The sequence below is a fragment of the Burkholderia sp. Tr-20355 genome, from assembly GCF_017104685.1.
In the GTDB taxonomy this organism is placed as follows: domain Bacteria; phylum Pseudomonadota; class Gammaproteobacteria; order Burkholderiales; family Burkholderiaceae; genus Burkholderia; species Burkholderia seminalis.
In genome coordinates this window covers 1-56876 of the sequence record NZ_JAAGPK010000038.1, presented here as the reverse complement: position 1 = coordinate 56876, position 56876 = coordinate 1, and the positions used below count along the sequence as shown (strand labels likewise).

Below are 56876 nucleotides of genomic sequence, written 5' to 3'. Positions count from 1 at the left end.
CTACATCACGCGCAAGCTCGGCGGCGTCAAGAAGAAGCCTGCCTGACGCCCGTGGCACGCGCGGGCGGCCAGCCGCCCGCGACGCACGCAAAAAAAGCCGCATGGTTCATGACCATGCGGCTTTTTTGTTTCCCGGCGGCGGCGCGCGGCGCTATCGATCAGGCTTTCTTCGCTTCGAGTTTCAGGTCGCCGTAGAACTGCTCGACCAGTTCCTGCACGAGGTAGCGCTGATGCGGCGACAGCGCCTCGATCTTCGACGCGAGTTCGATCGTCTCGGGCGTCGGCGGGTAGCGCTCGTCGCGGGGCAGCGGTTGCGGCGTCGGGTGTTCGATCACGCTCGGCGACGGCCCGTAATGCAGCCAGTGCACTTCGACGCGCAACCATTCGGCGAGCGTTTCGAGTTTGTCCGATGTCGGAATCGTGCGCCCCGTTAGCCACTTGTGCGCGGTTTGCGGCGAAACGGGATGCGTTCCGCGGTGGCGCAGATTGAATCGGTTCGCCAGCTCGGTCGCGCCGGTGACCTTCTCCGGGCTGCGCCGCAGGGCGAATTTCAGGCGTTCCGAGAACGCGGCTTTTTCTTCGGATGTCGGCATGGGGGAGATTGTGCAATTCCATCGACGCGTTTCAGACAACCATATGAGCTAAACGTATCTCTTTCGGACGAATCGCGACCTTGGCCGGATGGAGTGCGGAAATTTGGGGGCAAATCGTTGGGGCGCTCCAGCGGGCATACTCGTCCGAAACGATGGCAAAGTCATCGCGCTGGACTGATACTCGGCTTATCCCCGGCGGGATAAATTCGGGCGAGTTCGAATCCGGCACGGTGGCCGGTCGCGTGTGAGCCGGCACGCTACAATGCCGGCGTTCCGATGCCCGAACTGTTGTGCGGGCGCACCGTTTTCATCCTCATCCCCGATTCCCATGCTCGCTACCGACTCCGATCCGATCGTCGCCATCGCCACTGCTGCCGGCCGAGGGGGCATCGGGGTCGTCCGCGTATCGTTCGGGCGCGGCGGCGAGGCGGCCGCGCTGCCGCTGATCGACGCGTTGTGCGGGCAGAAGCTCGCGCCGCGCCATGCGAGCTACGTGCCGTTCCTCGACGAGCATGGCGCGCCGCTCGACCGCGGGATTGCGCTGTATTTCCCGGCGCCGCATTCGTACACCGGCGAGCACGTGCTCGAACTGCAGGGGCATGGCGGGCCGATCGTGATGCAACTGCTGCTGCAGCGTTGCCTGGATGTCGGGCGCGGTTTCGGGCTGCGGCTCGCGGAGCCGGGCGAGTTCACGCGCCGCGCGTTCCTGAACGACAAGCTCGACCTCGCGCAGGCCGAGGCCGTCGCCGACCTGATCGAGGCGAGCACGGAGGCCGCGGCGCGCTCGGCGGGGCGTTCGCTCGATGGGGCGTTCTCGCGGCAGATCCATGCGCTCGTCGACGACGTGATCACGTTGCGGATGCTGGTCGAGGCGACGCTCGATTTTCCGGAGGAGGAGATCGACTTCCTCGAGGCGGCCGACGCGCGCGGCAAGCTCGCGAGGATCCGCGCGCAGCTGGCGCATGTGCTCGGCGATGCGCGGCAGGGGGCGCTGCTGCGCGAAGGGCTGTCGGTCGTGCTCGCGGGGCAGCCGAACGTCGGCAAGTCGTCGCTGCTGAATGCGCTGGCCGGCGCGGAGCTGGCGATCGTCACGCCGATCGCCGGGACGACGCGCGACAAGGTCGCGCAGACCATCCAGGTCGAGGGGATTCCGCTGCATATCATCGATACGGCCGGGCTGCGCGAGACCGAGGATGAAGTCGAGCGGATCGGCATCGCGCGCACGTGGAGCGAGATCGAGCGCGCGGATGTCGTGCTGCATCTGCTCGATTCGCGCACGGGAATGACGCCCGATGACGAAGTGATCGCGGCGCGCTTTCCCGGCGGCGTGCCGGTGGTGCGCGTGCTGAACAAGACGGACCTGACCGGCGTGCCGGCGTGCGTCGAGCATCCGGCGGCGGAAGGCGACCTGACCGAGGTGCATCTGTCGGCGAAGCGCGGCGACGGCATCGACATGCTGCGCGCGGAATTGTTGCGGATCGCCGGGTGGCAGGCGGGCGCCGAAGGCGTGTACCTCGCGCGCGAGCGGCATCTGATCGCGCTGCGGGCCGCGCAGGAACACCTGGCGCAGGCGGCGGATCACGCGGAGCAACGCGCTCAGTCGCTCGACCTGTTTGCCGAGGAGCTGCGGCTCGCGCAGGAGCAACTGAATTCGATTACCGGGGAGTTCACGTCGGATGATCTGCTGGGGGTGATTTTCAGCAGGTTCTGCATCGGGAAGTGAGCGGCTGCCTGGGACGAGACGGGCGGCTCTCTTGTCAGGCGATCTCGGTCGCCCTGTTGCTTACGACACTACACTGCACGACCACCGTGCTTGCGCTCGTCGCGCCGATCGCTGGGCGAAAATCAAACCGTCGGTGCATCGATCACGACGGCGCGTCGGCCGTTACGCGAGCGACGCGCCGGAATCCTCGCCAGCATCAATCCCAATGACGATGATGGTGGTAATACCCGTCGCCGTAGTACCCACCGTCAGGCACCACGATACAGCCGCTCAGCAACACGGCGACGCCGGCAATCAGCAAAAGGGTCTTCTTCATGGCGTTCACCTGCTCGGGTTCGATATGAAGCCCAGCATAGCGAGCGCCATCAACACCGGCTGTAAGCGATCGTATCGCCGCTCCGCAATCCGTAACGGCGGATTATTCCGGTCACAATGACCGTAACAAATAGCCAAACAGCAGACGTTTTCACGCGACGACGACCCGGTTTCGCCCTGTATCCTTCGCACGATACAGCGCGGCATCGGCGGCTTCGATCAACGCGTCGGTCGTCGACAGATCGTCGGCCGACACGGTCGCGCAACCGATGCTGACGCTCACGCGTCCGGCCGGCGAATCGGGCATCTCGAGGTTGAGCCGAAGCACGGCTTCGCGCGCTTCGTCGGCCACCACGCGCGCACCGCGCGCACCGGTGTTCGGCAGCACGATCGCGAACTCCTCGCCACCGTAACGCGCGACGATATCGGCGGGCCGCCGCACCGCACCGGCCAGCGCATTCGCGACCGCGATCAGGCACGCATCGCCCTTCACGTGACCGAACGTGTCGTTGTAGGCCTTGAAGTGATCGACGTCGACCATCAGCAGCGACAGCGGTTCGCCCTGGCGCCGCGCCTGCAGGAACAGCGTGTGGAAATGGTCGTTGAAGTGGCTGCGGTTGAATGCGCCGGTGAGCCCGTCGCGCGCGGATGAGCGAACCAGCGTCGCATGCGCCTCGAACAGCTGTTGGTACAGCATCGTCACTTCCCACGCGAGCACGCAGACGAGCACGCCCGGCGTGAACATGCTGAACACGCGCGCGACGTACCAGCCGACCGTGAAGCGATTCGTCGTCAGCAGGTTCAGCGTCGTGTCGGTCAGGCACGCGAGCACCGCGATCGCGAGCCACAGGTCGAGCGTCGTGCGCAGCCGGCCGGTGGCGAGCACCGCGACGAGCGCGAGCGCGTTGAGGAGCCACACGACGAGCGCGATGCCGTTGACGGGCAGCACGGCCGCGTCGCCGGGCGGATGGAACGCCGGCGGCAGCGACACGTTCAGCGCGAGCGCGCACAGCAGCGCCGCGGCGACGGCCGGCCCGCCGACGAGCGCGACCGTCCAGCGGCGCGTCTCGTGCTCGCCGACCGGTGCGCGCGTCAATCGCTCGCGCGCGAACAGCGCGGCCATCACGAAGCACGGGAAGCCGGCATGCCAGAAGATCCACATCCACGCGGCGCTTTGCGGGCGCGCGCCGAGCAGGCCGTGCGGCGCGAATACGCCGGGAAAGGTGAGCAGTTGCAGTGCGACGGCGAGCGCGGTGAACGCATAGGCGCCGCCGAGTGCGCCGAGCACGGGCTGGCGCGTGACGGTGAACTGCGCGCCGAGGAAGAACGCGGCGATGCTCGCGGTCGTGAACACGGTGAGTGCGCACATCGGCATGAACGGCTCGACGGCCGGCAGCGCGACGTTCGCGTGCGGCGCGGCGATCCCGAGCGCGAGCAGGATGACGAGCGCCGTCAGCGCGCCGAACCAGAGCTGACGTCGCGTCGTGTGCTGGATCAGGATGCCTTCCATGGAGTCCCCCGGACACGCGTGCCCGCACCCGATCTTGCGCCGGGCAGCACGCCTCCCGGTCGCGGCGCGACCGGTGCGGCCCGATCCTATCGCGTTATCGGCATCCGCTCAAATACCGAGCCCCGGGCCGAAGTTGCCGGCGACCCAGTGCGTGACGGCATCGACGTCCGCGTAGTCCTGTTCGGGCAGGCCGTCGAGCATCGACAGCACTTCGTTGCTGGCGCCGGCGTCGCGCGCGGCATCGACGATCGCATCCTTGTTCGCCGGGTAGCGGACGGCCGCCAGCACGTCGGCGATCTGCAGGTCGATCGTTTCGTGAGGGATATCGTGAGCAGGGGCAGCGGGCTTGTCGTTCACGTCGGCGTCTCGCGGGTTGGGCGGGAATCGGGTCGAAGGGGCGGTGCAGCGCGCGTTACTTGGCCCGGGGCGTCCGGGCCGGCGCGTGCTGCGGATCGAGGGTGAACCGGCTCAATGGCCGCGTCGCACGCGGCGCCACGGATGCTTCCAGTCGATATGCGGTGCGTTTTCGTCGCGTGGATGCTGGCGCCGGTGTTCTTGCCACAGTTCGTCGGAAAACAGCGCCGCGACGATGACGAGCGGCAGCACGAGGAATATTCCGAGTATGACTTGCTCGATCACGATAGCCTCCTTGCGGTGGCAGGAACCCTTGCTCCCATTCTAGGCTCTGAACCTCGCCCGCGTTCAATTTCTTACAGTGCGGAACGGGCCCGGACGCGGCCGTGCCGCGCGGGCGTTCCGCCCGTGCGCCGGCATCCAACAGGACACCAACATGCAACTCCAGAACGATACCCACACGCTCGCGCTGCGGCCGCTGGAGCGCCAGGACCTGCGCTTCGTCCACGAGCTGAACAACGACGCGAAGATCATGCGCTACTGGTTCGAGGAGCCGTACGAAACCTTCTCGGAACTGTCGCAACTGTACGACCGCCACGTGCACGACCAGCGCGAACGCCGGTTCGTCGCGGTCGATGCGCAACGCGAGCTGGTCGGCCTCGTCGAGCTGATCGAGCTCGACTACATCCACCGCCGCGGCGAGTTCCAGATCATCATCGCGCCGCAATGCCAGGGGCGCGGTTATGCAGGGCAGGCGACGCGCCTCGCGATCGAGTACGCCTTCAAGGTGCTGAACATGCGCAAGCTGTACCTGATCGTCGACACGTCGAATGCGGCGGCGATTCACGTGTACGAGAAATGCGGATTCCAGCACGAAGCCGAATTGAAGGAAGAATTTTTCGGAAACGGCGCGTATCACAACGCCTATCGCATGTGCATTTTCCAGCGCGATTATTTCGAACGCCCGCAATCCAGTCCGAATAAGGCAGGGTAAACACGCTGGCGAAAAACGCTTGCGACGGGACTTTCTCGGGTGCCGAATCCATGCGGGGAACTACGGATAAATACGGATTCGCTTATACCTGGCATTTTTCTTGTGTCGGGTAATGGCGATTCCGCGCTGCGGTAAAGTCGAATCGTTTCGGATGACTTTATGTGCGGCGCATCAAAATGATCGGGATCACGAAATGGATTATCCAAACCGTTCAATTGCCGCCATGTAACTTGGATGAAAGCCTTGTCGGATAACGCTTTCCGCCCGGCGTGACGGGGCTGTCCGCCACGCGACAGGTGTTTTCCGCCGCATGCGCGCGCGAAAAACGGGCTGGGCACGGGGGTGCGACAATCCGCCGCTATTGCGGTCGCACAACAAATGTGCTTGCTATCGTTTGCCGGTCTTCTAAAGTGAAAAACGCGGGTTCACGATCATCTTTAAACGCATAGCTAACCCAAGCCTGGTGCCCGCAGCCTGGAGACAGAACATGATGAAGCGTACCGGTATCCTTTTTGCCCTCGTCGGCGCATTTTGCGCGGTGTCGATTGCCCAGGCCGGCGGCGATTCCGCCGTGAAGCCGAAGCAGGAAATCCAGTTGACGAAGAATGCCTGGGGCTGCCTGTCGAAAGACAATCTGGATTCCGTACTGAATCACGAGCGTGACGGCAAGTCGCAGGCGAAGCAGCAGTACTTCGACGACTTCCGTTGCCTGTCGGTGCCGGAAGGCCAGCGCTTCCGCGTGGTGTCGGTCGACCAGGGCGACGTGCAGTTCGTCAGCGCCGACAACAGCGACCAGCAAGGCCTCTGGACCGATTCGCGCTTCGTGAAGCAGTAACCGATCCATCCCCGCGCAGTCGCACGACGCGCGAGCGCGCCGGCCCGAGGTGCCGGCGGCGCGAACCGAACACGGCCCGGCTGATGCCGGGCCGTTGCGCTGTGGGGCACGCATGACACGCGCCGGGCGGCGCGCATTCGGTATCATCACGGCCCGACCGAACCGAATGCCCGCCCGGGCCGACTCCGCATGGCGCTGAAATCCACGATCTACAAAGCCGAACTGCAAATCGCCGACATGGATCGGCACTACTACGCCGATCACGCGCTGACGGTGGCGCGCCATCCGTCGGAAACCGACGACCGGATGATGGTGCGCATCGTCGCGTTCGCGCTGTTCGCGCACGAGCGGCTCGAATTCTGCAAGGGGCTGTCGGACGTCGACGAACCCGATCTGTGGCAGAAGGACCTGACGGGTGCGATCGACGTGTGGATCGAGGCCGGCCAGCCCGACGAACGGCGCATCTCGAAGGCGGCCGGCCGCGCCGGGCAGGTCACGGTGATCGCGTACGGCGGCAAGACCTCGGATATCTGGTGGCAGGGCGTGCGCAGCAAGGTCGAACGGCTGCGCAACGTGCAGGTGCTGTCGCTCGCCGACGGCGTCGCGAGCGCGCTCGGGCAGCTCGCGGAGCGCACGATGCGCCTGCAGTGCACGGTGCAGGACGGCGCGGCGTGGATCTCGAGCGCGGACCACGATCCCGTTGCGGTCGAATGGACGGTGCTGAAGGCGCGCGCGGACGCGTGACGGCCCGCATGCCGGCCGCGTTCAGCCGATCGCGGGCGGCGGCCCCTTGAACTCGACCATGTTGCCTTCGGGATCGAACAGGTAGATCGACGGCCCGTAGCCGCCGGCGCCGTAGCGTTCGGCCGGGGCGCCCGGGCGCGCGCCGTGCGCGGCGAAATGGGCGATCAATGCGTCGGGGTCGAACGGCTCGACGCGCAGGCACAGGTGATCCAGGTTGCGCCCGGTGCCGGGCGGCCCGCTGTCGGGGCGGTCGATCGGGCCGCCGACGGCCAGCAGGTCGATCAGCGCATCGCCGGCGCGCAACTGCACGAGGCCCAGATCGGGCTGCTCCTTTTCCACATGGCAGCCGACGGCGTCGCAGTAAAAGCGCGTCATCGCCGCCATGTCGGTCACGCGCAGCACGATGTGATCGATCCCGCGGATGGTGGGCTTCATGAACCGATACTCCTTCGCAGTCGACGAGCATCGAGTGTAGGCGCATCGCGCCGGCGCCGCCGGCCGGAACACGGCACAATCGACAGACGAAAAAAAGCCCGTTCACGCAGTGCGGAACGGGCTTAATCCATATCAGGAGGAGACATGGAGGAGACAGTTCCAACTATACACACGGCGATGGTGCGACGCAATATTCCGTTTGCAAAAAAACGTCAGGACGGCGATTTGTCGCATCCGCACTGCAGCAAAATGGTGACGGGACGATGACGAAAACCGCGCCGGAGCAGCCGTTTCGGGTGTTTTGTCGGATGGATGGCCGACCGATGTGTCCCCGGTTCGCGGCGCGAATCACAGAGCAAGATTCAGGGCGCGACGGCAGGTGCCGATGTCTAGAGTAGGCACCATCTACACTAGAGCGTGCGAGGTTCAGATGAAAACTGCCTATCCGACCGACGATGCCCGCTGGGGCGCCGTGACCAAGCGCGATCCGCATGCGGACGGCGCGTTCTTCTATGCCGTGAGCACGACCGGCGTGTTCTGCCGTCCGACCTGCGCATCGCGGCTGCCGCGCCGCGAGAACGTGTCGTTCTTCGCCGATCCGGCGGCCGCGCGCGCGGCCGGCTTCCGGCCCTGCAAGCGCTGTCAGCCGGAAGGGCTGCCGCGCGAGCTCGAGATCGTCAACCGCGCGTGCGCGGTGCTCGACGCGCATGCCGAGCGGCTCACGCTGCAGCAACTGAGCGATGCCGTGCACGTGAGCCCGTTCCACCTGCAGCGGCTCTTCAAGCGCGTGGTCGGCGTGTCGCCGCGGCAGTACCAGGCCGCGCAGCGCGGCGCCGCGTTGCGGCAGGCGCTGCAAAGCGGGCAGCCGGTCACGCAGGCGGCCGTCGATGCGGGTTTCAACTCGCCGTCGCGGCTCTATGCGTCGGTGCCGCGCGAGCTCGGGATGGCGCCGTCCGCGTTCCGCCGCCAGGGCGCCGGCCTGACGATCGACTATGCGACCGCGTCGACGTCGCTCGGCACGGTGCTCGTCGCCGCGACCGGGCAGGGCATCTGCCGGATCGCGTTCGGCGACGAACCGGCGGCGCTCGTCGGCGAGCTGAAGGACGCCTTTGCCCGCGCCGAGCTGGTCGAGGCGTCCGCCCGGCTCGCGCCATTCGTCGCGCAGATCCGCGCATACCTGGACGGCACGCGGCACGCATTCGACCTGCCGCTCGACATCGCGCCGACCGCATTTCAGCAGCGCGTGTGGGAAGCGCTCACGCATATTCCGTACGGCGAGACGCGCAGCTACTCCGAGATTGCCGAGGCGCTCGGCTCGCCGCGCGCGGTGCGGGCGGTCGCCTCCGCGTGCGCGTCGAATCCGGTCGCGCTCGCGATCCCGTGCCATCGCGTCGTGCAAAAGGGCGGCGCGCTGGCAGGATATCGCTGGGGCGTGCGCCGCAAGGCGACGCTGCTCGCATCCGAGGCGCGTCATATCCACCCCGATGAAGCCGAAGCCGTGACGGAGGGCAGTGCGGTTTGAGCATCGAAACGACAACGATCACGTCCATCGCGAACGGCGGCCACGTGCCGCCGTCCGCGCAAATGACGCTGCGCTACCAGGCGCCGTACGACTGGGCGCGCGTGCTGCGCTTCTTCAGCGGGCGCGCGATTCCGGGCGTCGAACAGGTTGCGGACGGCGCGTATCGCCGCATCGTCGACCTGCACGGCGATGCGGGCCGGCTCACCGTCACGAAACATCCGCGCAAGCATTGCCTGATCGCGACCGTCGAAGGGGCCGTCGCGCGTCATGTCGACGAGGCGTTCGCCGCGCGCGTCGCGACGATGTTCGACCTCGGCGCCGATCCGGCCGCGATCGGCGGCGGGCTCGGGCGCGATCCGTGGTTCGCGCCGCTCGTCGAGGCCGCGCCGGGGTTGCGCGTGCCGGGTGCGTGGTCCGGGTTCGAACTGGCCGTGCGCGCCATCGTCGGCCAGCAGGTGAGCGTGAAGGCCGCGACGACGATCGTCGGCCGGCTCGTCGAACGGGCGGGCGAGCGCGTGGTGCATGACGACGACGGCGCACCCGCGTGGCGTTTCCCGACGCCCGACGCGCTGGCCGCGTGCGATCTCGACAAGATCGGGATGCCCGGCAAGCGGGTGGCGGCGCTGACGGGCGTGGCGCGCGCGGTGGCGGCCGGCGACGTGCCGGTCGATCGCGCGCATGCCGATCTCGCGACGCTGCGCAGCGCGTGGCTCGATCTGCCGGGCATCGGTCCGTGGACCGTCGAATACATCGCGATGCGCGCGTGGCGCGACCCGGATGCGTGGCCGGCCTCCGATCTCGTGCTGATGCAGTCGATCGCCGCGCGCGATCCGGCGCTCGACCGGCTCGCCAGCCAGAAACGCCGCACCGAAGGCTGGCGGCCGTGGCGCGCGTATGCGGCGCTGCATCTGTGGAATGAGGTGGCCGACCGGGCGGGCGGCGCGCGCGGCGGGTGATCGCGGCGCACCGCGGTCGGGTGCGACCGCAAGAAGGCGGCGCCGCAACCCGCTGCGCACGCGGTGCCGGCATGCGGCGAGTGCCGGCGTGACGCGGTCCGTGATGGCGATTCCACGCATCCGGCATCGGCCGGATGTCGCGCGTGCGGATGCCTGCGCACGCGTCGTTTCCCGATCCATTCAGCGGCACGGTTGCACCTGCCGCCACCCGTTCGTCGTTCTCGTTCCGTCCGACGAATGGCGGTGACCGGCGTGCGGATCGGCTTCGTCGCGAACGGGTGACACGGGCCCGGACTGCCGCGCCGGCCCCTCCGATGGCCCGCTCAGGCCCGTGTGCCGTGCCCGGCACCACCTCAAGCGCGTGTTCCGGCGAGATGTTAAAGTGCCCGCTACCAACGAAGCGACCAACAATCCAGCCGGCCGCGCGCGGCGTTCTGCGCGCGGCCGTCACGCACTTGCGTCTCCATGTCGAACACCATGACTCACCGCCAGTCCGAACTGCTGCTGAAACGCCTCGACGCGCTGAGCTCGGGCCCGACGCGGCAGCATCTGCCCGACGGCCTGCGCGGCATCGAGAAGGAAAGCCTGCGCGTGACGCGCGACGGCATGATCGCGTTCACGCCGCATCCGCGCGCGCTCGGTTCGGCGCTCACGCATCCGGCGCTGACGACCGACTATTCCGAAGCGTTGATCGAGCTGATCACGCCCGCCGAGCGCGATGCCGCCATCACGCTCGAACGCCTCGACGACCTGCATCGCTACGTCTATGCGTCGCTCGGCGACGAGCTGCTGTGGAACGACTCGATGCCGGGCCTGCTGCCGGCCGACGACCAGATTCCGATCGCCAACTACGGCACGTCGAACATCGGCCGCCTGAAGACGGTGTACCGGCGCGGCCTCGCGTATCGCTACGGCCGCACGATGCAGTGCATCGCCGGCATCCACTACAACTACTCGCTGCACGAGGAGGTGTGGCGGCGCCTGCATGCGGAAGAAGGCTCGACGGCCACGCTCGTCGATTACCAGTCGGAGCGCTATCTCGCGCAGATCCGCAACTTCCGCCGCCGCAGCTGGTTGCTGATGTACCTGTTCGGCGCATCGCCGGTGCTCGACACGAAGTTCCTGCGCGGCAAGCCGCACAAGCTCGACACGTTCGACGCCGACACGCTGTATCTGCCGTATGCGACGAGCCTGCGGATGAGCGATCTCGGCTACTCGAACACGACGGCCCAGGCCGCGCTGCACGTCGACTACAACACGCTGCCCGGTTATCTCGACGCGCTGTCGAAGGCCGTGAGCGAGCCGTATCCGGCATACGAGGCGATCGGCACGCATCGCGACGGCGAGTGGATCCAGATCAACACGAACGTGCTGCAGATCGAGAACGAGTTCTACTCGACGATCCGCCCGAAGCGCGTCACGTACTCGGGCGAGCGGCCGCTGCATGCGCTCGCGTCGCGCGGCGTGCAGTACATCGAAGTGCGTTGCCTCGACATCGATCCGTTCGAGCCGACCGGCATCGCGCTGGAAACCACGCGCTTCATCGACGCATTCCTGCTCGCGTGCGCGCTGGACGACAGTGCGCCGCTCGACTGCGATGCGTACAAGGAAGCGAACGCGAACTTCGGCAGCGTGACGATGGAAGGCCGCAAGCCGGGGCTCGCGCTCACGCGCGACGGCCAGTCGATCTCGCTGCGGCAGTGGGCCGACGCGCTGATGGCCGATATCGAAACCGTCGGCCGCCGCCTCGACGAGATCCGCGGCGGGGACGAGCACGCACGCGCGATTGCCGCGCAGCGCGAGAAGCTCGCCGACCCGGAACGCACGCCGTCCGCGCGCGTGCTGCGCACGATGAGCGACAACGGCCAGTCGTTCCTCGCGTTTGCGCTCGCGCAGAGCGAAGCGCATGCCGCGCATTTCCGCGCCCGTCCGCCGTCGGCGGATACGCTGCACACCGAGCAGGCGCTCGCCGCGAAGTCGCTGGCCGAGCAGGCCGAACTCGAAGCGAAGGAGGCCGGATCGTTCGATGCGTTCGTCGCGGCCTATCGCGCCTATACGCTGAACCGCTTCAGCGTCTGACGGTCGCGCAGGCGGCCGGCGCAGCGCGCGCCGCGCCGCCGCGGCGCGATCGTCCGGTTCCTTCCGTCATCGGATCAGTGATGCGCGTACGTGCCGCGATCGATCGCGTGCGGCAGCGCCGGCTTGCCTGATTCCCCGTTCGCCCGGCCGTCGCTGCCGTGACCGGTGTCGCCGCCGCGCGTCCGCGCGGCACGCTGCATGATCGCCTGCATGTGCTCCGGAAAGTCGGGACTGCTTGCAAGACGCGTCCGGTAGCCGGCGGCCTGCAATTCAACGAGTTCCTGGCGGACCTGCGCGCGCGTCACCGTCGATGCCGCCTGCGCATGGGCGGCGACGGCCGCGCCGATCAGCAGGAAGGCGCATGCCGCGTGTTGGATCGTCTTCATCGTGTCTGCTCCGAGAGGTTCCGGTGCCGCGCCGTTTCTGGCCCGGCCGGAATCGATGCAGCCAGTCTAGGCGTCGGATGCCGGACGAAACATCCTCGTTGCCGTCAGTCACCTTTGCCGCGCGCGCAACATTGCGCGGTCGACCGCATGACCGGGCTTCCTGTCGAACGCGACAGCCGCCCGCCATCCGCCGGTCATCTGGCGGCGCAACGGCCGTATCGGGTCGTCGCGCATCGGGCTTGTCCCCCTTGTACAAGCGCCGCGCGCCTCCTAACCTCTTTTAAGCGACCGATCGGTTGGCCATGCAACGTCGTTGCGTGCGCAAGCGCCCGATCGTGGTCGTGACCACAGGACATCGCCTTGTACCGAACCCGGGGCATCGACACGCCAACCCGGGTCGTCAGCGCAAGGCATGGGACCCGAGTAAGCGCTAAAGCGCCAACTCGGGTCGACATCTGGAGACACGATGAACCCGACCGACGCCCTACCGCCCGGCATCGTCTTCGCGCAGCCGCTGACGCCCGTCGCCCACTCGCTGCTGCTGTCGTTTCTCGTCGCCGCGATCCCGATCGCCGTCGCGCTGATCGCGCTCGGCGTGCTGCGCCGCCCGGCGTGGCAGGCGTCGCTCGCCGGGCTCGTCGCGGGCCTCGCGGTCGCGATCGGCGCGTGGGGCATGCCGGCCGGGCTGGCGTTCAACGCGGTCGGCGCCGGCATGGCGCTCGCGGTCGTGCCGGTGATGTGGATCGTCTTCAACGCGCTGCTGCTGTACAACATCGCGGTGAAGTCGGGCCGCTTCGACCAGTTCCGGCAGTGGATGCTCGACAACCTGCCCGACGACCGCCGCCTCGTGCTGCTCGTCGTCGCGTTCTCGTTCGGGTGCCTGCTCGAAGGGATCTCCGGATTCGGCACGCCGGTCGCGATCACGAGCGCGCTGCTGATCGCATTGGGTTTCCCCGCGCTCGAAGCGCTCACCTATACGCTGCTGTTCAACACGGCGCCGGTCGCGTTCGGCGCGCTCGGCGTGCCGATCACCGTGCTCGGCGCGGTCACGTCGCTGCCGCCCGCGACGCTCGCGCAGATGGTCGGCCGCCAGCTGCCGTTCTTCGCGCTGCTGCTGCCGTTCTACGTGGTCGGCGCGTACGGCGGGCTGCGCTCGATTTCGAAGCTGTGGCCGGCGCTGCTCGTGTCGGGCGGCAGTTTCGCGCTCGCGCAGTTCGTCACGTCGAATTTCCTCGGCTACCAGCTCACCGACGTGCTGTCGTCGCTCACGTCGCTGATCGTGACGATCGGCTTCCTGCAGGTGTGGAAGCCGCAGCCCGATCCGCAATACGCGCTCGCGCGCAGCGTGCCGGCGGCGGCCGGCGCCGCGCGCGCGGGCTTCGGCGGCTGGCTGCCGTGGCTCGTCGTGTCGGTGGTCGTGATCGTGTGGGTGCACGCGAACATCGCGGCGATCGGCGACGTGAAGATCAAGTGGCCGGGTCTGCACAACGCGGTGTTCGTGTCGCTGTACCACAAGCCGTATGCGGCGATCTGGGACTTCCAGCCGCTCGGCACGGGTACCGCGATCCTGGTGTCGGCGCTCATCACGGCCGCGCTGACGCGCACCGGCCCCGGCGCGTTCGTCGAATGCGTGGTGAAGACGTGGCGGCAGACCTGGATCGCGATCGTCACGGTGATGATGATCGTCGGCCTCGCGTACCTGCTGAACTACTCGGGCATCAGCTACACGCTCGGCACCGGCGTCGCGTCGACTGGCGCGTTGTTCCCGCTGGTGTCCGCGTCGCTCGGCTGGATCGCCGTGTTCCTGTCGGGCAGCGACACGTCGGGCAACGCGCTGTTCGGCAACCTGCAGGTCGTGGCCGCCCGGCAGCTGGGCCTCGATCCGGTGCTGATGGCCGCGACCAACTCGTCGGGCGGCGTGATGGGCAAGATGATCTCGCCGCAGAACATCGCGACGGGCGTATCGACGACGGACCTGAAAGGGCAGGAAGGTGTCGTGTTTGCGCGCACCTTCTGGCACAGCGTGATTCTCACGCTGCTGCTCGGCGTGCTGGTGTTCCTGCAGCAGCACGTGCTGACGTGGATGATTCCGGCACTGCCGAAATGAGGTGAGCGCAACGACGGAAGGAAGGCACGAGGCAACACGAGGGAAGGCGCGGGAACAGCGCCGGTCAAGTGCGGAACCGGCGAGCGCGCGGCAGCTCAGCGCGCGTTCGCCCGCCGCGCCGTGCGTCCGGTTTCGTCCGCCGCGGCCGGCTTGCCGCCGTCCGGCAGGATGCACGCGAGGAACGCGTCGATCGCCGGGCTCTGGCGGCGCGCCTTCAGGTAGTACACGTATTCGTCGATCGTCGTTTCGGCGCCGCGCAGCGCGATCACGCGCAGGTCAGGATGGCGTTCGGCCTCGCCGAGCGGAAACAGGCTGCCGCCCACGCCGTGCAGGATCGCCTCGCGGATCGCTTCGCGGCTGCCGATCTCGGCAACCGACACGGCCGCGACACCGGCCGCCGCCAGGATCGTCTCCGTGCAGCGGCGCGTGACCGAACCTTCCTCGCGGATCAGCAGCCGCACGTCGGCGAGTCGAGCCGGATCGATCGCATCGAACCGCGCGAGCGGATGGTTGCGGTGCACGACGAGCACGAGCGGATCGGTCGAGATCACCTTGCGTTCGAGGCCGTCGGCATCGTTGCGCCGCGACGAGACGGCGAGGTCGATGCGGAATTCCTGCAGCGCCTGCAGGATTTCATCGGAGTTGCCGATCCGGCACGTGAGCGCGATCGACGGATGCGCGTGCGAGAAGCGGCCGACCGCATCCATGATGTAGTACGGGCCCGTTGCGCCGATCCGCAGGTGGCCTTCGAACAGGCCGCCGACGTTGCGCAGCATGATGTCGGCCTGCGCCTCGAGCGCGATCATCTGCTCGACGAGCGGCAGCAGCTCGATGCCGGTCTCGGTCACCTCGAGCTTGCGGCCGCTGCGGTAGAACAGCTCGACGCCGTACACCTGTTCGACCTGCCGGATCTGCGCGGCGATCGTCGGCTGGCTCACGCCCAGATGGCGCGCGGCGCGCGTGATGCTGCCCTGCCGGACGGTCGCGTGGAACGCCTTCAGCTGATCGAACACGACTCGGCTTCCCCCCCCTCTTCATCGCGCGTCAGCGTAGCGCACGCGTGTGTCGGCCGCATGAAAGGCGCGTCGTGCGCCGCTTCGAAAAAAACCTGTGGGTCACCCAAAGAAACCTGCGGTAACCGGTCATGGCCGGGACACGCCGGTGCGGGGTAATGGCGGGTAACACACCGACCGCCGGCCCCGCTCGACCGGCCCTCACTCCTACCGACAACAGGGTTCCCTTCATGTCCTCGAACAATCGACGCGATTTCCTGCGCCTTGCCGCGCAGTCGGCCGGCGCGATGGCCGCCTATGCGGGCTTTCCGCCTGCGATCCGCAACGCGCTGGCGATGCCGGCCGCCTATCGCACGGGCACGATCCGCGACGTCGAACACGTCGTGATCTTCATGCAGGAAAACCGTTCGTTCGACCATTACTTCGGCGGGCTGCGCGGCGTGCGCGGCTTCAACGATCCGCGCCCGCACCTGCTGCCGAGCGGTGCGCCGGTATGGCAGCAGCCGCCGGCGTCGGTGTTCACGAAGAACTACCATTCGCGCGGCCTCGATCCGTCGGCGCCGTACGTGCTGCCGTTCTACCTCGATCCGAAGCAGACGACCGAATTCCAGCCGGGCACCAACCACGGCTGGAGCAGCGGCCACCTGTCCTGGAACAACGGCCAGTGGGACCAATGGGTGAACCAGAAGCAGGACGTGCTGACGATGGGCTATCTGAAGCGCCAGGATCTCACGTACCACTACGCGCTGGCCGATGCATTCACGATCTGCGATTCGTACTTCTGCTCCGCGCACGCGGACACCGCACCGAACCGCATCTACCTGTGGACCGGCACGGTCGACCCGCGCAACGTCTACGGCAACCCGCCGAACGGCCCGGGCATCGGCGAGCGCGACGACGTGAACGGCTACACGTGGACGACCTACGCCGAGCGCCTCGAGAACGCGAAGATCAGCTGGAAGGTGTACCAGGGCGGCACGGGCATCCCGGGCGACCCGACCGACAACTACACCGACAACTCGCTGATGTTCTTCAAGAAGTTCCAGGTGAAGGAAGGCGCGAGCGGCCCGCTGGTCGACAAGGGCGCATCGGACCACACGCTCGCCGAGCTGAAGGCCGACGTGCAGGCGAACCGGCTGCCGCAGGTGTCGTGGATCGTGTCGCCGTACAAGTACAGCGAGCACCCGCAGGCGTCGCCGACCGACGGCGCGTTCTACATCAACATGGTGCTCGAGGCGCTGACGTCGAACCCGGAGGTGTGGGCGAAGACGGTGTTCATCCTGAACTACGACGAGAACGACGGGCTGTTCGACCACGTCGTGCCGCCGGTGCCGCCGGTCACGAGCGGCGTGGGCGGCCAGGGCATCGTGTCGTCGAACCTGCTGTCGAACCTCGGCGACGAGCTGCTCGACCTGAACCAGTATCCGGGCGAAATGAGCCCGCTCGTGCCGGGCGCCGACCCGGGCGGCATCCAGCCGATCGGCCTCGGGCCGCGCGTGCCCCTGATCATCATCTCGCCGTGGACGAAGGGCGGCTGGGTCTGCTCGGAAACGTTCGACCACACGTCGGTGCTGCGTTTCCTCGAAGCGCGTTTCGGTGTGAAGGAGCCGAACATCAGCGCATGGCGCCGGTCGATCTGCGGCGATCTCACGTCGGCGTTCGACTTCTCCGCGCGACCCGACACGCGCACGGTGAGCTTCACGGTGCCGCAGCACATCGCGACGGCCGGCCAGGCGTACCAGGTGCCCGCCCGGCAGTCGATGCCGGCGCAGGAGCCCGGCACGCGTCCGGCGCGAGCGCTGCCGTACGAGCTGTTCGTGCATGCCCACGTGCATGGTCGCGACGACAGCGTGTCGCTCGACTTCGCGAACGCCGGTGACGCGGGCGCCGCGTTCTACGTGTACGACCGCCGCAACCCGGCGACGCCGCCGCGCCGCTACGCGGTGTCCGCGCACGACCGCTTCGCCGATACGTGGAGCACGTCGGCCGCGCGCGGCGAGTACCATCTCGCCGCCTACGGCCCGAACGGCTATCTGTGCGAGTTCCAGGGCAACACGCGGCTCGCCGCGGACGGCCGCCACGCGAACCCCGAGGCGAAGATCGGCTACGACGTGCGCAACCGCCACGTGTACCTGCAGCTGCGCAACAGCGGCCGCGCGACGTGCCGCGTGACGGTCGACAACGCATACGGGCATGCGCCTGCGCGGACCTACACGCTGGAGCCGGGCGAGCGCATCGAGGATCACTTCGCGCTGTCGTCGAGCCACGGCTGGTACGATCTGACGATCACCGCGACGACGCTGCGCGGCGGCGACGACAAGGTCGTGCGCCGCTTCGCGGGCCACGTCGAAACGGGCCGGCCGAGCCAGAGCGATCCGGGGCCGGTGAAGCGCACGGCCTGACGGCCGGATGTCGCGCGGCCGGGCAGGTTCGGCCGCCGCGTGCGCGCCGCCTGCCGGGCGTGTTCCGGCAGGCGGCATGGATTTTTGGAAACTGAAAACTGTTGACAATATGTCGGACCGAGGGTATACAAGGATCATTCGCCGATAGGGCGCCCTCGTTTTCACCCGCAGCTCCGCTGCCTGTCCGACCATGACTTCCCCGAACGCGCTCAGCGCCATCGAACTCCTGCAAAGCCAGTCGCTCGCGATGATCGTCCAGGACATGCTCGAGCGCGCGATCGTTTCCGGCGAATACGCGCCCGGCGAAAAGCTCAACGAAGTCGACATCGCGACCAGGCTGAACGTGTCGCGCGGCCCCGTGCGCGAAGCGTTTCGTGCGCTGGAGCAGGCCGGCCTGCTGCGCAACGAGAAGAACCGCGGCGTGACCGTGCGCGTCGTGCCGCTGCGCGAGGCCGAGGAGATCTATGAAGTGCGCGCGATGCTCGACGAGTCGGTCGCGCGCGCGCTCGCGACGCGCATCTCGCCCGACACGCTGAAGGTGCTGAAGGGCATCATCCAGTCGATGAAGGACGCCGCGAAGACGCACGACGTCACGCGCTATACCGAGCTGAACGTGCAGTTCCACGATGCGATGGTGGTCGGCGTCGGCAATACGCACCTCACCGACACCTACCGCCGGCTGGTGCGCCAGCTCGGCCTGCTGCGCCAGGCCGCGATCGAGGCCGAGGAGGATGCGATCGCCGTGTCCGCGGCCGAGCACGACAAGATCGTGCAGGCGCTCGCGGCCGGCGACGGCGAGCAGGCCGTCGCGCTCGTGCGCGAGCACGTCGCGCACGGCCTCGCGCGGATGCGCCGGACGCACGAGCAGGGGCTGCCGGCCGCGGGCAAGGCGGCGCGGGATAAAACCGCGCGCGCATGAGCGTCGGCGGCGCCCGCGCGGGCTGCCGCACACACACAAAGGGACGCTGCGCAGCGTCCCTTTTTCGTTGCGTCGTCAGGTCGACGCGTCGTCACGCCTTGTCGGCCTTGCCGGCTGCGCTCGCAAACTTCGCGAGCCACGTATCGACAGCCGATGGCTGCCGGCTTTCGTCCTCCGCGCGCTCTTTGCGACGGATCGCATTGCGCACGACGTGCGCGCCGACGTAGCGGATCGGCTCCGGCGGGAAATGGCCGAGCGGGCCGCGCGCGATCGGACTGCGCGTCCATGCGTTGTCGAGGCCGAGCACGAGCGACGACAGGATCTGCCCGCCCATGTAGGTCGGCCCGACGCCGTTGCCCGAATAGCCGAAGCCGTAGAACACGTTCGGCGCGTCGTCGAGGCGGCCGAAGAACGGGAAGCCCGTGACCGAACGATCCGACGGGCCGTTCCAGCTCGCGGTGACCGGCACGCCGGCGAGCGACGGGAAGAACTCGCGCAGGCTGTGTGTGAGTTGCGCCTCGTACGGCGAGCGCCGGTCGAACACCGGCGCGATGCGGCTGCGCCACGAGAACGTGTTGCCGCCCTTGCCGAGCATCAGCCGCCCGTCGGCCGTCGTGCGGTAGTAGTAGACGAAGATCCGCGAATCGAGCACCGACACGCCGTCCACGAGGCCGGTCTCCTCGAGCAGTTCCGGGCATTTCTCGGTGATCACCATGTCGCTCGACACGACCGCGATCGTGCGCTCGAACTGCGGAAAGCGGCTCGCCATCCACGCGTTGATCGCGAACACGAGCGTGCCCGCCGTGACGCTGCCGGACGGCGTGCGCACGACGGCCGGCTGCCCGGGCGTGAAGTCGAGCATCGGCGTGCGCTCGTAGATCCGGATGCCCATCGCGCGCGCGACGCGGCGCAGCCCGCGCACGAGCTTGCCGGGATGCACGGTCGCGGCGATCGGCGAGTAGACGCCGTCGATGTTGCGCGCGGAGCCCGAGCGGCGCGCGACCTCCGCGGGCGGCAGCGGTTCGTAGCTGTGGATGCCGGCTGCGGCGAGCGCGTCGAGCACCGGCGCGAGCGTGCCGACCTGCGCGCGCGACGTCGCGGTGTACAGCGTGCCGTCGAGGCGCAGTTCCGCGTCGATGGCGTGCGCGCGGCAGAAATCGGCGATGTGCTGCACGGCCGCTTCGGATGCCCTCACGAGCCGGATTGCCTCGGCTTCGCCGAACAGGCGCCGTAGCGTCAGGAATTTCGCGGACCACGTGAGCAGGCAGCCGCCGTTGCGTCCGCTCGCGCCGGCGCCGCACAGGTCGGCCTCGAGGATCGCGATGTCGAGCGCGGGGTTCTGCTGCTTCGCCTGGATCGCGGTCCAGAGTCCCGTGAAGCCGCCGCCGACGATGCACACGTCGGCCTGCGTCGCGCCTTGCAGCGCGGGGGCGAGATCGCCGTCGTTGAACAGCGCTTGTTCGATCCAGAAGGGTCGCATCGGATGGTTCGTCAATAAGGGTCGAGGCACGTGCCGCGCACGGCCGGGAAACGGGCGGCCGCAGGCGCGTACGCACGCGGCCGGCTGCGTCGCGCTACGTCGTTAAGCCGCCGCCGCGGCCGCGACGCGGCGCACGCCCATCGCGCGCAGCGTGTCGGCGATCGCGGCGACGGCGCCTGGAATTCCGGCTTCGCCGAAGTGGCCGATACAGCCGACGCGGAACGTCTCGACTTCGGTCAGCTTGCCCGGATACAGAATGTAGCCGCGCTTTTTGACCTCCTGATAAAACCGCTTGAAGTCGTAGTTCGGGTCGTCCGGCGCATGGAACGTGACGATGATCGGCGCCTGGATCGCCGGATCCAGGAACGGCCGGAAGCCGAGCGCGAGCATCCCGTCGAGCAGCGCGCGCGTGTTGCGCTGGTAGCGGCCGCCGCGCGCGGCGAGCCCGCCTTCGTCGACGTATTGCGCGACGGCCGCGTCGAGTGCCGCGACCACGTGCGTCGGCGGCGTGAAGCGCCATTGCGTCGTGCGCCGCATGTAGACCCACTGGTCGTGCAGGTCCATCGCGAGCGAATGGCTGTTGCCTTCGCAGCGTTCGAGCGTGCTGCGCTTCGCGATCACGAAGCCGAGCCCCGGCACGCCTTCGAGGCATTTGCCGGACGCCGCGATCACCGCATCGAACGGCGTCGTGCGCGCATCGATGTCGATCGCGCCGAACGAGCTCATCGCATCGACGATCAGCGCGCGCCCGTGCTGCGCGACGACCTGCGCGATCTCGTGCAGCGGGTTCAGCACGCCGGCGCCGGTCTCGCAGTGGACGAGCGCGACGTGCGTGATGGTCGGATCGGCGGCGAGCGCGCGCTCGACGTCGGCCGGATCGACGCGGCGATCCTCGCGGTAGTCGATCGTCGTCAGCCGGCGGCCGAGCACGCGGCAGATCTTGGCGATGCGCTGGCAATACGCGCCGTTGTTCGGCACGAGCACGTGGCCGTCGCGCGGCACGAGCGTACCGATGGCCGCTTCGACCGAGAACGTGCCGCTGCCTTGCAGCGGCACGCATTCGTGCGTGCCTGCGCCGTGCACGATCCGCAGCAGGCGTTCGCGCAGCCGCGCGGTGATCGCGTTGAAGTCGCTGTCCCACGAACCCCAGTCGCGCAGCATCGCGTCGCGCGTGGTGTCGGAGGTCGTCAGGGGGCCGGGGGTGAGCAGGATCGGCTGGGCGGCGAGCGTCATGGTGTCTCCTTGATGAAGTCGGGACGTCACGTGAATGCGGCGGGAAATCAACGGCGATGCGGGTTGCGCCACGCCTGCGTGCGGCGCAGCAGGCGGTGCGAGATGCAGGCGAACAGCACGCACGCGAACGAGGAGGTCGCGAGCACGAGCGTGGCCATCGCCGCGGCCGGGCCCATCTGGCCCGCGTCGTCGAGGTTCAGGATCGCGACCGACGCGGGCTGCGTGTCCGGCGAGTACAGGAACGCGACGGCCGAGACCGTCGTCATCCCGTTGACGAACAGGTAGCGCGCGATCAGCAGGATCGCGGGCAGGCACACGGGCACCGTCACGCGCAGGAAGGTCTTGTAGAACGGCACCTTCAGCGATGCGGACACGGCCTCGAACTCGCTGTCGATCTGCCGGAGTGCGGTGACGGCGGTGAGGTGGCTCGACGCGTAGTAGTGGACGACCGTGACGATCGCGAGCAGCCACAGCGACCCGTACAGCCCGTTCAGCGGATTGCCGGGCGCGTTGAACAGGAAGATGTAGCTGATGCCGAGCACGAGCCCCGGCACGCCCATCGGCAGGATCGCGCACAGGCTGATGAAGCCGCGCAGCCAGCGCGCGCCGCGCGTCTTCTCGATCAGGTAGGCGCCGCCGAACACGACGATCGTGCCGCCGATCGCCACGGTCGCGGCCATCCGCAGGCTGTTCTGGTACGCATCGAAGATGCCGGCCGCGATCAGCCCCATCCGGTAGTGCTGCAGCCCGAGGCTCATCTGGTACGGCCAGAACTTCACGAACGACGCGAACACCGAGATGCCGACCACCGCGATGAAGAAAGCGCACACGAGCGCGCAATACGCGAGCATCGCGGCGTCGAAGCCGCGCGACGGTTTCGGCTGGTACGGCGTCGAGCGTGCGCCGAGCTGCGACTGCTGGCGGCGGCGGATGAAGAAATCGACGCCGAACGCGACGAGTGCCGGGCACAGCAGCATCAGGCTCACGACCGCGCTGCGGTTGAAGTCCTGCAGCCCGATGATCAGCTTGTAGATGTCGGTCGACAGTACGTTGTACGAGCCGCCGATCACGACCGGCACGCCGAAGTCGTTGATGCACATCGTGAACGCGACCATCGTCGCGCTGATCAGCCCGTACTTCGCGCCGGGCAGCGTGATCGTGAAGAACTTGCGGATGCGGCGCGTGCCCATGGCGTCGGCGGCCTCGTAGAGCCGGCCGTCCGCGAGCGACAGCGCGGTGACGAGGATCATCAGCACGTGCGGGAACGACGCGTACACCATGCTCAGCACGATGCCCGGCAGCCCGTAGATCGAATGGCCGTGCAGCAGCGGCTTCAGCAGCCCCGCGTTGCCGAACCAGTAGATGAACGACACGGCCGACAGCAGCGTCGGCGCGAGCAGCGGCAGCAGCGCGATCGTGCGCGCGGCGTTCTTCAGCGGCATGCACGAGCGCGTCAGCGCATACGCGAACGTGAACGCCATCGGCACGACGATCAGCGTGACGAGCGCGCCGACCGTCAGCGAGTGCAGCATCGAGCGCAGCACGCCGCTGTCCTCGAGGTATTCGACGAAGTTGTGCGCGCCGACGAAACGCCCGTCCGCGTCGACGAAGCATTTCTGCACGACGAGCGCGAGCGGCAGCAGCAGGAACAGCGACATCAGCGCGGCCATCGCGACGAGCGCGAGCTGCGCGAGGCGGTCGTGCCAGTGCGTGATCTGCCGCACGTCGGCGGGGGCGGCGGCGCCGCGGCGGCGCTCGGTCAGGACGGTGCTCATTGCAGTCGCTCCTTCGCGCACGGGAACACGCGGACATGCTCGCGATCGAGCGCGAGGTCGATGCGCGCGCCGGCCTGCACGCCGGTGCGGTCGACGTCGTGATACGACAGGTCGGCGACGATCTCCTGGCCGTCGAGCCCGTCGATCCGGAAGCTCACGCGGCAGAACGCGCCGAGGAATTCGAGCTTCTCGACGCGGCCGGCCAGCACGTTGTCGGCCGTCTCGCCCGGTACGCGGATCCGCAGGTCTTCCGGCCGCACGTAGACCGACACCGCCGCGCCTGGCGCGGGGCGGGCCGTGCCATGACGGCAGTCGAGGCCGACCGCGCCCGCGCGCAGCGTGCCGTCCCGCGCGACTTCGGCGGGAATCGTGTTGACCCGGCCGATGAAATCCGCGACGAACGGCGAGGCGGGCTGCCGGTAGATTTCGAGCGGCGTGCCGATCTGCTCGATCACGCCGTGGTTCATCACGACGATGCGGTCGGCCATCGACAGCGCTTCTTCCTGGTCGTGCGTGACCATGATCGTCGTCACGCCGAGCCGTTGCTGCAGCGCGCGGATTTCCTGGCGCAGCCGCACCCGCACGCGCGCGTCGAGCGCGGACAGCGGCTCGTCGAGCAGCAGCAGGCCCGGGGACGTCGCGAGCGCGCGCGCCAGCGCGATCCGCTGCTGCTGGCCACCGGACAGCTGGCCGGGATGCTTGCGATGGCTGTCGGGCAGGCCGACCAGCGCGAGCAGCGTGTGCACGCGCGCGTGGATCGCGTCGCGCTTCATCTTCCGGTTCACGAGCCCGTACGCGACGTTGTCGTACACGGTGAGGTTCGGGAACAGCGCGTACGACTGGAACACGATGCCGTAGTCGCGCAGTTGCGGCGGCAGCCGCGAGATGTCGCGGCCGTCCTGCATGATCTGGCCGGCGTTCTGCGTCTCGAGCCCCGCGATGATCCGCAGCAGCGTGGTCTTTCCGCAGCCCGACGGCCCCAGGAAGCAGATCATTTCGCCCTTCATCACGCTCAGGTTGATGTCGGTGAGGACCTGCGTGTCGTTGTACCGCTTCTCGATGCGTTCTACGCTCAGATAAGGTGCCATGCGCGCCTCCATGCTGGGGCGGCCCGGGGGCCGGATTCGACGAGGGGAAGGGGCACGGGGCGGCGCGCTGCGCGGCCCCGCTGCCGGTCGCGGCGTGTTGGCCGCGTTATTGCTGGGCCTTCGCCCCGTAGCGCTTCTGCCACGTATCGAGGATCGACTGGCGGTTCTTCGCCGACCACACGAAATCGTTCTTCACGAGCAGGTCCGCGTAGTTGTCGGGGATGCCGGCCAGCTTGCGCGCGACGCCCGGATACGCGACGATCGCCCACCAGCGCGCGGTGATCTGGTTCGCATCCTTGCTCGCCATGAAGTCGGCGAGCTTCTTCGCCGCCTCGGGCTGCTTCGTCGTCTTCATGATCGCCGTGCCTTCCATGTCCCAGCCGAGCCCTTCCTTCGGGAACACGAGGTCGATCGGCGCGCCCTGCGACTGCAGTTCGTGGCCGCGGAACTCGAACGAGATGCCGATGGGGAATTCGCCGGTGCCGGCGAGCGTGCACGGCTTCGAGCCCGAGTGGACGTACTGCGCGACGTTCTTGTCGAGCGCGTCCATGAATTTCCAGCCTTTGTCGTCGCCGAAGGTCTGCAGCCATGCGGTCACGTCGAGGTAGCCGGTGCCCGACGACACGGGGCTCGGCATCACGATCGCGCCTTTGTAGACCGGCTTCGTCAGGTCTTCCCACGACGTCGGTTTCGGGATGTTCTTCGCCTGCGCGGCGACGCGGTTGTAGCAGATCGTCGCGCCCCACACGTCCATGCCGACCCAGTGCGGCGGGTTGTTCGCGTCGCTGTACTTGCGCGTGAGCTGGTCGAAGCCCTTCGGCGCGTACGGCATCAGCATGCCCTGCAGGTCGAGCAGCGTGAGGCTCGACGCGGCGAGGCCGAGCACGACGTCCGCGCGCGGGTTGTTCTTTTCCGCGAGCAGCTTCGCGGTGACCGAGCCGGTCGAGTCGCGCACCCAGCGGATCTCGATGTCGGGGTTCGCTTTCTCGAACGCGTCCTTGTAGGGCTTCATCGCCTCGTCTTCCAGTGCGGTGTAGACGAGCAGCGACGTCCTCGCGTGCGCCGCCTGCGCGACGCCGAGCGCGACCGCCGCGGCCAGCGCGAGGCGGGCCGCGCCCGTCGCCCATGCATTCAAACGCTTGTTTACCGGCACTTCGTTCATCTTCAGACCCCTTGACTGTGGCGCCGCGGCACACGGCGGATGAGTGGAGACCAGCCCTCTTGCTGCTGCGTTGTTTTGCTTTCTGTTCTCTGCATGTTGTTGACAATCTACAAATCATCCATTTTAATGTCAAGCATGGAAAACACCTCCCTTCGGCGCGGCGCGGGCGCCGACGGCTCAACCCCTTCGAACCGAAAGGAATGAACGTCATGAGTGAAACGCCTGTATCCGTGGAAGTGAACGGCCGCCGCTACAACTGGATGAGCCGGCCCGTGGTGGTGGTCTGCGTCGATGGCTGCGCATACGAATATCTGGAGGAAGCCGCCGAGGCCGGTGTCGCGCCGTTCCTGCGCACGCTGCTGAAGCCGGGCACGGCGCTCAAGGGCGAATGCGTGGTGCCGAGCTTCACGAACCCGAACAACCTGTCGATCGTGACCGGCGTGCCGCCGGCGATTCACGGGATCAGCGGCAACTATTTCTACGATCGCGACACCGGCGCCGAGGTGCTGATGAACGATCCGAAGTACCTGGTCGCGCCCACCGTGCTCGCGACCTTCGCCGAACAGGGCGCGCGCGTCGCGGTCGTCACCGCGAAGGACAAGCTGCGCCGCCTGCTCGGCAAGGGGCTGAAAGGCATCTGCTTCTCGTCGGAAAAGGCCGACGAAGCGAGCCTCGAGGAAAACGGCATCGACAACGTGCTCGAGCTGGTCGGCAAGCCGGTGCCGAGCGTGTACAGCGCGGCGCTGTCGGAATTCGTGTTCGCGGCCGGCGTGCGCCTGCTCGAGACGCGCCCGATCGACCTGATGTACCTGTCGACCACCGACTACGTGCAGCACAAGTGCGCGCCCGGCTCGCCCGGCGCGAACGCGTTCTACGAGATGATGGACCAGTACCTGCAGCGTCTCGACGCGCTCGGCGCGATCGTCGCGATCACGGCCGACCACGGGATGAACGCGAAGCACGACGACGAGACCGGCGAGCCGAACGTGATCTACCTGCAGGAACTGTTCGACGAGTGGCTCGGCCACGACGCGGCGCGCGTGATCCTGCCGATCACCGATCCGTACGTCGTTCATCACGGCGCGCTCGGCTCGTTCGCGACCGTCTACGTGCCGGCGACGGCCGATGCCGACGCGCTGCGCGCGCGGCTCGCCGCGGTCGACGGCATCGAGGTCGTGCTGACGGGCGCCGAAGGCTGCGCGCGCTTCGAGCTGCCGCCCGCGCGGATGGGCGACCTGATCGTGATCTCGAAGCAGGACGTCGTGCTCGGCACGCGCCGCATCAAGCACGACCTGTCGGGCCTCGACGTTCCGCTGCGCTCGCACGGCGGCATCTCCGAGCAGATCGTGCCGCTGATCTTCAGCAAGCCGGTCGCGACCGACGTCACGGCGCGCGCGCGGCTGCGCAACTTCGACATCATCGACATCGCGCTCAACCATCTGCAGTGATGCACCTGCATCCGCAAGGGGACATACTCATGAACGCCATTGCAGCATCGACGGCCGTCCGCGGGATTCGTCGCGAAGCACTGCGAATCGACGGCGAGCGGATTCATCGGGACGCGGTGATCGACGTGCGCAACCCGTACGACGGCTCGCTGGTCGGCACCGTGCCGAAGGCGACGCTGGACGACGTGCGCCGCGCGTTCGCGGTCGCGCGTGCATACCGGCCGGCGCTCACGCGCCACGATCGCGCGGCGATCCTGCGCCGCGCGGCCGACATCGTGCGTGCGCGCACGGCGGAGATCGCGGCGCTGATCACGGCCGAGGCCGGGTTGTGCCTCAAGGATTCGACGTACGAGGCGGGCCGCGTGGCCGACGTGCTGACGTTCGGCGCGGGCGAAGTGCTGAAGGATGACGGGCAGATCTTCTCGTGCGATCTGACGCCGCACGGCAAGAAACGCCGCGTGTACACGCAGCGCGACCCGCTGCTCGGCGTGATCTCCGCGATCACGCCGTTCAACCATCCGATGAACCAGGTCGCGCACAAGATCGTACCGTCGATCGCGACCAACAACCGGATCGTCGTGAAGCCGTCGGAAAAGGTGCCGCTGTCGTGTTATCTCTTTGCGGACATCCTGTACGAAGCCGGCTTGCCGCCGCAGATGCTGCAGGTGATCACCGGCGACCCGAAGGAGATCGCCGACGAGCTGATCACGAACCCGGCGATCGACCTCATCACGTTCACGGGCGGCGTGTCGATCGGCAAGTCGATCGCGGCGCGGATGGGCTACCGGCGCGCCGTGCTCGAACTCGGCGGCAACGATCCGATCATCGTGATGGAAGACGCCGATCTCGACGAAGCGAGCACGCTCGCGGTGTCGGGCTCGTACAAGAACTCGGGGCAGCGCTGCACGGCGATCAAGCGGATGCTGGTGCACGAATCGGTGGCCGATCGCTTCACCGAACTCGTCGTCGAGAAGACGCGGGCCTGGTCATACGGCAATCCGTCCGATCCGGCGGTGGACATGGGCACCGTGATCGACGAGGCGGCCGCGAAGTTCTGCGAGCAGCAGGTGAACGACGCGATCGCGCGCGGGGCGCGGCTGCTGGTCGGCAACGTGCGCGACGGCGCGCTGTATTCGCCGACGGTGATCGACCGCGTGACGCCCGACATGCCGATCGTGAAGTACGAGACGTTCGGCCCGGTGTCGCCGATCCTGCGCTTTCGCGACATCGACGACGCGATCCGGATGTCGAACAGCACCGACTATGCGCTGTCGTCGTCGGTGTGCACGAACCGCTTCGACCACATCACGCGCTTCATCACCGAGCTGGAAGTCGGCAGCGTGAACGTGCGCGAAGTGCCGGGTTACCGGCTCGAACTGACGCCGTTCGGCGGCGTGAAGGATTCGGGGCTCGGATACAAGGAAGGCGTGCAGGAAGCGATGAAGAGCTTCACGAACACGAAGACCTATTCGCTGCCGTGGTAAGCGGCGTGTAAGGCGCCCGCGCCAGTTGCGCGGCCGGTGCGGGCGTTATTCGATCGGCTCATATCGTTAGCGGATTTGCGTGTTTGTCGCGCTCCGGCGCATCGGTAGAATTCGCGGACCTCTCGAACGGCGCATGCGTGCCGGCGGGATGATTTCCTCTAATCATTCGGGGTCCGCACCATGAAATTTCTCCGCTCCATCCTGATCGTCGCGCTGCTGCAGGCCACCGCGGCCACCAGCGCGCTGGCCGCCGATGACCTGTCGCAGATCAAGTCGTCCGGCGTGTTCCGGGTCGGCACCGAAGGCACCTATGCGCCGTTCACGTACCACGACGAAACGGGCAAGCTGACCGGTTTCGACGTCGACATCGCAACGGCGATCGCGCAGCGCCTCGGCGTGAAGCCGCAGTTCGTCGAAGGCAAGTGGGACGGCCTGATCGCGGGCCTCGACGTGAACCGCTACGATGCGGTCGTCAATGAAGTGTCGATCACCGACGCGCGCAAGGCGAAATACGATTTCTCGACCCCGTACATCACGTCGCACGCGGTGCTGATCGTGCGCTCGGACAACACGACGATCCGCTCGTTCGACGACCTGAAAGGCAAGAAGTCCGCGAACACGCTGACGAGCAATTTCGGCAAGCTCGCGGCCGCCCATGGCGCCGACGTGGTGCCGGTACAGGGCTTCAACGAATCGATCGATCTGCTGACGTCGGGGCGCGTCGATGCGACGATCAACGATTCGCTGTCGTACCTCGATTTCCGCAAGCACAAGCCCGACGCGAAACTGAAGATCGCGGCGACCGACAAGACCGGCGCCGGCGACGCATCCGGCGTGCTGCTGCGCAAGGGCAGCCCCGCGCTGGTGGCCGCGATCGACAAGGCACTGGCCGACATCAAGGCGGACGGCACCTACGCGAAGATCTCGCAGAAGTACTTCGGCCGCGACGTGTCGCAGCCGTGACGCGAGGCTGAACGATGCCGGCCTGGCTGCACCTGATGGCGGAATCGCTGCGGCCCCTGCTATACGCGGGGCTCGTGTTCACGGTTCCGCTCACGCTCGCGTCGTTCGCGATCGGACTACTGCTCGCGTTCGGCGCGGCGCTCGCGCGGCTGTTCGGGCCGCGCTGGGCGCAGGCCGTCGTGCGTTTCTATATCTGGCTATTCCGTGGTTCGCCGTTGCTCGTGCAGCTGTTCGTGATCTTCTACGGATTGCCGAACGTCGGCATCGTGCTCGATCCGTTGACGGCGGCCGTGATCGGATTCTCGCTGAACGTCGGCGCGTACAACGCCGAGGTGATCCGCGGCGTGATCGAATCGATGCCGAAGGGGCAGTGGGAAGCCGCCTACTCGATGGCGATGACGCGCGCGCAGGCGTTGCGCCGCGCGATCCTGCCGCAGGCCGCGCGCGTGGCGCTGCCCGCGCTGTCGAACTCGTTCATCTCGCTCGTGAAGGACACGTCGCTCGCGGCCGTGCTGACCGTGCCCGAGATTTTCCAGGCCGCGCAGCGGATTGCGGCAGTGACCTACGAGCCGCTGATTCTCTATACCGAAGCCGCGCTGATCTACCTGCTGTTCAGCTCGGTGCTGTCCACGTTGCAACGTCGCCTCGAAGCCCGCTTCGGCCGCCACGCGCTGTTCCAGGCGGAGTTGCGATGATCCGTCTCGAACGCATCGACAAGTCGTTCGGCGCGCAGCGCGTGCTGAGCGGAATCGACCTGGCATTGCAGCCGGGCAGCGTGACTGCGCTGATCGGGCCGTCCGGCAGCGGCAAGAGCACACTGCTGCGCTGCGTGAACCTGCTCGAAGTGCCGGAAGCGGGCACGCTCGCGGTCGGCGACGCGCGCATCGAGTTCGCGCTGGGGCGGCGGCCGTCGCGCGACGCGGTGTTCGCGGTGCGCAGGCAGACCGGCATGGTGTTCCAGAACTTCCAGCTGTTTCCGCACCTGAGCGTCGTGCAGAACGTGATGGAGGGGCTCGTCACCGTGCAGCGCTGGCCGCGCGAGCGTGCGCGCGAGCGGGCACTCGCGTTGCTCGACAAGGTCGGCATCGCGGACAAGGCCGACGCATGGCCGGCCACGTTGTCGGGCGGGCAGCAGCAGCGCGTCGCGATCGCACGTGCGCTCGCGCCGTCTCCGCAGGTATTGTTGTGCGACGAGCCGACGTCGGCGCTCGATCCGGAGCTGTCCGTCGAAGTGGTCGAGGTGCTGCGCCAGCTCGCACGCGAAGGCACGACGATGCTGATGGCCACGCACGACCTGCGCCTGGCCGCGTCGATCGCACACGACGCGGTGTTCCTCGCCGACGGCCGCATCGTCGAGGCCGGTGCGTCGCGCGACCTGTTCGGCCGGCCGCGCGACCCGCGCACCGCGAAGTTCGTCGCGACGCTCGCGCAGGGCGTGCCGGTGTTCTGACGCGCGGCGCGATGCCGGCGGTGGTCAGCCGGTCACGTGCCCGTCCAGTACCGCGGCGACGATGGCCTCCGGCGCATCTTCCTGGACCAGGTGCCCGGCCCGCGGCACCCTGATCAGCCTGCCGTTCGCGATGCGATCGGCAAGCGCCTGCCCCTGTTCGAGCGGAATCCACGCGTCGTCCTCGCCCCACACGATGCGCACCGGGAAATCCGGCGGCGCGTAGCGCGCCTCGGCTTCCTCGATGTAGCACTGGCGCATCTGCGCGATCTGCCGATAGAACGCGGCCTGGCCGGCCGGCGTGAGCCACGGCGCACGGTAGATCGACAGCGCGTCGTCGCTCAGCGGCCGCGCCACCGCATGGCCGAGATAGGCCGTGAGGAGCGCGTGATGGGCATACGCGGGCAAGCCGGTGAACGCGGCTTCGTGCTGCGCGACGTGCCGCACGAACGGCGACCCTTGCGGCGCGATCGCGACCGGATTCACGAGCGTGAGATCCGCGTACGCGACGCCGTCGAGAAAGTGCGCGCGCAGCACGGTGGCGCCGCCGTAGTCGTGCGCGAGGACACGTGGCCGCGAAAGGCCCCACGCATTCAGCATCGCGCCGAACAGCGCGTTCTGGCGGCCGAGCGACACATCCGCGTCCGGCATGTCGGACTGGCCGTAGCCGAGCAGGTCGTAGCAATACACGCGATGACGCCGCGCGAGCCACGGCGCGATCCGGCGCCACACCTGCGATGAAAACGGCGTGCCGTGCACGAGCACCAGCGGCGGCCCTTCGCCGAACGCGCCCCAGGCAATCCGGTGGCCGTCGACATTGAAGCGATTCGGGAGTTCGAGCATCGGCTTCTCCGTGATAACCTGTTTTGGTTGTTAACAGGTTACGCCGGATCGTCCGGATGTGAAACTGATAGGTGAAAATAAATGGTTACTCGAACCGAGCCGGCGCGACACGCGCATGAATGGCGCGCGGCGGATTTCGTCGGCGGCCATCCGGCGCTCGATTTCCTCAATACGGTGGCCGACACGGGTAAGACTCGCGACGAGGACAAGCTCGTCGACTGGCCGGCCGTGCGCGCGTGGGCGGAGCAGGCCGGATTGCTGGCGCCGGACGATCTGGCGCGGCTGCTGCGTCATCCGCGGCAGGACGGGCCTGACGAACTGGCGGCGCTGCGCCGCTTTCGTGACGATGCGTATGCCGCGATCGCGCACCTGACGGCGGATGGGGGCGGCAGCGCCGGTGCGCGCGCGGCGGGCCGGCTCGCGGTGGCGATCCGCGAAGCGATCGGGCGCAGCGCATTCGATGCGATCGACGGCCGCTTCGCGTGGCGGCCCGACGCGCGCGCCGCGTCGCGCTGGATCGATGCGGCCGCGCTCGGCTTCGAGCAGTTGCTGCGCAGCGACGATTTCGCGCGTGTGCGTCAGTGCGGCCGGTGTACGTGGTTCTTCGTCGATCGCGGCCGTGGTGTCGGGCGCCGCTGGTGCGACATGCGCACGTGCGGGAACCGCGCGAAGGTGGAGGCGTTCAGGGAACGATGAAGCGCACGGCGTGACGGGGCGCGCGCCGTGCGTGCGTCATTGGGCGGCTTCGCGCGGCCGGTGTTCGGGCCACAGCGTCGCGGCGATGAACAGCCCGGCGGCGAGGAACGGCGCACCGATCGCGAACAGGATGGCCGTGAGGCCCCAGCGATCCCAGAAGCGGTCGACGATCGCGCGTTCGGGGGTGACGGGGTCGTACAGCACGTTGACCGTGTCGCCCTCGTGCAGGCCCGGATGCGACGCCGCCGAGCCTTGCGCGAACGTGATCAGCCGCCCGCTGTCGGTCGTGAACGCGACGATGGCCGAATAGAGCGACGTGCGCGAGCGCGACGACCGTCCGTTTTTCGCGATCTCGACGACGTGGCCGGTCGAGCGCGCGTAGTGGTGGACGATCTGCCACTGATGCAGCGCGGTCGCGCCGGCGCCGGCGAAAAAGCCCGTGCCGATCGCGATCGGAATCAGCACGATCGCGACATCCCAGCGGCGCCGCGCCCGTTTGAGCGCGGCGCGGGTCGGCGGCGGCTCGGCCGGCCGGCGCCGCCGCTCGGCGGCAATCAGCAGGCCGCCGATCGCGAACGACGCGACGGCGAGCAGCGCCGGCACGAGCACCGGAAACCAGCGTTGCGCGAAATCGTCGATCAGGGCGGGGCGGTCGGGGTGGGCGGGGTCGAGCAGCACGTCGACGTTCTCGCCGATGTCGTACGCCGGGACGGTCGAGGCGGTATTGCCGGCAATTTCGCGGCGCTGGCCGTCGTTCGCGAGGTACGCGACGATCGGCCGGTACGCGCGCATCGCGTCGCTGTCCTGCACGATGCGCACGACCGTGCCCGGCGCGCGGATCAAGTGGCCGGTTGCGCGGCCGGCCGTGACGGCGAGCACGCCTGCGAGCACGAGCAGCGCGACGCCGAGTGCCAGCGCGACGAGCGCGTCCTTACCCGGCATGGTCCGATCCGGTTCGTGCGTCGCGCGGCGGATTCGGACGGGCTCGGGTGCGCGGCTCGACCGGACGGACAAGCCGATATCGGCGCAACCAGGCCCTCTGAATGGTCGCGTCTCGTTCACATGCTTCCATGTATGACGTCCCATGTTCTCTCAGTGCCGGCAGGCAAACGCCTGGGCCGGTCGTGTGATATTTGTCGGACGATTCTAGCGGAAACGTTGCGCGAGAGGCGCGCGGGTTGCATGCCGAGAAAGGTGTACAACCGTGAAATTCGGCGGCGGAAAAGGAAAAGGCCGGTCAGCTTGCGCTGACCGGCCTTTGAAATTCCTGGTGGGGCGTGAGTGACTCGAACACTCGACCTACGGATTAAGAGTCCGCTGCTCTACCAACTGAGCTAACGCCCCCAACAGAAGAAAGATTATGCCGGGGTTTTCAGGGCATGGCAAGCCCTTTGTGCAAATTTCCTGAAAATATTTCGTCACGCCGGCGGCCGGCGGCGGCGCGGTAACGAGCGATCGCAGTTTGCGCGCTCCCGGTATGATGACGCCACACGTGTTGCGCGGCGGTCGCGCAACGCTTTCTGGACAGTCGAAGATGGACGAAAACGCAGTCCGCGAATTGCTGGATCGCCTGCTGGCCCCGTGGGTCCGCTCGCTGGGTCTGGTCCCCGTGTCGATCGGCGACGACAGCGTCACGCTGCGCCTGCCGTTTTCCGGCGAGTTCCGCCATTCGGGCGGCGTCATCTGCGGCCAGGTGTTCACGGCGGCCGCCGATACCGCGATGGTGGTCGCGATCTCGTCCGCGCTCGGCGAGTTCCGGCCGATGACCACGGTATCGCTGAACACCAACTTCATGCGTCCCGTGCGCAAGGGCGACGTGCTTGTCACCGCGCGCGTGCTGCGGATGGGCCGCAACCTCGTGTTCGGCGAAGTCGAGCTGTTCGACGAGGACGGCAAGATGGCCGTCCATGCGACGTCGACCTACGCCCTCGTCAGCTGAGCGGCGCGATGTTCGACCAGATCGTTTTTGCGGGCGGCGGCAATCGCTGCTGGTGGCAAGCCGGCTTCTGGGACGTCGCGCAGCCGGCGCTCGGCCTGCGCCCGCGCGTGATCACCGGCATCTCGGCCGGCGCCGCGACCGCGTGCATGCTGTATACACGCGACGCCGCATGGGTGATGCGCTATTACGAAGAGGCGCTGCGCGACAACCGGAAGAACGCGTACTGGGGCAACCTGTTCGGGCGCGAGCCCGTGTTTCCGCATTACCGCATCTATCGCCAGGCGTTGCTCGACATCTACGGCGAGCCGTTCGCGAAGCTGGCCGACGCGCCGGAGATCCGCATCGGCGTGTCGCACGTGCCGCGCTGGCTCGGCGCGCGCAGCGCGGTCGCCGCCGGGCTCGTCGCGTACAACATCGAGAAATACGTGCGCAAGACGCTGCACCCGACGCTCGGGCGCACGCTCGGCTTTCGGCCCGAATTCGTGCGGGCGCAGGCCTGCACGCGCGTCGACGAACTCGCCGACCTGATCCTGCAGTCGTCCTGCACGCCGCCGTTCACGCCGGTATTGCGCCGCGGCGGCCGGCCCGTGCTCGACGGCGGGATGGTCGACAACGTGCCCGTCGACGCGCTCGACCCGTCGCCCGGCGACGTGCTGGTGCTCGTCACGCGGCTGTATCCGCGTCCGCAGATGTTCACGGTCGCGCACGGCGATCAGCGGCGGCTGTACGTGCAGCCGTCGAGCAAGGTACCGATTTCGAGCTGGGATTACACGAGCCCGTCGCAGATGCGGCACGCGTACGATCTCGGGCGGCGCGACGGCGAGCATTTCCTCACGCGCGTCGGCGCGATGACGGGCGGCCGCGCGGCCGCCTGACGATCGGGAAGGGAGAAGCGGGGCCGCGCGGCGCGCGCGCAGCCCGTGCGATCAGCGCTTGCGGATCGGCGTCAGCGCTTCCGGGTTGGCGACGCTCGACATGTCGCCGTCGTCGAACGCGAGGATGTTGCGGAACGCCGCGCTGAAGTAAAGCTCGTAGCTTTCGCGCTCGACGTAGCCGATGTGCGGCGTGCAGATCACGTTTTCCATCCGCAGCAGGCTGTAGCCCTGCAGGATCGGCTCGCTCTCGAACACGTCGATCGCGACCATCCCCGGACGGTTGTGCGACAGCGCGTTGACGAGCGCGTTTTCCTCCAGCAGCTCGGCGCGGCTCGTGTTGACGAGCAGCGACGTCGGCTTCATTCGCATCAGGTCTTCCTGCTTCACGATCCCGCGCGTGTCGTCGTGCAGGCGCAGGTGCAGCGACAGCACGTCGCTCTGCTCGAACAGCGCTTCGCGGCTCTCGGCCGCCGTGTAGCCGTCGGCGCGCGCGGCTTCGAGCGAATGCTCGCGGCCCCAGATCAGCACGTTCATCCCGAAGGCCTTGCCGTAGCCGGCGACGAGCCGGCCGATCTTGCCGTAGCCCCAGATCCCGAGCGTCTGGCCGCGCAGCACCTGGCCGAGGCCGAAGTTCGGCGGCAGCGCCGACGTCTTCAGGCCCGACTGCTGCCAGGCGCCCTGCTTCAGGTTCGCGACGTATTGCGGAATGCGGCGCTGGGCGGCCATCACGAGCGCCCACGTCAGTTCGGCGGGCGCGATCGGCGAACCGGTGCCTTCGAGCACCGCGATGCCGCGGTCGGTACAGGCTTCCAGATCGATGTGGCTCGACACGCGGCCGGTCTGGCTGATCATGCGCAGGTTCGGCAGCTTGGCGAGCAGTTGCGACGTAATCGGGGTCCGTTCACGAATCAGCACGAGCGCCTCGACTTCCGCCAGGCGGCTTGCGAGCTGTCCCAGGCCGCGCACCGTATTGTTGAAGACCTTCACGTCGTGGCCGGCGAGCATCTCGAAGCAGTTCAGCTTGCGGACGGCGTCCTGGTAGTCGTCGAGGATGGCAATTTTCATGGTGAACGGGTGTCGCGCGTTGAAAGCGGCCGTGGCGGCGGCGCACGTTGCGCGCCCGTCCCGCCCGGCCGGGGCCGACATGATGCTACGTCGGCCGCCTTCATGGTGTCTTTTTAACAGGTTGTTACGCTCCGCCGCAATTGGCGGGAGCCTGACCCGGCGCCGCTCGCGCGCAGTGTGGAAGGGTGCGCTGTTGTGTCGCATCAGACACGTCCTTCCTGATTCGGCTGCTTACTCGACGAGGTTCACCCAATTGTTGCTCCAATCAGAATAATTGGATCATCCATCCGCGTAAGGCGAGGATTTTTGACTATTTTTATCGTCAACCGGCACCTTGTTGAGCAACTCTGCATCATTTCCGCTGTCGTAGGAGAATTACGCATTTGCTTCATCTTTTTGAAGTTGTACTAGCGGCAGGAGTCGTTTATGGATCATTTGCAGTCGATGCGCGTGTTCGTCAAGGTTGCAGATCTCGGCAGTTTCGCGCGGGCCGCGAGCGCAATGGATATCTCCAACGCGGTCGCGACGCGCCATGTCGCCGACCTGGAAGGCCGGCTTGGCACACGTTTGCTCAATCGCACCACGCGCAGCCTCTCCCTGACGGAGTCGGGTCAGGTCTATCTGGAGCGTGCCCGCCAGATCCTCGATGAGCTCGAGGACGTCGAGCAGATGGTCGTCGCGCGCAATCACGAGCCGGTCGGCACGCTGCGCATCGTCGCGCCGGTCGTGTTCGGCCTGCACAACCTCGCGCCCGTGCTGCAGTCGTACACGGAGAATTTCCCGAAAGTGGTGCCGGATCTCACGCTGGTCGACCGGCAGGTCGATCTCGTCGAGGAAGGCTTCGACGTCGGTATCGTCGTCACGCGCCAGATGCGCAGCGCGAGCATCGTCACGCGGCGCCTGACCACCGGCTGCATGACCGTGTGCGCGACGCCGAGCTACCTGGAGAAGCACGGTGTGCCGACGCATCCGGAGCAGCTCGCCGAGCACCCGAGCCTGAGCCTGCCGACCGAATACTGGGGCGACGAGCGCGTGTTCACGGGGCCGGACGGCGAAGTGCGCGTGCGCCCGACCAACGTGATCGTCGCGAACAACACCGCGATGCTGCGCCAGTTCGCGCTGCTCGGCATGGGCGTCGCGATCCTGCCGAGCTACCTGATCGGCAGCGACATCGCGCGCGGCGCGCTGGTGCGGCTGCTGCCGGATTTCCGGCTGCCGCAGGTCGAGATCAACATCGCGTACCCGAGCCGGCGCCATCTGCCTGCGAAGGTCCGGACCTTCATCGACCACCTCGTCGAGCATTTCAGCCACTCGACCGACGCGATGATGGGGGAACAGTGGGCCGCGCAGAGTTCGGCGCTCGCGCCGATCGGCGTCGAGACGCGTGCCGAGCAGCCGGAAGCGGCCGACCCGAACCTGTCGCCGCGCCTGCCGCGTTCGCCGCGCACGCGCGTCGCGGCGCCGTCGCCGCTGTAACGGCGCGACGGCCGGGCGGCGATTGCCGCCGGCACAAAAGAAAAACGCGGATCGAGCGATCGATCCGCGTTTTTTTCATGGCTGCCTGGCGCAGCCCGATACGCCGGGGAAGGCTCCCGGCTCCCGGCGGCCGGGCCGTTACGAACCCGTCTTGCGCGTCGTCGTCTTGCGGGCGGCGGTCTTGGTCGCCGTGGTCTTGGCGGCCGTCTTGCGGGCCGGTGCCGCTTTCTCTTCGGCGCCTTCCGTCACGGTTTCGGCCTCCTTCGTCGCCGATTTTGCCGTCTTCTTCGCGGCGGCGGCCTTCGGCTCCTTCTTCTCGAACTCGAAACCGATCTTGCCGTCCGGTTGCTTCACGAGGAACGCCTTGAAGTTGCGGCCGGTACGCGACGACTTGAAGTTCGGCAGCAGATCCGTGCGGCCGTCGGCCAGCAGCTTGCCCATCTGCTCGCGCGTGATTTCCTGTTGCAGGATCACCTTGCCCGAGCGGAAGTCGCAGGTCTTCGGGTTCGCCACCGAGTGCTCGCACACGTAGCTCATCCCGTGCTCGAACACGCGGCCCTTGCACTTCGGGCACGCGCCGACCGGTTCCTGCGCGGAGAAGTCGGGCGCTTCGCCTTCCTCGCCGCCCTGGTCCTGGCCGAAATCGAACTCGAGCTTGTAGTTCTTCGTCTCGTCGTCGAAGGACAGCTTGAGGATCGCCGAGAACGGGCGGCCCATCTTGCTGCGGAAGCCGGACAGCGGCCCGATTTCCTTCTTCTGCAGCAATTCCTCGACTTCCGGGATCTCGAACTGCCGGCTGCCCGGGATCTTCGAGATCGAGAACTCGCACTTCGTGCACGCGAAGCGGCGGTAGTTTTCCTTCACCTGGCCGCCGCAGTTCGGGCATGGCGTCTCGAGCGTCGCGTAATCGCCGGGGATCGTGTCGGAATCGTATTCCTTCGCGCGCTTGACGATCTGCTGCGTCATGCGGGCGATTTCCTGCATGAACGCGTCCCGCCCGAGATTGCCGCGCTCCATCTGCGACAGCTTGTATTCCCATTCGCCGGTCAGCTCGGGCGCGGTCAGTTCCTTCACGCCGAGCCCGCGCAGCAGCGTCATCAGCTGGAATGCCTTCGCGGTCGGGATCAGCTCGCGGCCTTCGCGCAGCAGGTATTTCTCGCCGAGCAGGCCTTCGATGATCGCCGCACGCGTTGCCGGCGTGCCGAGACCCTTCGCGGCCATCGCCTCGCGCAGCTCGTCGTCCTCGACGAGCTTGCCCGCGCCTTCCATCGCCGACAGCAGCGTCGCTTCCGAATAGCGTGCGGGCGGCTTCGTCACGAGCGCGACGGCGGCGATTTCGTCCGTCTTCACCTTCTCGTCCTTCTGCACCGGCACGAGGTTCGCGTCCGCGCCTTCGGCGTCGCGGCCGTACACCTGCAGCCAGCCCGGCTCGACGAGCACCTTGCCTTCGGTCTTGAAGTGATGGCCGGCGACTTCGGTGATCCGCGTCGTGACGCGGAATTCGGCCGCCGGGAAGAACACGGCGAGGAAGCGCTTCACGACCATGTCGTACAGCTTCTGCTCCGGCTCGGACAGCGACTTTGGCGCCTGCAGCGTCGGGATGATTGCAAAGTGGTCGCTGATCTTCGAGTTGTCGAAGATCCGCTTGTTCGGCTTGACCCAGCCCTTGTCGAGCACCTGCTTCGCGTGCGGCAGGTAGTTGTTGCTCTCCTTGAGCATCTCGAGCGTGGACTCGACCGTCGACAGGTAGTCTTCCGGCAGCGCGCGCGCGTCGGTACGCGGGTAGGTCAGCACCTTGTGCTTTTCATACAGCGCCTGCGCGAGACCGAGCGTGTTCTTCGCGGAGAAGCCGAAGCGGCTGTTCGCCTCGCGCTGCAGGCTCGTCAGGTCGAACAGCAGCGGTGACAGTTGCGTTGACGGCTTCGATTCCTCGGAGACCGTGCCGATCTGGTCGCGGCACGCGGCGACGATCGTTTCGGCGGCCGGCAGGCTCCACAGGCGGGAGTCGCGCCTCTCCGGATCGAATTCGTCGCGCTTGAATTTCGGGTCGAACCACTTGCCTTCGTAGAAGCCGCCGGCGCACGCAAACTCGGCCTTCACTTCCCAGTAGTCGCGCGGAATGAAACGGCGGATTTTCTCTTCACGTTCGACGACGATCGACAGCGTTGGCGTCTGAACGCGGCCGACGGTGGTCAGGAAGAAGCCGCCGCCCTTGCTGTTGAACGCGGTCATCGCGCGGGTGCCGTTGATCCCGACGAGCCAGTCGGCTTCCGAGCGGCAGCGCGCGGCGTCGGCGAGCGGCTGCATGTCGGTGTCGCTGCGCAGGTTCGCGAAACCGTCGCGGATCGCCTGCGGCGTCATCGACTGCAGCCACAGGCGCTGGACCGGCTGCTTCGCCTTCGCGTGCTGCGCGATCAGGCGGAAAATCAGTTCGCCCTCGCGCCCCGCGTCACATGCGTTGATCAGGCGGTCGACGTCCTTGCGCTTCATCAGCTTCGTGAGCACCTTGAGGCGCGACTCGCTTTTTGCGATCGGGTTCAGGTCGAAATGCGGGGGGATGACGGGCAGATGCGCGAAGCTCCATTTCCCGCGCTTGACCTCGTACTCTTCCGGGGCGGCGATTTCCAGCAGGTGGCCGACAGCGGACGAAAGGACGAAATCGTCGCTCTCGTAATACTCGTCATGCTTGGTAAAGCCGCCCAAAGCGCGTGCGATGTCGTTCGCGACAGAAGGCTTTTCCGCAATGATCAGTGCTTTGGACATGACAGGTGTGTGTTGGTAGACCGGGTTCGCCGGTTGTGGGTCGCTTTTACGACCGCTTTATAGCACACGCCGCAGCGACGGCGGCTCGGCGTGTAAAAAGCGGCCCATCATAGAGGGGGGCTGCAACGGCGGCAAGCGCCCCGCCGCGGCGAGGCGCGCAAACACGCGCCCAACCGCTGCGCCGGCCGGCGAATTCAGGCTTCGACGATCAGGACGTTGCGCAATTTCGGTGCGTGCGGCGCGCCGGGTACCGCGCTCAGGTCGGACAGCATCCGCTCGACGATCGCCGCGTGCGGCAGCACCGTGCCGAAGAAACGTGCGGTGTTGGCGTCCTCGATCAGGATCGTCGGGAAGTTCTCGACGTCGAGATCGTCGAGCCGGTCGGCATGCGTTTCGATGTCGATCCAGGCGAAACAGGCGTTTGGATGCGCATCGGCGAGCTGGTCGAAGGCCGTCCGGTAGTCACGGCACGTGCCGCACCACTCGGCGCACAGGCAGGCGACGAGCAACGTGCCGGGATCGGCGAGGCGCTCGGCGATCCGATCCGCATCGGTGTCGAGGTTCAGCGCGGGCATGGAATTCCTTGGATATCGTCGGCGGCTTGGCCGCCTCTATGCCGGGGAATGTAGCACGCCGCGCGCGGCCGGGGTGGGCGCGGCGTCAAGCCGCGCGAAGCGTCCGCCGGGGAGGCTGGCGACGCGGCCGGCCAGCTCCAGCGCCAGCAGCGCGCCGTGCAGCACGTCGTCGGGCAGGCCGCTGTGTTCGGCGAGCCACTCGTAGGTAACGGGGCCGTATCCCAAGGCGGCAAGCACGGCTCGCTCCGGCGGGGAGCAGGGTGGCGGGCCGTCGATCCGGGCCGGCGCGATGGCCGCTGCGGCGGAATCCGCTGGTGCGATGGAGGCGGATTCGGGGGCGCGAATTTCGCCGTCTGTCGGGTCACGGCTGTCGGCGCGCGCGGCACCACCCGTCGCGCGCGCTGCCGGTTCGCCCAACCCGTATTCCTCCAGCACGTCGAGCGGCGATGCGGTGAGCTTCGCGCCGTCGCGGATCAGCGCGTGGCAGCCCTGGGCAAGCGGTGCGTGGATCGAGCCCGGTACCGCGAACACGTCGCGCCCCAGTTCGTTCGCGAGCCGCGCGGTGATCAGCGAGCCGGAGCGCGGCGCGGCCTCGACGACGAGCGTGCCGATCGCCAGCGCGGCAATCAGCCGGTTGCGCCGCGGGAAATGCGCGGCACGGGCCGGCGTGCCGAGCGGCCATTCGGACACGATCGCGCCGCGCGCGGCGATCTCGTGCGCGAGTGCGCGATGCCGCGCCGGATAGACGAGATCGGCGCCCGTCGCGATGACGGCGACCGTGCCCGAGCGGCCGTCGAGCCCGCCGCGATGCGCGGCACCGTCGATCCCGAGCGCGAGGCCCGAGACGATCGAGAGCCCTGCGTCGGACAACGCGCGTGCGAAGCCCGTTGCGTCGGCGAGCCCCTGCGGCGTCGGGTGCCGGCTGCCGACCACGGCGAGGCCGCGTGCATGCAGCAGGTCGAGCCGGCCCTTTACATATAGCAGGGGCGGCGGATCGTGCAGGTCGCGCAGCCGCGGCGGGTAGGCCGGATCGTTGAGCGTGACCAGCACATTGCCCGGCGCGTCGAGCCACGCGAGCGCGGCGTCGGTGCACACGTCGAGATCGCCGCGCTCGCTCGCGCGGACGGCTTGCGCGGCGGCGGCGCTGCTCACCGCGGCAATGGCCGGGTCGGATGCGCGCAGCAGCGCGGCCGGCGAACCGAAGGTATCGAGCAGGATCTGCAGCACGGCCGGCGCGAGGCCGGGCGCATGCGCGAGCTGCAGCCACGCGCGCAGCGCGGACGGCGTCAGCGCTTGCGGCGACATGAGGCTGCCCTCGAATGCGGCGGCCAGCGAACCGAGTGGCGCCATGATAAAATTTTCATCATCCGAAATACTCGACAGGGCCGCGCGCACAAGCGCCCGGCCGATTGCAGGAGGCGCGATCCGCGGCGTTGATTCGCCACGCATCCGCCCCATCTTCATTGCATCCCGGCGGCGGCACCAGTCGGCCGGACGGCCGATGCGGCACGTCGCTCCACCGAATACCGAACACCATGGCTTTGCTCAATATTCTTCATTACCCCGACAAGCGGCTGCACAAGGTCGCCAAGCCCGTCGACAAGGTCGACGACCGGATCCGCAAGCTCGTCGCCGACATGGCCGAAACCATGTACGCGGCGCCCGGCATCGGCCTGGCGGCCACGCAGGTCGACGTGCACGAGCGCGTGATCGTGATCGACGTCTCCGAGGAGAAGAACGAGCTGCGCGCGTTCATCAACCCCGAGATCGTGTGGTCGAGCGACGCGAAGCAGATCTATGAAGAGGGCTGCCTGTCGGTGCCGGGCATCTACGACGAAGTCGAGCGGCCCGATCACGTGCGCGTGCGCGCGCTCAACGAGCAGGGCGAGACCTTCGAGCTCGACTGCGAAGGCCTGCTCGCCGTGTGCGTCCAGCACGAGATGGATCACCTGATGGGGCGCGTGTTCGTCGAATACCTGTCGCCGCTCAAGCAGACGCGCATCAAGACGAAGATGAAGAAACTCGAACGCGCGATGTAACGCGCGTTCCCCCTGCCCGACCCGAACGCTTTCATGACCCATACGTTGCGCGTGATTTTTGCCGGCACGCCGGAATTCGCCGCGGCTGCCCTTGCCGCGATCCACGAGGCCGGTTTCCCGGTGCCGCTCGTGCTCACCCAGCCCGATCGCCCTGCGGGGCGCGGGATGAAGCTGCAGGCGAGCGCCGTGAAGCGTTACGCCGTCGAGCACGGGATGCCGGTCGCGCAGCCGCCGTCGCTGCGCCGCGCGGGCAAGTACCCGGCCGAGGCGGCCGACGCGATCGAGCTGCTGCGCACGACGCCGCACGACGTGATGGTGGTGGCCGCGTACGGCCTGCTGCTGCCGCAGGAAGTGCTCGACATCCCGCGCGCCGGCTGCATCAACATCCATGCGTCGCTGCTGCCGCGCTGGCGCGGCGCCGCGCCGATCCATCGTGCGATCGAGGCCGGCGACGCCGAGACGGGCGTCACGCTGATGCAGATGGACGTCGGCCTCGACACCGGCGCGATGATCGAGGAAGCCCGCGTCGCGATCGCGGCCGACGATACGACCGCGACGCTGCACGACCGTCTGGCCGCCGATGGCGCGCGACTGATCGTCGACGCGCTCGTGCGGCTCGAGCGCGACGGCACGCTGCCGGCGACGCCGCAGCCGGCCGACGGCGTGACCTATGCGGAAAAGATCGACAAGCACGAAGCGGCGCTCGACTGGCGCAAGCCTGCCGACGTGCTCGCGCGCCAGGTGCGTGCGTTCGATCCGTTCCCGGGCGGCGTCGCGACGCTCGACGGCGCGGCGATCAAGCTGTGGGCGGCAGAGCCCGTGGCGGCGCGCGGTGACGCGGCGCCCGGCACGATCGTCGAAGCCGCGCCGGAAGGCGTGGTCGTCGCGTGCGGCAGCGGCGCGCTGCGCGTCACGCAGTTGCAGAAGCCGGGCGGCAAGCGGTTGCCCGCGCGCGAATTCCTGGCCGGCTCGCCGCTCGCCGCGGGCCAGCGTTTCGCGTTGCCCGACGCGGCCTGAGCGCCATTCGATCCGACCTGCCCGCCCTGCGCAATCGGCCGAACGGCCGAGTCGCGCGGCGCGGCAGGCGCGCGTAGAATTTCCCTGCGCTCTCCGGTTTCGAGGTTTTCATGTTCGGCATCACCCATTTCGGTTTCTTCGTGCTGGCGGTTTTCTTGCTGAACGTCACGCCCGGCCCCGATACGGCCTACATCGTCGGCCGCAGCGTCGCGCAGGGCCGCGGCGCGGGGCTGATGTCGGCGTTCGGCATTTCGGCCGGCTGCTGCGTGCACGCGCTCGCGTGCGCATTCGGCCTGACCGCCCTGCTCGCGGCGTCGGCCACCGCGTTCACGGTGATCAAGCTGGTTGGCGCGGCCTACCTGATCTACCTCGGCGTGCGGATGATCGTCACGAAGCAGGCCGCCGCGCCGTCGGGCGCCGAAGCCGCGCAGGCCGCGGCCGTCAAGCCGCTGCGCCAGCTGTTCATGCAGGGCTTCTGGACCAACGTGCTGAACCCGAAGGTCGTGCTGTTCTTCGTGTCGTTCTTTCCGCAGTTCGTGTCGGCCGACAGCCCGCACAAGGCATGGGCGTTCCTGACCCTCGGCGCGGTGTTCGTCGCGATGAGCACGGTCTGGACCAGCCTCGTCGCATGGGTGGCGGGCAGCGTCACGCAGCGTTTTTCCGGCAAGCCAGGCGTCAGGAAATGGCTCGACCGCACGGTCGGCAGCGCGTTCGTCGGCCTCGGGCTGCGTCTTGCGGCATCGCAACGCTGAGATTGAATTTTTCCGGCAAGACCTTATCTAACAAATCGCTTACAATTTTCCGCCGTGCGCTGTGATGCGCGGCGGGTCCCCTGACGGATAAGGAGTGGGTATGTTCAATTGGGTCAAAACGGCGATGCTGATGGCCGCGATCACGGCCCTGTTCATCGTGATCGGCGGGATGATCGGCGGCTCGCGGGGCATGACGATCGCGCTGCTGTTCGCGCTCGCCATGAATTTCTTCTCGTACTGGTTCTCGGACAAGATGGTGCTGCGCATGTACAACGCGCAGGAAGTCGACGAGAACACGGCGCCGCAGTTCTACCGGATGGTGCGCGAGCTGGCCACGCGCGCGAACCTGCCGATGCCGCGCGTCTACCTGATCAACGAGGATGCGCCGAACGCGTTCGCGACGGGCCGCAACCCCGAGCACGCGGCGGTCGCCGCGACGACGGGCATCCTGCGCGTGCTGTCGGAGCGCGAGATGCGCGGCGTGATGGCGCACGAGCTCGCGCACGTGAAGCACCGCGACATCCTGATCTCGACGATCACCGCGACGATGGCGGGCGCGATCTCCGCGCTCGCGAACTTCGCGATGTTCTTCGGCGGGCGCGACGAGAACGGCCGGCCGGCCAACCCGATCGCGGGTATCGCGGTCGCGCTGCTCGCGCCGATCGCCGGCGCGCTGATCCAGATGGCGATTTCGCGGGCCCGCGAGTTCGAGGCCGACCGCGGCGGCGCGCAGATTTCCGGCGATCCGCAGTCGCTCGCGACCGCGCTCGACAAGATCCATCGCTATGCGGCGGGTATCCCGTTCCAGGCGGCCGAGGCCCATCCGGCCACCGCGCAGATGATGATCATGAACCCGTTGCACGGCGGCGGCCTGCAGAACCTGTTCTCGACGCACCCGGCCACCGAGGAGCGCATCGCGCGCCTGATGGAGATGGCGCGTACCGGCCGCTTTGACTGAACCCCGGCGTACCGCGCGGCCGTTGCCGCGCGGGGGCCGGCATGCCACCCCGCACGCTTCGCGCTGCGGGGTGTTTCATTTGGGCGCGCCTTAAAGAGGTCAAAGGGGCCAAAGGGGCCGCGTGGTCGCACGCTACAATGCGCGGTTTGGGATCGCGGGGCCTCGCGGCCGCCGCGATCCTGCCGTTAGCCGTATTTGTTTGCCGCGCCTGATTGCCGATTCCGTACCGATGACACGAACCCGTTCTTCCGCTCCGTCTTCTTCCGGCCGCCCGGCGCGTCTGGCCGCGCTGCATCTGGCGCCCGATTCGCTCGGCTTCGCGCTCGACGCGGCCGCGCAGGCGGTCGATGCGGTACGGCGCGGCACCGCGCTGCCGGCAGCGTTGTCGGCGGTATTCGCGCAGATGGCGTCCGGCGCACAGGCGCTCGCGCGCGGTGCGACACAGGACGTCGCCTACCGGACGATGCGTCGCCTCGGCAGCGCGGACTGGCTGATCGGCAAACTCGTCAGCAAGGCGCCGCCCGCGCACGTGCATGCGGTGCTCGCCGGCGCGCTCGCGCTGCTGCTCGACCCGGCGGACGAGGCCGCGTATCCGGCGTTCACGGTGGTCGACCAGGCCGTCACCGTCATCGGCGCGCGGCGCGAATGCGCGTTCGCGAAGGGCATGGTCAACGCGGTGCTGCGCCGTTTCCTGCGCGAACGCGATGCGCTCGTCGCGGCAATGCAGGACGATCCGGTCGCACGCTGGAATTACCGCGCATGGTGGGTCGATGCGGTGAAGCGTGCAGCGCCCGATGTGTGGCCGGCGATCCTCGCGGCCGGCGAACGACAGGGGCCGCTGACGCTGCGCGTGAATGCGCGCCGCGCGAGCGTCGACGCGTATCTCGAGACGCTGCGTGCGAGCGGGATCGAAGCGACCGCAATCGGCCGGCACGCGGTGCGGCTCGCGTCGGCGCTGCCGGTCGAACGCATTCCGGGGTTCGCCGACGGCGTCGTGTCGGTGCAGGACGCCGGCGCGCAGCTCGCGGCCGAATGGCTCGACGCGCGCGACGGCATGCGCGTGCTCGATGCATGCGCGGCGCCCGGCGGCAAGACCGGCCATATTCTCGAACTCGCTGACGCGGAAGTCGTTGCGCTCGAAAGCGATGCAACGCGCGCGGCGCGCATCGGCGAGAATCTCGTGCGCCTGTCGCTCGAGGCGGACGTGCGCGTCGGCGATGCCGGCGCACCCGACGCGTGGTACGACGGGCGCCCGTTCGACCGGATCCTCGCCGACGTGCCGTGCTCGGCGTCCGGCATCGTGCGGCGGCACCCCGACATCCGCTGGCTGCGCCGCGAGGCCGACATTCCGGCGCTCGTCGCGGAGCAGCGCCGCATCCTGTCGGCGCTGTGGCCGCTCGTGAAGCCGGGCGGCGAACTGCTTTACGTGACCTGCTCGATCTTCCCGGAAGAAGGCGAAATGCAGGCCCGCTGGTTTGAAGCGGCCTGTGAAGATGCGGTACGATTGGACGCCCCCGGCCAGCTGCTGCCGGGCGGCGTGCAGGGACGGGCGGCCGCCGGCGCACTCGACCAGAACACCGATCACGACGGATTTTTCTACGCGCGGTTTCAGAAACGGTGACGATCAAACACCTTTTTCCCTTTCGGCTCGCGGCCGTCCTGCTGGTCGCGTTGATGCTGTGCCTGGCCGTCGTCCGGCCGGCGCATGCCGAATCGATCGCCGTGCAGCGCGCGTCGCTCCAGGCCGACGGAAGCGGCTGGAGCCTCGACGCGCGTTTCGACTTCGAGCTGAATCCGAACCTCGAGGATGCCGTCAACAAGGGCATCCCGCTTTACTTCACGACCGACTTCGAGCTGAGCCGCGCGCGCTGGTACTGGTTCGACGAGCAGCCGGTGGCGGTGACGCAGACGATCCGCCTGTCGTTCCAGCCGCTCACGCGCGAGTACCGCGTGTCGACGGGCGGCCTGCAGCTCGGCTTCCCGTCGCTGAAGGACGCGCTCGCCGTGATCCGGCACATCACGTCGTGGCACGTGATCGACCGCAACCAGGTGCGCGCGGGCGAGACCTACACGGCGTCGGTGCGGATGCAGCTCGACACGGCGCTGATGCCGAAGCCGTTCCAGGTCGATGCCGTGAACAACCGCGACTGGACGCTCGGGTCCGACTGGAAGCGCTTCAACTTCACGGTGACCGAACGTGCTAAATAAAGTGCGCCGCGCGGCCAGCGGGAAGAGCTTCCTCATTCGCGTGATCGTCTCGACCGTCGCGCTGACCGCGTTGCTGCTGCTCGTGCTGCTCGCCGCCGCGAGCGCGAACACCGAGTTCTTCGATCGCTACTACTCGTGGCTGTACGCGACGAACATCGTCGTCGCGCTCGTGTTCCTGCTCGTGGTGCTCGGGCTGATCGGGATGATCGTCGTGCGCCTGAGGAAGGGCAAGTTCGGCACGCGGCTGCTCGCGAAACTCGCGGTGTTCTTCGCGCTCGTCGGCGTGGTGCCGGGCGGGATCATCTACATCGTGTCGTACCAGTTCGTGTCGCGCAGTATCGAGTCGTGGTTCGACGTGAACGTCGAGACGGCGCTGACGGCCGGCCTGAACCTCGGCCGCGGGATGCTCGATGCATCGCTGTCCGATCTGCAGACGAAGGCGCGGCTGATGTCCGACCAGCTCGCGAGCGTCGACGCGAACACGAACGGCACGACGCTCACGCTGCTGCGGCTGCGCGACCAGTTCGGCGTGCAGGACGCGACGATCGTCGAGCCGAGCCGCGGCGGCTCGGGCGCGGCGCCCGACCTGCACATCGTCGCGCAGGCGTCGGGCAATTTCGCGGCGCTGATTCCGGACGACCTGCCGACACCGCTGATGCTGAGCCAGGCGCGCGAACACGGCGCGTACGCGGCGATCGAGGGCGAGGTCGACGGCGACCCGCGCGCGCATGGCGCGAAGGGCGCGCTGCGGCTGCGCGTGGTGCGGCCGATTCCCGATGCGACGACGTCGCTGCTGCAGCCGGCGGAGCGCTTCCTGCAGCTCACGCAGCCGGTGCCGCCGACGCTCGCGCACAACGCGGACGCCGTGCAGCGCGCCTACCGCGAGTACCAGGAAAAGTCGCTCGGCCGCACGGGGCTGCGCAAGATGTACATCGGCACGCTGACGCTCGCGCTGTTCCTCGCGACCTTCATCGCGATGATGCTCGCGCTCGCGCTCGGCCAGCAGCTCGCGCGGCCGCTGTTCCTGCTCGCGCAGGGCACGAAGGAGATCACGGAAGGCGATTACACGCCGAAGCGCGAGATCAAGACGCGCGACGAGCTCGGCTTTCTCACGCAGTCGTTCAACGCGATGACACGGCAGTTGTCCGAGGCACGGCTCGCGGTCGAGAAGAACCGCATCGCGCTCGAGCATTCGAAGACGTATCTCGAGAGCATCCTCGCGAACCTGACGGCCGGCGTGTTCGTGCTCGACCGCCAGTTCCGGCTGACGACGGCCAATCGCGGCGCCGAGCGGATCTTCCGGCAGCCGTTCAACTCGATGATCGGCACGACGCTCGACCGGATCGGCGTGGCCGCGGGGTTCGGCGCGATGGTGCGCAAGGCGTTCGCCGATCGCGAGGCGGCGTCCGACGGCGGCAGCGGCGACCGCGGCCACTGGCAGCAGCAGTTCGCGATCGAGGTGCCGGGCGAAAGCGATCCGCTGACGCTGCTCGTGCGCGGCACGCGCCTCGTGTCGACGGTCGAAGGGCAGGCCGACGATCCGCAGACGTCCGGTTACGTCGTCGTGTTCGACGACATTTCCGACGTGATTTCCGCGCAGCGGTCGGTCGCGTGGGGCGAGGTCGCACGCCGGCTCGCGCACGAGATCAAGAATCCGCTGACGCCGATCCAGCTGTCGGCCGAGCGGCTGCAGATGAAGCTGTCCGACAAGCTCGCGCCGTCCGATGCGGACGTACTCAAGCGCGGCGCGACGATGATCGTGAACCAGGTCGCGGCGATGAAGCGGATGGTCGACGATTTCCGCGAATACGCGCGCACGCCGCCGGCGGTGCTCGCGAACCTGCAGTTGAACGAACTGGCGAGCGAGGTGCTCGGGCTGTATGGTGTCGGCGAAGGCAAGAGCCCGATCGTCGCCGAGCTCGCGCCGTCGCTGCCGGTGATACGCGGAGACGCGACGCAACTGCGCCAGGTGATTCACAACCTGCTGCAGAATGCGCAGGATTCGGTCGCGGAGTCCGCGCATCCGCGTGTGTTGATCGAAACCAAGACAGTAGAATATGGCGATCCCGACGCCGAGGGTAAAACGCGCGTCGCGGTACGTCTTACCGTGTCCGACAACGGGCCCGGTTTTCCGGCACGCATCTTGACCCGCGCGTTCGAGCCTTATGTGACGACGAAGGCGAAGGGCACGGGGCTCGGGTTGGCCACGGTCAAGAAAATCGTCGACGAGCATGGCGCGCGGATCGATCTGCGCAATCGCATGCACGGCGAGACCGTCGAGGGTGCGCAGGTGTCGATCCTGTTCCTGCAGATGGCAAGCGATACGCCAGGCGCCGAACATCGCGCACAGGACGGGGCGACCCCCGCTAAGACAAAAGCAAGTGAGCAGACAAAGGCAGCGTAAATGGCAACCATCCTGGTGGTAGATGATGAAATGGGCATCCGGGAATTGCTCTCGGAGATCCTCAGCGATGAAGGACATGTCGTCGAGGCGGCGGAGAACGCGCAGGCCGCGCGGGAATACCGGCTGAATCAGGCGCCCGATCTCGTGCTGCTCGATATCTGGATGCCCGATACCGACGGCGTGACCTTGCTCAAGGAGTGGGCGGCGCAAGGGCTGCTGACGATGCCCGTGATCATGATGTCCGGGCACGCGACGATCGATACGGCCGTCGAGGCGACGAAGATCGGCGCGCTCGATTTCCTCGAGAAGCCGATCGCGCTGCAGAAGCTGCTGAAGTCCGTCGAGCACGGCCTCGCCCGCGGCGCGGCGCCGGTGTCGGCGAACGCGGCGGCGAAGGCCGGCGCCGGACAGGCCGCAGGGCCCGCGGCGGTTGCGTCCGCGGCCGCGCTGCCGACGCTCGGCGACGACATGGCATCGGCACTCGGCCTGGCGGGCCAGACGGCCGCGATCCCGTTCGACATCCCGTTGCGCGAAGCGCGCGACGCGTTCGAGCGCGCGTACTTCGAATATCACCTCGCGCGAGAGAACGGCAGCATGACGCGCGTCGCGGAGAAGACGGGCCTCGAGCGCACGCACCTGTACCGCAAGCTCAAGCAGCTCGGCGTCGAGCTCGGCAAGAAGCCGACCGAAGGCGCCGTATAAAAATATTTTGTGAAAGCACTTGCTCAGGTACGAATAGCTCGATATACTTTCATTCTTCGTTGGCCCGGTAGCTCAGTTGGTAGAGCAGCGGATTGAAAATCCGCGTGTCGATGGTTCGATTCCGTCCCAGGCCACCAGCATTTAAAACCCCAAGAATCGGAAGGTTCTTGGGGTTTTTCGTTTGTGGTGGGTATCGCGTGTCGTGGGCGGCGTGGCCGGCAGCATTCGCAGGGGCATGATAAAATCCGTGCCCGCTCAATGACTTAGCGCATCGCTTCACGCGCACGGCAGGCTGCGAAGCGCACGCCGCCGCGGCATGCGGCAATGATGCTGCGCGATGGACGGTATAAGCGCGCCGCCGCGTTCGCGGCCGACCGCGCTGCCTATACTGGTCGAGCCGGCGCGGGCCGGCCGCGTCGGGCCGCCCGGCGGCAGCCGGCCCAGGGTCGGAGCGCGACGCGAGCCTACACATTCACGGAGTATCACGGTGACTCGGACAGACGCTAAAGACGGCGCGCTCGTGTTGTTTTCCGGCGGGCAGGACTCGGCCACGTGCGTGGCATGGGCCCTCGAACGCTACCAGACGGTCGAGACGCTCGGCTTCGATTACGGCCAGCGCCATATCGTCGAGCTCGAATGTCGCGAAGGCGTGCGCGAAGCGCTGAAGCGCGATTTTCCCGCATGGTCGGACCGGCTCGGCGACGATCACATGATCGACCTGTCGGTGCTCGGCGCGATCAGCGATACCGCGATGACGCGCACGATCGAGATCGAGACGACGGCGAACGGCCTGCCGAACACGTTCGTGCCGGGCCGCAACCTGATGTTCATGACGATCGCCGCGGCGATCGCCTATCGCCGCGGGCTGCGCGTACTGGTCGGCGGGATGTGCGAGACCGATTTCTCGGGCTATCCCGACTGCCGCGACGACACGATGAAGGCGCTGCAGGTTGCGCTGAATCTCGGGATGGATACGCGCATGGTGCTCGAGACGCCGCTGATGTGGCTCGACAAGGCGCAGACCTGGCAACTGGCCGAGCAGCTCGGCGGCGAAGCGCTCGTCGAACTGATCCGCGTCGAGACGCACACGTGCTACGTGGGCGAGCGCGCGGAACTGCACGACTGGGGCTTCGGCTGCGGCGAGTGCCCGGCCTGCAAGCTGCGCAAGCGCGGCTACGAGGCTTACCTGAAGGGCGAGCGGGTGACCGAAGCGCCGCTGTGACGCGGATGCGCCGGCAGCGCCGCACGAATAACGGATTCTGATCGACAACGAGCGGCGCGAGCCGGACGAAGCACGATGACTTACGCGGTCAAGGAAATTTTCTACACGTTGCAGGGCGAGGGCGCGAATGCGGGCCGGCCGGCCGTGTTCTGCCGGTTCGCCGGCTGCAACCTGTGGTCGGGCCGCGAAGAGGATCGTGCGGAGGCCGTGTGCCGCTTCTGCGATACCGACTTCGTCGGCACCGACGGCGAGAACGGCGGCAAGTTCAAGGACGCCGATGCGCTCGTCGCGACGATCGCCGGCCTGTGGCCGGAGGGCGAGGCGCACCGCTTCGTCGTCTGCACGGGCGGCGAGCCGATGCTGCAGCTCGACCAGCCGCTCGTCGACGCGCTGCACGCGGCCGGCTTCGAGATCGCGATCGAGACCAACGGCTCGCTGCCGGTGCTCGAATCGATCGACTGGATCTGCGTGAGCCCGAAGGCCGACGCGCCGCTCGTCGTCACGAAGGGCAACGAGCTGAAGGTCGTGATCCCCCAGGACAACCAGCGGCTGGCCGACTATGCGAAGCTCGACTTCGAGTACTTCCTGGTCCAGCCGATGGACGGCCCGTCGCGCGACCTCAATACGAAACTCGCGATCGACTGGTGCAAGCGTCATCCGCAGTGGCGGCTGTCGATGCAGACCCACAAATATCTGAACATTCCCTGAGCCCCGGCTTTTGACATCGTGCTGATTACCCGAAAACTCGAATTCGACGCGGGCCACCGCATCCCCGATCACCGCAGCCAGTGCAGGAACCTGCACGGCCATCGCTACGTGCTCGAAATCACGCTGCGCGGCGATCTCGTCGATACCGAGGGGGCGCCCGACCGCGGCATGGTGATGGATTTCGCCGACGTGAAGGCGCTCGCGATGGAGCACCTCGTCAGCAAGTGGGATCACGCGTTCCTGGTCTATGCGCGCGACGAGGTCGTGCGCTCGTTCCTCGAGCAGATGGCTGACCACAAGACCGTCGTGATCGACCGGATCCCGACCGTCGAGAACCTCGCCGCGATCGCGTTCGACCTCCTCGCGAACGTGTACGACGCGCACTACGGCGTGAACCTGCGCCTCGAGCGCGTGCGGCTGTACGAAACGCCGAACTGCTGGGCCGACGTCGAGCGCCAGCCCGGCCGCTGATTTTCCTTCCCGGCAGCCCGCGCCGGCCGGTGCGGGCTGCCCGTCACCATGCCGTGCGGCTTCGACCCGCGCCGGCGCCGCATCCCGCCTGTTCCCACATTCCACGTAACCGCGCGCTATGATCGTCGAGTGGCACCCGACACGATGCCCGTGCGCCGTCGTACGGCATGCGCTGTCAGATCGGCTGCCTGTCGCCGACTAACGATTCCAGGGGCGATCCTGGTGCCGCCGCCGTGCCGCACTGCACGACGGGTTGCGTCCCGCCTCGCCTGTTGCTTGTCCCGTTCGATTGCCGTTCCGTCCAGGAGGCCGTATCGATGAGCACGCTCACCAATTCCCTCAAACAACGCCTGCGTGATGGCGACGATCCGCTGTACGGCCTGTGGCTGTCGCTCGGCAGCGAGTCGGCCGCGGAAGCGCTTGCGCATGCCGGCTACGACTGGCTCTGCATCGACATGGAGCATGCGCCGAACGACAGCCGCGACGTGGCCTCGCAGCTGCGCGCGATCGCGGCCGCCCACCTGCCGAGCGAGCCCGTCGTGCGGGTGCCGGCGCGCGAGCCGTGGCTCGTGAAGCGCGCGCTCGACGCCGGCGCGCGCACGCTGATGTTCCCCGGCATCGAGACGCCCGACGAAGCCGCGCACGCGGTGCGGCTCACGCGCTATCCGTCGCCCGATTCGCCCGACGGGCTGCGCGGCGTCGCGGGCATGGTGCGCGCGGCGGCATTCGGCATGCGCCGCGATTACGTGCAGACGGCGAACGCGCAGGTCGCGGTGATCGTGCAGATCGAATCGGCGCGCGGTGTCGACGAAGTCGAGCGGATCGCGGCGACGCCGGGCATCGACTGCCTGTTCGTCGGCCCGGCCGATCTCGCGGCGAGCCTCGGGCATCTCGGCGACATCCGCCACCCGGACGTCGAAACCGCGATGGCACGCGTGCTGGCGGCCGGCCGGCAGGCCGGCGTCGCGGTCGGCATCTTCGCCGGCGACACGGCGGCCGCGCGCCAGTACCGCGAGGCCGGCTACCGGATGATCACGGTGTCGGCCGACGTGAGCTGGCTGTTGCGCGCGACGCGGCAGGCATTGCAGGAGGTACGGTCATGAACGGCGGCAGCGGTGAATGCGGCGTGCGCGCGCGGATCGGCGTGATGGTCGGCCTGTGGGCCCTGTGTATCGCGGCGGCCGCGCAGGGCACGCCGCAAGCGAAGCCCGATCCGTCGCGCGAGACGCAGTCGGCGGTCGCGGACTACAACGCCGGCGACTATCGCGCGGCGCTGGTGCAGTTCCACGACGCGGCCGAGCGCGGCGATCGTCTCGCGCAATTCAACTACGCGATGATGCTGCTGACGGGCGAGGGCGTGACCGCGAACGTCGACGAAGGGTTGCGCTGGCTGAAGCGCGCGGCCGACGCGAACATGTCGCATGCGCAATACGTGTACGGCCGGATGTTCGACGACGGCGAGTTCGTCGCGCGCGACCCGGCCGAAGCGCATCGCTGGTTCCTGCGGGCGGCGAAGCAGGGGCACGTGCAGGCCGAGCTGTCGCTCGCGAACCAGTTCCTCGACGGGCGCGGCACGCCGCGCGACAACCGGCAGGCGTTCGGGTGGTACAAGCAGGCCGCCGACGCCGGCGAGCCGACCGCGCAGTACGTGACCGCGTCGTTCTACGAGCGCGGCGGCGACGGCGTCGCGCAGAACCTGAACATCGCGCGGGCGTATTACGCGGCGGCGGCCGCGCAGGGCGACGAGACGGCCGGGCTGAAATTCAAGGAGCTGAGCGCGCGGCTGAAGTCGCAGGGGCCGGCACCGGGCGGCGCGGCGGAGCCGGGCGGGCCGCACGCGCCGCCGCCATGAGCGCACGCGGCGTTGTGGTCCGTTCCATGAAAAACGGCGCCCCGGAGCGCCGTTTTCCTCGACCGCGGGGCAGGCCGCGCGGTCAGCTCTTCATCAGCCGCCGCTGCCGCCCGACGCTCATGATCATCCCGATCGCGATGCCGAGCGTCGTGAGCGCGGTGCCGCCGTAACTCATGAACGGCAGCGGCACGCCGACGACCGGCAGCACGCCGCTCACCATCCCGATGTTGACGAACGCGTAGACGAAGAACGCGAGCGTGAGCGAGCCCGCGAGCAGGCGGCCGAACAGCGTCGCGCCTTGCGCGGCGATGTAGAGCCCGCGCGCGATCAGCGCCATGTACAGCGTCAGCAGCACGAGCCCGCCGACGAGCCCCCATTCCTCCGAGAACACCGCGAAGATGAAGTCGGTGTGCTTTTCGGGAATGAATTCGAGGTGCGCCTGCGTGCCTTTCAGATAGCCCTTGCCGAGCACGCCGCCCGAGCCGATCGCGATCACGGCCTGGATCGTGTGGAAGCCCTTGCCCAGCGGGTCGGAGGTCGGGTCGAGTAGCGTGCACACGCGGTGCTTCTGATAATCGTGCATCAGCGGCCACTGCACGTCCGGCTGGCAGATGCGCTCCTCGAACACGGCGATCGAGCCGACCGCGATCACGCCCGCGACGAGCACCGGCACGATCAGCTTGAACGACAGGCCGGCGAGGTAGATCACGAAGAAGCCTGCCGCGAACACGAGCAGGCCCGTGCCGAGGTCGGGCTGCTTCGCGATCAGCCCGACCGGAACCATCAGGATCCCGAACGCGGCGACGAAGTCGTACCAGCGCAGCCCGCCCTCGCGGCGCTGGTAGTACCACGCGAGCATCAGCGGTGTCGCGATCTTGAGGATTTCGGACGGCTGGATCACGACGCCGACGTTCAGCCAGCGCTTCGCGCCCTTCTTGGTCATCCCGAACAGCGCGACCGCAACCAGCAGCGCGACCCCGAACGTATAGAGCGGGACCGCGAAGCGCATCAGCGTGGTCGGCGGAATGTTGGCGATCACCCACATCAGCACGAAGGTCAGCAGGATGTTGCGCAGCTGATCCTCGACGCGGCCCGGCATGTCGATCGATGCGCTGTACAGCGTGACGATGCCGACGCACAGCAGCAGGAACACGATGAGGGCGAGCGGGCGGTCGAAGCCCGCGAACATCTGCTTGATCTTGTCGAGCCAGGCGCGCTTGTCGAATTGCATGCCTTTCTCCGTTAATGAGCGGTGCCGGCGTCCGCCGCTTTCGCGGGGGCCGTCGCACGGTGGTTGTCGTCCCGCGGCGCGGCGGCGAGCGGCTGCGCATCGCTGGCGGGCCA

The 56876-nt window shown here is 67.8% G+C and carries 52 protein-coding genes and 2 tRNA genes (1 of these 54 running past the window's edge); 34 read left to right on the top strand and 20 right to left on the bottom strand.

Annotation, left to right across the window (positions count from 1 at the left end; all coding sequences use genetic code 11):
• Positions 1 to 46: the 3' portion of a membrane protein insertase YidC gene (gene yidC, locus G3N62_RS13035; RefSeq protein ID WP_034190191.1), read on the top strand. It extends 1622 nt beyond the left edge of the window; 46 of the gene's 1668 nt are visible here — the last part of the coding sequence; the start codon falls outside the window, past its left edge; the stop codon is at positions 44 to 46.
• Between the two features lie 112 nt (positions 47 to 158).
• Here yidC and G3N62_RS13030 read toward each other — a convergent pair whose 3' ends face one another.
• Positions 159 to 593: a transcriptional regulator gene (locus tag G3N62_RS13030; protein ID WP_034190192.1), complete on the bottom strand. Its 435-nt coding sequence runs from the start codon at positions 591 to 593 to the stop codon at positions 159 to 161.
• A gap of 328 nt (positions 594 to 921) precedes the next feature.
• On the opposite strand from G3N62_RS13030, the gene mnmE reads away from it, so the two are divergent.
• Positions 922 to 2316: a tRNA uridine-5-carboxymethylaminomethyl(34) synthesis GTPase MnmE gene (gene mnmE / locus G3N62_RS13025; protein WP_124670484.1), complete on the top strand. Its 1395-nt coding sequence runs from the start codon at positions 922 to 924 to the stop codon at positions 2314 to 2316.
• Positions 2317 to 2782: 466 nt separating this feature from the next.
• On the opposite strand, the gene G3N62_RS13020 is transcribed toward mnmE, so the two are convergent.
• From G3N62_RS13020 to G3N62_RS13010, 3 genes are all read right to left on the bottom strand, one after another.
• A complete protein-coding gene (locus G3N62_RS13020) occupies positions 2783 to 4141 on the bottom strand; it encodes a sensor domain-containing diguanylate cyclase (RefSeq protein ID WP_034190194.1) in 1359 nt (452 codons plus the stop codon).
• A 108-nt stretch (positions 4142 to 4249) separates the two neighbouring features.
• Entirely contained in the window at positions 4250 to 4498 is a 249-nt protein-coding gene (locus G3N62_RS13015; protein WP_049029761.1) for a DUF2795 domain-containing protein, read from the bottom strand.
• Positions 4499 to 4609: 111 nt separating this feature from the next.
• The gene (locus G3N62_RS13010) at positions 4610 to 4780 is read right to left on the bottom strand and encodes a hypothetical protein (protein WP_006489933.1); all 171 of its coding nucleotides are present in this window, start codon (positions 4778 to 4780) and stop codon (positions 4610 to 4612) included.
• Positions 4781 to 4931: 151 nt separating this feature from the next.
• On the opposite strand from G3N62_RS13010, the gene speG reads away from it, so the two are divergent.
• The 3 genes from speG (at position 4932) to G3N62_RS12995 (ending at position 7068) form a co-directional block, all read left to right on the top strand.
• Entirely contained in the window at positions 4932 to 5489 is a 558-nt protein-coding gene (gene speG, locus G3N62_RS13005; protein WP_049029762.1) for a spermidine N1-acetyltransferase, read from the top strand.
• A gap of 487 nt (positions 5490 to 5976) precedes the next feature.
• The gene (locus G3N62_RS13000; protein WP_034190197.1) at positions 5977 to 6324 is read left to right on the top strand and encodes a hypothetical protein; all 348 of its coding nucleotides are present in this window, start codon (positions 5977 to 5979) and stop codon (positions 6322 to 6324) included.
• Positions 6325 to 6513: 189 nt separating this feature from the next.
• Positions 6514 to 7068: a YaeQ family protein gene (locus tag G3N62_RS12995; protein ID WP_034190198.1), complete on the top strand. Its 555-nt coding sequence runs from the start codon at positions 6514 to 6516 to the stop codon at positions 7066 to 7068.
• Between the two features lie 21 nt (positions 7069 to 7089).
• Here the strand turns inward: G3N62_RS12995 and G3N62_RS12990 are convergent, their stop codons facing one another.
• A complete protein-coding gene (locus tag G3N62_RS12990; RefSeq protein WP_124670485.1) occupies positions 7090 to 7503 on the bottom strand; it encodes a VOC family protein in 414 nt (137 codons plus the stop codon).
• A gap of 430 nt (positions 7504 to 7933) precedes the next feature.
• On the opposite strand from G3N62_RS12990, the gene ada reads away from it, so the two are divergent.
• The 3 genes from ada (at position 7934) to gshA (ending at position 12060) form a co-directional block, all read left to right on the top strand.
• A complete protein-coding gene (gene ada / locus G3N62_RS12985) occupies positions 7934 to 9025 on the top strand; it encodes a bifunctional DNA-binding transcriptional regulator/O6-methylguanine-DNA methyltransferase Ada (protein WP_034190200.1) in 1092 nt (363 codons plus the stop codon).
• Complete coding sequence (locus G3N62_RS12980; protein WP_049029766.1) at positions 9022 to 9981, top strand: AlkA N-terminal domain-containing protein; 960 nt, start codon at positions 9022 to 9024, stop codon at positions 9979 to 9981. The genes ada and G3N62_RS12980 overlap by 4 nt, the downstream gene beginning before the upstream one ends.
• Positions 9982 to 10446: 465 nt before the next feature.
• Positions 10447 to 12060 (top strand): glutamate--cysteine ligase, encoded by a 1614-nt coding sequence (gene gshA, locus G3N62_RS12975; protein WP_185733098.1) that lies wholly within the window; start codon positions 10447 to 10449, stop codon positions 12058 to 12060.
• Positions 12061 to 12134: 74 nt separating this feature from the next.
• Here the strand turns inward: gshA and G3N62_RS12970 are convergent, their stop codons facing one another.
• On the bottom strand, positions 12135 to 12446 hold the full coding sequence (locus G3N62_RS12970) for a DUF4148 domain-containing protein (RefSeq protein ID WP_124670487.1): 312 nt from the start codon (positions 12444 to 12446) through the stop codon (positions 12135 to 12137).
• A 466-nt stretch (positions 12447 to 12912) separates the two neighbouring features.
• Here G3N62_RS12970 and G3N62_RS12965 point away from each other — a divergent pair, with 466 nt between their 5' ends.
• Positions 12913 to 14553, top strand: a complete 1641-nt coding sequence (locus G3N62_RS12965) for an L-lactate permease (RefSeq protein ID WP_034190204.1) — start codon at positions 12913 to 12915, stop codon at positions 14551 to 14553.
• Between the two features lie 95 nt (positions 14554 to 14648).
• Here G3N62_RS12965 and G3N62_RS12960 read toward each other — a convergent pair whose 3' ends face one another.
• Positions 14649 to 15566, bottom strand: coding sequence for a LysR family transcriptional regulator (locus tag G3N62_RS12960; RefSeq protein ID WP_124670488.1), 918 nt, complete (start codon positions 15564 to 15566; stop codon positions 14649 to 14651).
• Positions 15567 to 15796: 230 nt separating this feature from the next.
• Here G3N62_RS12960 and G3N62_RS12955 point away from each other — a divergent pair, with 230 nt between their 5' ends.
• Complete coding sequence (locus G3N62_RS12955) at positions 15797 to 17968, top strand: phospholipase C, phosphocholine-specific (protein ID WP_124609246.1); 2172 nt, start codon at positions 15797 to 15799, stop codon at positions 17966 to 17968.
• A gap of 190 nt (positions 17969 to 18158) precedes the next feature.
• Positions 18159 to 18887 carry a phosphonate utilization associated transcriptional regulator gene (locus G3N62_RS12950; RefSeq protein ID WP_034190207.1) on the top strand — a complete coding sequence of 243 codons (729 nt, stop codon included), beginning with the start codon at positions 18159 to 18161 and terminating at the stop codon, positions 18885 to 18887.
• 91 nt (positions 18888 to 18978) lie between these two features.
• Here the strand turns inward: G3N62_RS12950 and G3N62_RS12945 are convergent, their stop codons facing one another.
• The 5 genes from G3N62_RS12945 to G3N62_RS12925 all read right to left on the bottom strand — a co-directional run bounded on the left by G3N62_RS12945 (position 18979) and on the right by G3N62_RS12925 (position 25625).
• Positions 18979 to 20367 (bottom strand): FAD-dependent oxidoreductase, encoded by a 1389-nt coding sequence (locus tag G3N62_RS12945; RefSeq protein ID WP_124670489.1) that lies wholly within the window; start codon positions 20365 to 20367, stop codon positions 18979 to 18981.
• Positions 20368 to 20469: 102 nt separating this feature from the next.
• Positions 20470 to 21600, bottom strand: a complete 1131-nt coding sequence (locus tag G3N62_RS12940; RefSeq protein ID WP_124670490.1) for a 2-aminoethylphosphonate--pyruvate transaminase — start codon at positions 21598 to 21600, stop codon at positions 20470 to 20472.
• Between the two features lie 47 nt (positions 21601 to 21647).
• On the bottom strand, positions 21648 to 23375 hold the full coding sequence (locus G3N62_RS12935) for a putative 2-aminoethylphosphonate ABC transporter permease subunit (RefSeq protein ID WP_124670491.1): 1728 nt from the start codon (positions 23373 to 23375) through the stop codon (positions 21648 to 21650).
• Positions 23372 to 24463, bottom strand: coding sequence for a putative 2-aminoethylphosphonate ABC transporter ATP-binding protein (locus G3N62_RS12930; protein ID WP_059561576.1), 1092 nt, complete (start codon positions 24461 to 24463; stop codon positions 23372 to 23374). The genes G3N62_RS12935 and G3N62_RS12930 overlap by 4 nt, the downstream gene beginning before the upstream one ends.
• 106 nt (positions 24464 to 24569) lie before the next feature.
• A complete protein-coding gene (locus G3N62_RS12925; RefSeq protein WP_069706579.1) occupies positions 24570 to 25625 on the bottom strand; it encodes a putative 2-aminoethylphosphonate ABC transporter substrate-binding protein in 1056 nt (351 codons plus the stop codon).
• A gap of 209 nt (positions 25626 to 25834) precedes the next feature.
• On the opposite strand from G3N62_RS12925, the gene phnA reads away from it, so the two are divergent.
• From phnA to G3N62_RS12900, 5 genes are all read left to right on the top strand, one after another.
• Positions 25835 to 27073 (top strand): phosphonoacetate hydrolase, encoded by a 1239-nt coding sequence (gene phnA / locus G3N62_RS12920; RefSeq protein WP_124670492.1) that lies wholly within the window; start codon positions 25835 to 25837, stop codon positions 27071 to 27073.
• Positions 27074 to 27102: 29 nt separating this feature from the next.
• On the top strand, positions 27103 to 28557 hold the full coding sequence (gene phnY / locus G3N62_RS12915) for a phosphonoacetaldehyde dehydrogenase (RefSeq protein ID WP_034190339.1): 1455 nt from the start codon (positions 27103 to 27105) through the stop codon (positions 28555 to 28557).
• Positions 28558 to 28737: 180 nt separating this feature from the next.
• Positions 28738 to 29520, top strand: coding sequence for an amino acid ABC transporter substrate-binding protein (locus tag G3N62_RS12910; RefSeq protein WP_049028912.1), 783 nt, complete (start codon positions 28738 to 28740; stop codon positions 29518 to 29520).
• A gap of 14 nt (positions 29521 to 29534) precedes the next feature.
• Positions 29535 to 30215 (top strand): amino acid ABC transporter permease, encoded by a 681-nt coding sequence (locus G3N62_RS12905; RefSeq protein WP_034190212.1) that lies wholly within the window; start codon positions 29535 to 29537, stop codon positions 30213 to 30215.
• Positions 30212 to 30970 (top strand): amino acid ABC transporter ATP-binding protein, encoded by a 759-nt coding sequence (locus G3N62_RS12900; RefSeq protein ID WP_124670493.1) that lies wholly within the window; start codon positions 30212 to 30214, stop codon positions 30968 to 30970. Before G3N62_RS12905 ends, G3N62_RS12900 begins: the two co-directional genes overlap by 4 nt.
• A 24-nt stretch (positions 30971 to 30994) precedes the next feature.
• Here G3N62_RS12900 and G3N62_RS12895 read toward each other — a convergent pair whose 3' ends face one another.
• Positions 30995 to 31810, bottom strand: a complete 816-nt coding sequence (locus G3N62_RS12895; RefSeq protein ID WP_059561465.1) for an alpha/beta fold hydrolase — start codon at positions 31808 to 31810, stop codon at positions 30995 to 30997.
• A gap of 81 nt (positions 31811 to 31891) precedes the next feature.
• Between G3N62_RS12895 and G3N62_RS12890 the strand changes: the two genes are divergently transcribed.
• Positions 31892 to 32506: a CGNR zinc finger domain-containing protein gene (locus G3N62_RS12890; protein WP_124670494.1), complete on the top strand. Its 615-nt coding sequence runs from the start codon at positions 31892 to 31894 to the stop codon at positions 32504 to 32506.
• 36 nt (positions 32507 to 32542) lie between these two features.
• Here G3N62_RS12890 and G3N62_RS12885 read toward each other — a convergent pair whose 3' ends face one another.
• Positions 32543 to 33592, bottom strand: a complete 1050-nt coding sequence (locus G3N62_RS12885) for a DUF3592 domain-containing protein (protein WP_124670495.1) — start codon at positions 33590 to 33592, stop codon at positions 32543 to 32545.
• 182 nt (positions 33593 to 33774) lie between these two features.
• Positions 33775 to 33850, bottom strand: a tRNA-Lys gene (locus tag G3N62_RS12880).
• 190 nt (positions 33851 to 34040) lie between these two features.
• Here G3N62_RS12880 and G3N62_RS12875 point away from each other — a divergent pair.
• On the top strand, positions 34041 to 34445 hold the full coding sequence (locus G3N62_RS12875; RefSeq protein WP_048244716.1) for a PaaI family thioesterase: 405 nt from the start codon (positions 34041 to 34043) through the stop codon (positions 34443 to 34445).
• Positions 34446 to 34453: 8 nt separating this feature from the next.
• Positions 34454 to 35320, top strand: coding sequence for a patatin-like phospholipase family protein (locus tag G3N62_RS12870; protein ID WP_034190218.1), 867 nt, complete (start codon positions 34454 to 34456; stop codon positions 35318 to 35320).
• Positions 35321 to 35371: 51 nt separating this feature from the next.
• Here G3N62_RS12870 and G3N62_RS12865 read toward each other — a convergent pair whose 3' ends face one another.
• Positions 35372 to 36385: a D-2-hydroxyacid dehydrogenase family protein gene (locus G3N62_RS12865; protein WP_034190219.1), complete on the bottom strand. Its 1014-nt coding sequence runs from the start codon at positions 36383 to 36385 to the stop codon at positions 35372 to 35374.
• Between the two features lie 426 nt (positions 36386 to 36811).
• On the opposite strand from G3N62_RS12865, the gene G3N62_RS12860 reads away from it, so the two are divergent.
• Entirely contained in the window at positions 36812 to 37861 is a 1050-nt protein-coding gene (locus G3N62_RS12860; RefSeq protein ID WP_034190220.1) for a LysR family transcriptional regulator, read from the top strand.
• A 138-nt stretch (positions 37862 to 37999) separates the two neighbouring features.
• Here the strand turns inward: G3N62_RS12860 and G3N62_RS12855 are convergent, their stop codons facing one another.
• From G3N62_RS12855 to dprA, 3 genes are all read right to left on the bottom strand, one after another.
• Positions 38000 to 40624 carry a DNA topoisomerase III gene (locus G3N62_RS12855; RefSeq protein ID WP_124670496.1) on the bottom strand — a complete coding sequence of 875 codons (2625 nt, stop codon included), beginning with the start codon at positions 40622 to 40624 and terminating at the stop codon, positions 38000 to 38002.
• Positions 40625 to 40818: 194 nt separating this feature from the next.
• Positions 40819 to 41199, bottom strand: coding sequence for a thioredoxin family protein (locus G3N62_RS12850; protein WP_034190222.1), 381 nt, complete (start codon positions 41197 to 41199; stop codon positions 40819 to 40821).
• A 36-nt stretch (positions 41200 to 41235) separates the two neighbouring features.
• Positions 41236 to 42549 carry a DNA-processing protein DprA gene (gene dprA / locus G3N62_RS12845; RefSeq protein WP_241013077.1) on the bottom strand — a complete coding sequence of 438 codons (1314 nt, stop codon included), beginning with the start codon at positions 42547 to 42549 and terminating at the stop codon, positions 41236 to 41238.
• Between the two features lie 185 nt (positions 42550 to 42734).
• On the opposite strand from dprA, the gene def reads away from it, so the two are divergent.
• The 14 genes from def to G3N62_RS12775 all read left to right on the top strand — a co-directional run bounded on the left by def (position 42735) and on the right by G3N62_RS12775 (position 55532).
• Positions 42735 to 43238, top strand: coding sequence for a peptide deformylase (def, locus tag G3N62_RS12840; protein WP_006477461.1), 504 nt, complete (start codon positions 42735 to 42737; stop codon positions 43236 to 43238).
• A gap of 33 nt (positions 43239 to 43271) precedes the next feature.
• Positions 43272 to 44255: a methionyl-tRNA formyltransferase gene (fmt, locus tag G3N62_RS12835; RefSeq protein ID WP_034190224.1), complete on the top strand. Its 984-nt coding sequence runs from the start codon at positions 43272 to 43274 to the stop codon at positions 44253 to 44255.
• A 110-nt stretch (positions 44256 to 44365) separates the two neighbouring features.
• Positions 44366 to 45007, top strand: a complete 642-nt coding sequence (locus G3N62_RS12830; protein WP_049032085.1) for a LysE family translocator — start codon at positions 44366 to 44368, stop codon at positions 45005 to 45007.
• A 100-nt stretch (positions 45008 to 45107) separates the two neighbouring features.
• Positions 45108 to 45965, top strand: a complete 858-nt coding sequence (gene htpX / locus G3N62_RS12825) for a zinc metalloprotease HtpX (RefSeq protein ID WP_059561479.1) — start codon at positions 45108 to 45110, stop codon at positions 45963 to 45965.
• Positions 45966 to 46194: 229 nt separating this feature from the next.
• Positions 46195 to 47586 (top strand): 16S rRNA (cytosine(967)-C(5))-methyltransferase RsmB, encoded by a 1392-nt coding sequence (gene rsmB, locus G3N62_RS12820; protein WP_124670498.1) that lies wholly within the window; start codon positions 46195 to 46197, stop codon positions 47584 to 47586.
• On the top strand, positions 47583 to 48173 hold the full coding sequence (locus G3N62_RS12815) for a DUF4390 domain-containing protein (protein WP_034190340.1): 591 nt from the start codon (positions 47583 to 47585) through the stop codon (positions 48171 to 48173). Before rsmB ends, G3N62_RS12815 begins: the two co-directional genes overlap by 4 nt.
• Entirely contained in the window at positions 48163 to 50577 is a 2415-nt protein-coding gene (gene esaS, locus G3N62_RS12810; protein WP_034190228.1) for a sensor histidine kinase EsaS, read from the top strand. Before G3N62_RS12815 ends, esaS begins: the two co-directional genes overlap by 11 nt.
• On the top strand, positions 50578 to 51279 hold the full coding sequence (esaR, locus tag G3N62_RS12805; RefSeq protein WP_034190229.1) for a response regulator transcription factor EsaR: 702 nt from the start codon (positions 50578 to 50580) through the stop codon (positions 51277 to 51279).
• A 61-nt stretch (positions 51280 to 51340) separates the two neighbouring features.
• Positions 51341 to 51416 (top strand) — tRNA-Phe (locus G3N62_RS12800).
• 350 nt (positions 51417 to 51766) lie between these two features.
• Entirely contained in the window at positions 51767 to 52501 is a 735-nt protein-coding gene (gene queC / locus G3N62_RS12795) for a 7-cyano-7-deazaguanine synthase QueC (protein WP_059561481.1), read from the top strand.
• A gap of 75 nt (positions 52502 to 52576) precedes the next feature.
• The gene (gene queE / locus G3N62_RS12790) at positions 52577 to 53209 is read left to right on the top strand and encodes a 7-carboxy-7-deazaguanine synthase (protein ID WP_034190231.1); all 633 of its coding nucleotides are present in this window, start codon (positions 52577 to 52579) and stop codon (positions 53207 to 53209) included.
• A gap of 18 nt (positions 53210 to 53227) precedes the next feature.
• On the top strand, positions 53228 to 53680 hold the full coding sequence (queD, locus tag G3N62_RS12785) for a 6-carboxytetrahydropterin synthase QueD (RefSeq protein ID WP_006482561.1): 453 nt from the start codon (positions 53228 to 53230) through the stop codon (positions 53678 to 53680).
• 317 nt (positions 53681 to 53997) lie between these two features.
• A complete protein-coding gene (locus tag G3N62_RS12780; RefSeq protein ID WP_034190232.1) occupies positions 53998 to 54783 on the top strand; it encodes an HpcH/HpaI aldolase/citrate lyase family protein in 786 nt (261 codons plus the stop codon).
• Complete coding sequence (locus tag G3N62_RS12775) at positions 54780 to 55532, top strand: tetratricopeptide repeat protein (protein ID WP_034190233.1); 753 nt, start codon at positions 54780 to 54782, stop codon at positions 55530 to 55532. Before G3N62_RS12780 ends, G3N62_RS12775 begins: the two co-directional genes overlap by 4 nt.
• Before the next feature lie 82 nt (positions 55533 to 55614).
• Here the strand turns inward: G3N62_RS12775 and rodA are convergent, their stop codons facing one another.
• A complete protein-coding gene (gene rodA / locus G3N62_RS12770; protein WP_049028978.1) occupies positions 55615 to 56763 on the bottom strand; it encodes a rod shape-determining protein RodA in 1149 nt (382 codons plus the stop codon).
• Between the last annotated feature and the right edge of the window lie 113 nt (positions 56764 to 56876).

Bases quoted from the DNA above. Each gene is read 5' to 3' on its own strand.
- G3N62_RS13030 (WP_034190192.1), bottom strand. From the start codon at position 593: ATGCCGACATCCGAAGAAAAAGCCGCGTTCTCGGAACGCCTGAAATTC.
- G3N62_RS12955 (WP_124609246.1), top strand. From the start codon at position 15,797: ATGTCCTCGAACAATCGACGCGATTTCCTGCGCCTTGCCGCGCAGTCG.
- G3N62_RS12870 (WP_034190218.1), top strand. From the start codon at position 34,454: ATGTTCGACCAGATCGTTTTTGCGGGCGGCGGCAATCGCTGCTGGTGG.
- G3N62_RS12935 (WP_124670491.1), bottom strand. From the start codon at position 23,375: ATGAGCACCGTCCTGACCGAGCGCCGCCGCGGCGCCGCCGCCCCCGCC.
- G3N62_RS12900 (WP_124670493.1), top strand. From the start codon at position 30,212: ATGATCCGTCTCGAACGCATCGACAAGTCGTTCGGCGCGCAGCGCGTG.
- ada (WP_034190200.1), top strand. From the start codon at position 7,934: ATGAAAACTGCCTATCCGACCGACGATGCCCGCTGGGGCGCCGTGACC.
- G3N62_RS12865 (WP_034190219.1), bottom strand. From the start codon at position 36,385: ATGAAAATTGCCATCCTCGACGACTACCAGGACGCCGTCCGCAAGCTG.
- G3N62_RS12965 (WP_034190204.1), top strand. From the start codon at position 12,913: ATGAACCCGACCGACGCCCTACCGCCCGGCATCGTCTTCGCGCAGCCG.
- phnY (WP_034190339.1), top strand. From the start codon at position 27,103: ATGAACGCCATTGCAGCATCGACGGCCGTCCGCGGGATTCGTCGCGAA.
- G3N62_RS12890 (WP_124670494.1), top strand. From the start codon at position 31,892: ATGGTTACTCGAACCGAGCCGGCGCGACACGCGCATGAATGGCGCGCG.
- G3N62_RS12875 (WP_048244716.1), top strand. From the start codon at position 34,041: ATGGACGAAAACGCAGTCCGCGAATTGCTGGATCGCCTGCTGGCCCCG.
- gshA (WP_185733098.1), top strand. From the start codon at position 10,447: ATGTCGAACACCATGACTCACCGCCAGTCCGAACTGCTGCTGAAACGC.
- G3N62_RS12860 (WP_034190220.1), top strand. From the start codon at position 36,812: ATGGATCATTTGCAGTCGATGCGCGTGTTCGTCAAGGTTGCAGATCTC.
- G3N62_RS12970 (WP_124670487.1), bottom strand. From the start codon at position 12,446: ATGAAGACGATCCAACACGCGGCATGCGCCTTCCTGCTGATCGGCGCG.
- G3N62_RS12945 (WP_124670489.1), bottom strand. From the start codon at position 20,367: ATGCGACCCTTCTGGATCGAACAAGCGCTGTTCAACGACGGCGATCTC.
- dprA (WP_241013077.1), bottom strand. From the start codon at position 42,549: ATGGCGCCACTCGGTTCGCTGGCCGCCGCATTCGAGGGCAGCCTCATG.
- G3N62_RS12940 (WP_124670490.1), bottom strand. From the start codon at position 21,600: ATGACGCTCGCCGCCCAGCCGATCCTGCTCACCCCCGGCCCCCTGACG.
- G3N62_RS12830 (WP_049032085.1), top strand. From the start codon at position 44,366: ATGTTCGGCATCACCCATTTCGGTTTCTTCGTGCTGGCGGTTTTCTTG.
- G3N62_RS12850 (WP_034190222.1), bottom strand. From the start codon at position 41,199: ATGCCCGCGCTGAACCTCGACACCGATGCGGATCGGATCGCCGAGCGC.
- G3N62_RS13000 (WP_034190197.1), top strand. From the start codon at position 5,977: ATGATGAAGCGTACCGGTATCCTTTTTGCCCTCGTCGGCGCATTTTGC.
- G3N62_RS12950 (WP_034190207.1), top strand. From the start codon at position 18,159: ATGACTTCCCCGAACGCGCTCAGCGCCATCGAACTCCTGCAAAGCCAG.
- G3N62_RS12990 (WP_124670485.1), bottom strand. From the start codon at position 7,503: ATGAAGCCCACCATCCGCGGGATCGATCACATCGTGCTGCGCGTGACC.
- G3N62_RS12855 (WP_124670496.1), bottom strand. From the start codon at position 40,624: ATGTCCAAAGCACTGATCATTGCGGAAAAGCCTTCTGTCGCGAACGAC.
- speG (WP_049029762.1), top strand. From the start codon at position 4,932: ATGCAACTCCAGAACGATACCCACACGCTCGCGCTGCGGCCGCTGGAG.
- G3N62_RS12775 (WP_034190233.1), top strand. From the start codon at position 54,780: ATGAACGGCGGCAGCGGTGAATGCGGCGTGCGCGCGCGGATCGGCGTG.
- mnmE (WP_124670484.1), top strand. From the start codon at position 922: ATGCTCGCTACCGACTCCGATCCGATCGTCGCCATCGCCACTGCTGCC.
- fmt (WP_034190224.1), top strand. From the start codon at position 43,272: ATGACCCATACGTTGCGCGTGATTTTTGCCGGCACGCCGGAATTCGCC.
- G3N62_RS12905 (WP_034190212.1), top strand. From the start codon at position 29,535: ATGCCGGCCTGGCTGCACCTGATGGCGGAATCGCTGCGGCCCCTGCTA.
- queE (WP_034190231.1), top strand. From the start codon at position 52,577: ATGACTTACGCGGTCAAGGAAATTTTCTACACGTTGCAGGGCGAGGGC.
- esaR (WP_034190229.1), top strand. From the start codon at position 50,578: ATGGCAACCATCCTGGTGGTAGATGATGAAATGGGCATCCGGGAATTG.
- G3N62_RS13020 (WP_034190194.1), bottom strand. From the start codon at position 4,141: ATGGAAGGCATCCTGATCCAGCACACGACGCGACGTCAGCTCTGGTTC.
- rodA (WP_049028978.1), bottom strand. From the start codon at position 56,763: ATGCAATTCGACAAGCGCGCCTGGCTCGACAAGATCAAGCAGATGTTC.
- G3N62_RS12995 (WP_034190198.1), top strand. From the start codon at position 6,514: ATGGCGCTGAAATCCACGATCTACAAAGCCGAACTGCAAATCGCCGAC.
- G3N62_RS12930 (WP_059561576.1), bottom strand. From the start codon at position 24,463: ATGGCACCTTATCTGAGCGTAGAACGCATCGAGAAGCGGTACAACGAC.
- phnA (WP_124670492.1), top strand. From the start codon at position 25,835: ATGAGTGAAACGCCTGTATCCGTGGAAGTGAACGGCCGCCGCTACAAC.
- G3N62_RS12885 (WP_124670495.1), bottom strand. From the start codon at position 33,592: ATGGGACGTCATACATGGAAGCATGTGAACGAGACGCGACCATTCAGA.
- def (WP_006477461.1), top strand. From the start codon at position 42,735: ATGGCTTTGCTCAATATTCTTCATTACCCCGACAAGCGGCTGCACAAG.
- G3N62_RS12780 (WP_034190232.1), top strand. From the start codon at position 53,998: ATGAGCACGCTCACCAATTCCCTCAAACAACGCCTGCGTGATGGCGAC.
- G3N62_RS12925 (WP_069706579.1), bottom strand. From the start codon at position 25,625: ATGAACGAAGTGCCGGTAAACAAGCGTTTGAATGCATGGGCGACGGGC.
- rsmB (WP_124670498.1), top strand. From the start codon at position 46,195: ATGACACGAACCCGTTCTTCCGCTCCGTCTTCTTCCGGCCGCCCGGCG.
- G3N62_RS12910 (WP_049028912.1), top strand. From the start codon at position 28,738: ATGAAATTTCTCCGCTCCATCCTGATCGTCGCGCTGCTGCAGGCCACC.
- G3N62_RS12895 (WP_059561465.1), bottom strand. From the start codon at position 31,810: ATGCTCGAACTCCCGAATCGCTTCAATGTCGACGGCCACCGGATTGCC.
- htpX (WP_059561479.1), top strand. From the start codon at position 45,108: ATGTTCAATTGGGTCAAAACGGCGATGCTGATGGCCGCGATCACGGCC.